General features: G+C 61.9%; 51 protein-coding genes, 1 tRNA gene and 1 pseudogene (2 of these 53 cut by a window edge). 21 read left to right on the top strand and 32 right to left on the bottom strand.

The window, feature by feature from the left end; genetic code table 11:
* The 6 genes from C7I56_RS07815 to C7I56_RS07790 form a co-directional block, all read right to left on the bottom strand.
* Positions 1-1034: the 5' portion of a glycosyltransferase family 4 protein gene (locus tag C7I56_RS07815; RefSeq protein WP_106640022.1), read on the bottom strand. The gene continues 145 nt to the left of window position 1, outside the view; 1034 of the gene's 1179 nt are visible here — the first part of the coding sequence; it begins with the start codon at positions 1032-1034; its stop codon lies off the left edge, out of view.
* Positions 1035-1401: 367 nt separating this feature from the next.
* Positions 1402-5670 carry a DNA-directed RNA polymerase subunit beta' gene (gene rpoC / locus C7I56_RS07810; RefSeq protein WP_106640021.1) on the bottom strand — a complete coding sequence of 1423 codons (4269 nt, stop codon included), beginning with the start codon at positions 5668-5670 and terminating at the stop codon, positions 1402-1404.
* Positions 5671-5750: 80 nt separating this feature from the next.
* Positions 5751-9905, bottom strand: coding sequence for a DNA-directed RNA polymerase subunit beta (rpoB, locus tag C7I56_RS07805; RefSeq protein WP_106640020.1), 4155 nt, complete (start codon positions 9903-9905; stop codon positions 5751-5753).
* A 225-nt stretch (positions 9906-10130) separates the two neighbouring features.
* The gene (locus C7I56_RS07800; RefSeq protein ID WP_106640019.1) at positions 10131-10490 is read right to left on the bottom strand and encodes a DUF3088 domain-containing protein; all 360 of its coding nucleotides are present in this window, start codon (positions 10488-10490) and stop codon (positions 10131-10133) included.
* Positions 10491-10505: 15 nt separating this feature from the next.
* Positions 10506-11852 (bottom strand): hypothetical protein, encoded by a 1347-nt coding sequence (locus tag C7I56_RS07795; protein ID WP_106640018.1) that lies wholly within the window; start codon positions 11850-11852, stop codon positions 10506-10508.
* Between the two features lie 20 nt (positions 11853-11872).
* Entirely contained in the window at positions 11873-12322 is a 450-nt protein-coding gene (locus C7I56_RS07790; protein ID WP_106640209.1) for a DUF4396 domain-containing protein, read from the bottom strand.
* A 68-nt stretch (positions 12323-12390) separates the two neighbouring features.
* Here C7I56_RS07790 and C7I56_RS07785 point away from each other — a divergent pair, with 68 nt between their 5' ends.
* On the top strand, positions 12391-12810 hold the full coding sequence (locus C7I56_RS07785) for a MerR family DNA-binding protein (protein ID WP_106640017.1): 420 nt from the start codon (positions 12391-12393) through the stop codon (positions 12808-12810).
* On the opposite strand, the gene C7I56_RS07780 is transcribed toward C7I56_RS07785, so the two are convergent.
* From C7I56_RS07780 to C7I56_RS07740, 9 genes are all read right to left on the bottom strand, one after another.
* Positions 12714-13910: a hypothetical protein gene (locus tag C7I56_RS07780; protein WP_199792360.1), complete on the bottom strand. Its 1197-nt coding sequence runs from the start codon at positions 13908-13910 to the stop codon at positions 12714-12716. The genes C7I56_RS07785 and C7I56_RS07780 overlap by 97 nt on opposite strands.
* A gap of 150 nt (positions 13911-14060) precedes the next feature.
* Complete coding sequence (gene rplL / locus C7I56_RS07775; RefSeq protein ID WP_106640016.1) at positions 14061-14435, bottom strand: 50S ribosomal protein L7/L12; 375 nt, start codon at positions 14433-14435, stop codon at positions 14061-14063.
* Positions 14436-14486: 51 nt separating this feature from the next.
* On the bottom strand, positions 14487-15002 hold the full coding sequence (gene rplJ / locus C7I56_RS07770) for a 50S ribosomal protein L10 (RefSeq protein WP_106640015.1): 516 nt from the start codon (positions 15000-15002) through the stop codon (positions 14487-14489).
* Positions 15003-15581: 579 nt separating this feature from the next.
* A complete protein-coding gene (locus C7I56_RS07765) occupies positions 15582-17189 on the bottom strand; it encodes a GNAT family N-acetyltransferase (protein ID WP_106640014.1) in 1608 nt (535 codons plus the stop codon).
* A gap of 13 nt (positions 17190-17202) precedes the next feature.
* Positions 17203-17520: a DUF6481 family protein gene (locus tag C7I56_RS07760; protein ID WP_106640013.1), complete on the bottom strand. Its 318-nt coding sequence runs from the start codon at positions 17518-17520 to the stop codon at positions 17203-17205.
* A gap of 93 nt (positions 17521-17613) precedes the next feature.
* Entirely contained in the window at positions 17614-17823 is a 210-nt protein-coding gene (locus C7I56_RS07755) for a hypothetical protein (protein WP_106640012.1), read from the bottom strand.
* Between the two features lie 52 nt (positions 17824-17875).
* Positions 17876-18082, bottom strand: a complete 207-nt coding sequence (locus C7I56_RS07750) for a cold-shock protein (protein WP_106640208.1) — start codon at positions 18080-18082, stop codon at positions 17876-17878.
* A gap of 284 nt (positions 18083-18366) precedes the next feature.
* Positions 18367-18759: a hypothetical protein gene (locus tag C7I56_RS07745; RefSeq protein WP_158703047.1), complete on the bottom strand. Its 393-nt coding sequence runs from the start codon at positions 18757-18759 to the stop codon at positions 18367-18369.
* 115 nt (positions 18760-18874) lie between these two features.
* The gene (locus C7I56_RS07740) at positions 18875-19057 is read right to left on the bottom strand and encodes a hypothetical protein (RefSeq protein WP_106640010.1); all 183 of its coding nucleotides are present in this window, start codon (positions 19055-19057) and stop codon (positions 18875-18877) included.
* A 99-nt stretch (positions 19058-19156) separates the two neighbouring features.
* On the opposite strand from C7I56_RS07740, the gene C7I56_RS07735 reads away from it, so the two are divergent.
* Positions 19157-19345, top strand: coding sequence for a hypothetical protein (locus C7I56_RS07735; RefSeq protein WP_106640009.1), 189 nt, complete (start codon positions 19157-19159; stop codon positions 19343-19345).
* A 74-nt stretch (positions 19346-19419) separates the two neighbouring features.
* Here C7I56_RS07735 and rplA read toward each other — a convergent pair whose 3' ends face one another.
* Together rplA and rplK are read right to left on the bottom strand one after the other, a co-directional pair.
* Entirely contained in the window at positions 19420-20115 is a 696-nt protein-coding gene (rplA, locus tag C7I56_RS07730; RefSeq protein ID WP_106640008.1) for a 50S ribosomal protein L1, read from the bottom strand.
* A gap of 4 nt (positions 20116-20119) precedes the next feature.
* On the bottom strand, positions 20120-20551 hold the full coding sequence (gene rplK, locus C7I56_RS07725) for a 50S ribosomal protein L11 (RefSeq protein WP_106640007.1): 432 nt from the start codon (positions 20549-20551) through the stop codon (positions 20120-20122).
* 195 nt (positions 20552-20746) lie between these two features.
* Between rplK and C7I56_RS07720 the strand changes: the two genes are divergently transcribed.
* On the top strand, positions 20747-22654 hold the full coding sequence (locus C7I56_RS07720; protein WP_106640006.1) for a CocE/NonD family hydrolase: 1908 nt from the start codon (positions 20747-20749) through the stop codon (positions 22652-22654).
* Positions 22655-22762: 108 nt separating this feature from the next.
* Here the strand turns inward: C7I56_RS07720 and C7I56_RS07715 are convergent, their stop codons facing one another.
* From C7I56_RS07715 to C7I56_RS07690, 6 genes are all read right to left on the bottom strand, one after another.
* On the bottom strand, positions 22763-24805 hold the full coding sequence (locus C7I56_RS07715; RefSeq protein WP_106640005.1) for a TonB-dependent receptor domain-containing protein: 2043 nt from the start codon (positions 24803-24805) through the stop codon (positions 22763-22765).
* A gap of 260 nt (positions 24806-25065) precedes the next feature.
* Positions 25066-25605, bottom strand: coding sequence for a transcription termination/antitermination protein NusG (nusG, locus tag C7I56_RS07710; protein ID WP_106640004.1), 540 nt, complete (start codon positions 25603-25605; stop codon positions 25066-25068).
* Positions 25606-25613: 8 nt separating this feature from the next.
* The gene (gene secE / locus C7I56_RS07705; RefSeq protein ID WP_106640003.1) at positions 25614-25811 is read right to left on the bottom strand and encodes a preprotein translocase subunit SecE; all 198 of its coding nucleotides are present in this window, start codon (positions 25809-25811) and stop codon (positions 25614-25616) included.
* 118 nt (positions 25812-25929) lie between these two features.
* A tRNA-Trp gene (locus tag C7I56_RS07700) sits at positions 25930-26005 on the bottom strand.
* Between the two features lie 214 nt (positions 26006-26219).
* Positions 26220-28550 carry a putative bifunctional diguanylate cyclase/phosphodiesterase gene (locus C7I56_RS07695; RefSeq protein WP_106640002.1) on the bottom strand — a complete coding sequence of 777 codons (2331 nt, stop codon included), beginning with the start codon at positions 28548-28550 and terminating at the stop codon, positions 26220-26222.
* A 165-nt stretch (positions 28551-28715) separates the two neighbouring features.
* Positions 28716-30491, bottom strand: coding sequence for a fatty acyl-AMP ligase (locus C7I56_RS07690; RefSeq protein ID WP_106640001.1), 1776 nt, complete (start codon positions 30489-30491; stop codon positions 28716-28718).
* Positions 30492-30600: 109 nt separating this feature from the next.
* Here C7I56_RS07690 and C7I56_RS07685 point away from each other — a divergent pair, with 109 nt between their 5' ends.
* The 5 genes and pseudogenes from C7I56_RS07685 to C7I56_RS07665 all read left to right on the top strand — a co-directional run.
* Complete coding sequence (locus tag C7I56_RS07685) at positions 30601-31137, top strand: regulatory protein RecX (RefSeq protein ID WP_245409630.1); 537 nt, start codon at positions 30601-30603, stop codon at positions 31135-31137.
* Between the two features lie 78 nt (positions 31138-31215).
* A complete protein-coding gene (locus tag C7I56_RS07680) occupies positions 31216-31782 on the top strand; it encodes a cold-shock protein (RefSeq protein ID WP_106639999.1) in 567 nt (188 codons plus the stop codon).
* Positions 31779-32252 carry a DUF192 domain-containing protein gene (locus C7I56_RS07675; RefSeq protein ID WP_106639998.1) on the top strand — a complete coding sequence of 158 codons (474 nt, stop codon included), beginning with the start codon at positions 31779-31781 and terminating at the stop codon, positions 32250-32252. The genes C7I56_RS07680 and C7I56_RS07675 overlap by 4 nt, the downstream gene beginning before the upstream one ends.
* A 32-nt stretch (positions 32253-32284) precedes the next feature.
* Positions 32285-32665 carry an NADH:ubiquinone oxidoreductase subunit NDUFA12 gene (locus C7I56_RS07670; protein WP_106639997.1) on the top strand — a complete coding sequence of 127 codons (381 nt, stop codon included), beginning with the start codon at positions 32285-32287 and terminating at the stop codon, positions 32663-32665.
* A 4-nt stretch (positions 32666-32669) separates the two neighbouring features.
* Positions 32670-33080 (top strand): annotated as a pseudogene (locus C7I56_RS07665) (DUF2155 domain-containing protein); the annotation flags it as partial.
* Positions 33081-33115: 35 nt separating this feature from the next.
* On the opposite strand, the gene aat reads toward C7I56_RS07665, so the two are convergent.
* The 6 genes from aat to aroQ all read right to left on the bottom strand — a co-directional run bounded on the left by aat (position 33116) and on the right by aroQ (position 38445).
* Positions 33116-33856, bottom strand: a complete 741-nt coding sequence (aat, locus tag C7I56_RS12790; RefSeq protein ID WP_106639996.1) for a leucyl/phenylalanyl-tRNA--protein transferase — start codon at positions 33854-33856, stop codon at positions 33116-33118.
* A 42-nt stretch (positions 33857-33898) separates the two neighbouring features.
* A complete protein-coding gene (gene arsC, locus C7I56_RS07655; protein WP_106639995.1) occupies positions 33899-34246 on the bottom strand; it encodes an arsenate reductase (glutaredoxin) in 348 nt (115 codons plus the stop codon).
* Positions 34243-35775, bottom strand: coding sequence for a tetratricopeptide repeat protein (locus tag C7I56_RS07650; RefSeq protein ID WP_158703046.1), 1533 nt, complete (start codon positions 35773-35775; stop codon positions 34243-34245). Before C7I56_RS07650 ends, arsC begins: the two co-directional genes overlap by 4 nt.
* A 183-nt stretch (positions 35776-35958) precedes the next feature.
* Positions 35959-37314, bottom strand: coding sequence for an acetyl-CoA carboxylase biotin carboxylase subunit (gene accC, locus C7I56_RS07645; RefSeq protein WP_106639993.1), 1356 nt, complete (start codon positions 37312-37314; stop codon positions 35959-35961).
* A gap of 162 nt (positions 37315-37476) precedes the next feature.
* On the bottom strand, positions 37477-37968 hold the full coding sequence (gene accB / locus C7I56_RS07640; RefSeq protein WP_199792359.1) for an acetyl-CoA carboxylase biotin carboxyl carrier protein: 492 nt from the start codon (positions 37966-37968) through the stop codon (positions 37477-37479).
* A gap of 36 nt (positions 37969-38004) precedes the next feature.
* A complete protein-coding gene (gene aroQ / locus C7I56_RS07635; protein WP_106639992.1) occupies positions 38005-38445 on the bottom strand; it encodes a type II 3-dehydroquinate dehydratase in 441 nt (146 codons plus the stop codon).
* Between the two features lie 162 nt (positions 38446-38607).
* On the opposite strand from aroQ, the gene thiS reads away from it, so the two are divergent.
* Positions 38608-39609, top strand: coding sequence for a sulfur carrier protein ThiS (gene thiS / locus C7I56_RS07630; RefSeq protein WP_106640206.1), 1002 nt, complete (start codon positions 38608-38610; stop codon positions 39607-39609).
* Here the strand turns inward: thiS and C7I56_RS07625 are convergent.
* Complete coding sequence (locus C7I56_RS07625; protein WP_106639991.1) at positions 39570-40193, bottom strand: class I SAM-dependent DNA methyltransferase; 624 nt, start codon at positions 40191-40193, stop codon at positions 39570-39572. The genes thiS and C7I56_RS07625 overlap by 40 nt on opposite strands.
* Before the next feature lie 23 nt (positions 40194-40216).
* Between C7I56_RS07625 and C7I56_RS07620 the strand changes: the two genes are divergently transcribed.
* Positions 40217-42214, top strand: a complete 1998-nt coding sequence (locus C7I56_RS07620; RefSeq protein ID WP_245409629.1) for a protein-L-isoaspartate(D-aspartate) O-methyltransferase — start codon at positions 40217-40219, stop codon at positions 42212-42214.
* 77 nt (positions 42215-42291) lie between these two features.
* On the top strand, positions 42292-42462 hold the full coding sequence (locus tag C7I56_RS07615; RefSeq protein ID WP_106639989.1) for a CsbD family protein: 171 nt from the start codon (positions 42292-42294) through the stop codon (positions 42460-42462).
* A 624-nt stretch (positions 42463-43086) separates the two neighbouring features.
* On the opposite strand, the gene C7I56_RS07600 is transcribed toward C7I56_RS07615, so the two are convergent.
* A complete protein-coding gene (locus C7I56_RS07600; RefSeq protein ID WP_106639988.1) occupies positions 43087-44754 on the bottom strand; it encodes a thiamine pyrophosphate-binding protein in 1668 nt (555 codons plus the stop codon).
* A 160-nt stretch (positions 44755-44914) separates the two neighbouring features.
* Between C7I56_RS07600 and C7I56_RS07595 the strand changes: the two genes are divergently transcribed.
* Entirely contained in the window at positions 44915-45217 is a 303-nt protein-coding gene (locus C7I56_RS07595; RefSeq protein ID WP_106639987.1) for an SCP2 sterol-binding domain-containing protein, read from the top strand.
* A 38-nt stretch (positions 45218-45255) separates the two neighbouring features.
* Here the strand turns inward: C7I56_RS07595 and C7I56_RS07590 are convergent, their stop codons facing one another.
* Positions 45256-46380, bottom strand: a complete 1125-nt coding sequence (locus C7I56_RS07590) for a sensor histidine kinase (protein WP_106639986.1) — start codon at positions 46378-46380, stop codon at positions 45256-45258.
* A gap of 202 nt (positions 46381-46582) precedes the next feature.
* On the opposite strand from C7I56_RS07590, the gene C7I56_RS07585 reads away from it, so the two are divergent.
* The 9 genes from C7I56_RS07585 to purU form a co-directional block, all read left to right on the top strand.
* Positions 46583-47290 carry a CoA transferase subunit A gene (locus C7I56_RS07585; RefSeq protein WP_106639985.1) on the top strand — a complete coding sequence of 236 codons (708 nt, stop codon included), beginning with the start codon at positions 46583-46585 and terminating at the stop codon, positions 47288-47290.
* Positions 47290-47925: a 3-oxoacid CoA-transferase subunit B gene (locus tag C7I56_RS07580; RefSeq protein WP_106639984.1), complete on the top strand. Its 636-nt coding sequence runs from the start codon at positions 47290-47292 to the stop codon at positions 47923-47925. Before C7I56_RS07585 ends, C7I56_RS07580 begins: the two co-directional genes overlap by 1 nt.
* Positions 47926-47964: 39 nt before the next feature.
* A complete protein-coding gene (locus C7I56_RS07575) occupies positions 47965-48537 on the top strand; it encodes a hypothetical protein (RefSeq protein ID WP_106639983.1) in 573 nt (190 codons plus the stop codon).
* Between the two features lie 61 nt (positions 48538-48598).
* Positions 48599-50098, top strand: coding sequence for a glucose-6-phosphate isomerase (pgi, locus tag C7I56_RS07570; protein WP_106640205.1), 1500 nt, complete (start codon positions 48599-48601; stop codon positions 50096-50098).
* Between the two features lie 84 nt (positions 50099-50182).
* Positions 50183-51529 (top strand): glutathione-disulfide reductase, encoded by a 1347-nt coding sequence (gorA, locus tag C7I56_RS07565; RefSeq protein WP_106639982.1) that lies wholly within the window; start codon positions 50183-50185, stop codon positions 51527-51529.
* A 124-nt stretch (positions 51530-51653) separates the two neighbouring features.
* Positions 51654-52946 (top strand): homogentisate 1,2-dioxygenase, encoded by a 1293-nt coding sequence (gene hmgA, locus C7I56_RS07560; RefSeq protein ID WP_106639981.1) that lies wholly within the window; start codon positions 51654-51656, stop codon positions 52944-52946.
* Between the two features lie 97 nt (positions 52947-53043).
* Positions 53044-54615, top strand: a complete 1572-nt coding sequence (locus C7I56_RS07555; RefSeq protein ID WP_106639980.1) for a phytoene desaturase family protein — start codon at positions 53044-53046, stop codon at positions 54613-54615.
* A 185-nt stretch (positions 54616-54800) separates the two neighbouring features.
* Positions 54801-55913: an S-(hydroxymethyl)glutathione dehydrogenase/class III alcohol dehydrogenase gene (locus C7I56_RS07550; protein ID WP_106639978.1), complete on the top strand. Its 1113-nt coding sequence runs from the start codon at positions 54801-54803 to the stop codon at positions 55911-55913.
* Positions 55914-55918: 5 nt separating this feature from the next.
* Positions 55919-56579: the 5' portion of a formyltetrahydrofolate deformylase gene (gene purU / locus C7I56_RS07545; protein ID WP_106639976.1), read on the top strand. The gene runs 206 nt beyond the window's last position; 661 of the gene's 867 nt are visible here — the first part of the coding sequence; the start codon lies at positions 55919-55921; the stop codon falls past the right edge of the window.

Here is a 56579-nt window from a genome sequence, read left to right as displayed (position 1 = left end):
GCCGCCTCGTCCTGACAATAATGAGCCAGCGCATCGGCGAAGGCGTCTATGGCGCCGGGCCGGATGAGGCGCCCGGTGACATTGTCGGTGACGAGGCTCTCGCTGCCTGTTGCTGCCGCTGCGACGACGGGCAGGCCCACGGCCATCGCCTCGAGCGTTACATTGCCGAATGTTTCCGTGACGGACGGGTTGAACAGCATGTCCATCGACGCCACCGCCCGGCCGAGATCGTTGCCGGCCTGGAAGCCCGCGAATATGCCATTGGGAAGCCGCTTTTCAAACCATTCGCGGGCCGGACCCTCGCCGACGACCAGCACCTTGTGGCGCACCTGCCGCTTTTCGAGGCGGTCGATCGTGTCCGAAAAAACGTCGAGGCCCTTTTCCATGACGAGACGGCCGACGAAGCCGATGACCGGCATGTCGTCTTCGATGCCGAGTGAGCGGCGCCATTCTAGGCTGCGGCGGGCCGGATCGAAAATTCCGGTGTCGATGCCGCGCGTCCAGATCCCGACATTATAGTTCATCCGCTGCTCGCGCAGGCACTGCGCCATGCTTTCGGACGGCGCGAAGATGGCGTCGCAGCGGCGGTAGAGGCGGCGGAGCCCGGCTTCGACGATGGGCTCGAGGAAGGCGGCGCCATAATAACGGAAATAGGTTTCGAAGCGCGTGTGGACAGACGCGATGACCGGCAGGTCCATCTTGTGCGCCAGCGTCACCGCGCGATGGCCCAGGATCTCCGGGCTGGCGATGTGGAAGATGTTGGGTTGAAACGCCTTGATGTCACGCTTGACCGAAGGCGGGATCATCAGCGGCGCGCGATATTCGGCGCGGCCGGGAATGGCGAGCGAGGGGACGCTGACAAGGTCGCCCTTCGGTTCGAACGCAGGCTCCGCCACGGTCGGCGAATAAATGCGCACAGACGCGCCCTGACGGAGGAGATAATCGACCAGGCGGTTGAGGGCCTGGTTCGCCCCGTCGCGTACATAATTATAATTGCCGCTGAACATGGCAATGCGAAGGTCGGACACGTTCATCGCGATGCTCGATAGCGGCTTGGGGCGAAAAGGCAAAGCCGCGCGGCGCCATATGCCTGTCCTTCCCCCAGGCTATTGCAGTCTCGCCACAGCGGGGCCGGGGAGCGGCGCGCTGTGAAAGCTGACGAATTTGATGTGTTCGCACAACCAAACCGTCAGTATTGTCAGTTTCCGCTTCCGTCGCGAGTCCGGGAATGGCCGGGCAGGTTCACGGGAAGAATGAGCGGAGGGGGCGTAACATGGCGGTTGGGCTGTAGGAAAATGGTTTTGGGGCTGTCCCTCTCCCCTTCAGGGGAGAGAGGGGGAAGAAAAAGCCCCGCCGGATTGCTCTGGCGGGGCTCTTCTTTTGATCAGCTATCTGACGGACTTAGTCCTGCAGATAATCGCCTGCATCGGCATCCGTGCCGGTGCCGCTCGGGGCGACTTCAGCGAGCGGATCGGCGTTGATCGCGGCTTCCGGGCCCTGAGCCAGCTCGGCTGCGTGCTCTTCCTCGGCCGTGTTGGCGGCGATCAAGGATTCCTGCAGCTTGCGGTGCGCGGCGCGGAGCGCTGCGTCGCGGCTCGATGCCGCGATGCGCATGCGCTGCATGCCCGCTCCCGTGCCCGCCGGGATGAGGCGGCCGACGATGACGTTCTCCTTGAGCCCGTCCAGGGTGTCGATCTTGCCCTGCACCGACGCTTCGGTGAGGACGCGGGTCGTTTCCTGGAACGAAGCCGCAGAGATGAAGCTGCGGGTCTGCAGCGACGCCTTGGTGATGCCCAGGAGCACCGGCTTGCCGACGGCGCGGGCCTGGTTCTTCGTCAACTTCGAGTTGATCTCGTTCATCTCGGTGAGGTCGACCTGCTCGCCCACCAGGAGCGTGGTGTCGCCGCTTTCGATGATCTCGACCTTCTGCAGCATCTGGCGAACGATCACCTCGATGTGCTTGTCGTTGATCTTCACGCCCTGCAGTCGATAGACTTCCTGGATTTCCGACACGAGATATTCGGCCAGAGCCACGACGCCCAGAACTTCAAGGATGTCGTGCGGATCGGGGCTGCCGCCGATCAGATTGTCGCCGCGCTTGATGAAGTCGCCTTCCTGCACGTCGATAACCTTCGACTTGGGCACCAGATACTCGACGGGATCGCCCCCATCCTCGGGGATGATCGCGATCTTGCGCTTGGCCTTGTAATCCTTGCCGAACGACACGCGGCCGGAGATCTTTGCGATGATCGCATTTTCCTTCGGCTTGCGCGCTTCGAAAAGCTCCGCGACGCGTGGCAGACCGCCGGTGATGTCACGGGTCTTGGCGGCTTCGCGGGACACACGGGCAAGAACCTCACCCGCCTGAACCACCTGGCCGTCCTCGACCGAGAGCATCGCGCCCGGCGAGAGCATGTAGCGTGCCGCCTCGCCCGAATTGTCGTCGAGCAGGGTGATGCGCGGACGGAGGTCTTCCTTCGAGCGCGACGTGCCGCGGAATTCCGTGACGACGCGCTGGGCGATGCCCGTCGCTTCGTCGGTCTGTTCGGTGAGCGTCTTGCCCTCCATCAGATCCTGGAACTTCACGATACCGCCCTTTTCGGTGATCACCGGCATCATGAACGGATCCCATTCGGCGATCCGGTCGCCCTTCGACACGATATGGCCGTGATCGACGAGGAGATGCGCGCCGTACGAGATACGGTGCGTCGCCCGCTCGCGGCCGTCCATGTCGACGATCGCCAGTTCACCGTTACGCGCCATCGCAATGCGGCGGCCACGGCTGTCCATGATCGTCGGTAGGTCGCGAAGCTCGATCGTGCCGTCGACGGCCGCTTCGAGGTTCGACGTTTCGTTGAGCTGAGCCGCACCGCCGATGTGGAAGGTCCGCATGGTGAGCTGCGTGCCCGGTTCGCCGATCGACTGCGCCGCGATGACGCCGACGGCTTCGCCGATATTGACCGGCGTACCGCGGGCGAGGTCACGGCCGTAGCACTTGCCGCAAACGCCCTGGACGCTTTCGCAGATGAGCGGCGAACGGATTTTGACGGCCTGGATGCCCAGTTCGTCGATCTTGAGCGCCGCCGGTTCGTCGATCAGCAAGCCTTCCTTGGCGATGACGTCGCCGGTCTTCGTATCGACGATATCTTCCGACGGGGTACGGCCCAGGATACGCTCGCCAAGCGAAGCGATGGTCGCGCCGCCCTGAACGATCGCCCGCATTTCGAGCGCGTTGGAGGTTTTGCAATCCTCCTCGATGATCACGCAATCCTGGCTGACGTCGACGAGACGGCGGGTCAGGTAACCCGAGTTCGCCGTCTTCAGCGCGGTGTCGGCCAGACCCTTACGGGCACCGTGGGTCGAGTTGAAATACTCGAGAACGGTGAGGCCTTCCTTGAAGTTCGAGATGATCGGCGTTTCGATGATCTCGCCCGACGGCTTGGCCATGAGGCCGCGCATACCGGCAAGCTGCTTCATCTGGGCCTGCGAACCACGAGCACCAGAATGCGCCATCATGTAGATGGAGTTGATCTGGGCCATGCGGCCGTTTTCGTCCTTCGGCTGCGCCTTGATCTTGTCCATCATGGCGTTCGCGACCTGGTCGCCACAACGGCTCCAGGCGTCGATCACCTTGTTGTACTTTTCCTGCTGGGTGATCAGGCCGTCCTGATATTGCTGCTCATAATCCTTCACGAGCGCGCGGGTCTCGTCGACCAGCCCTTCCTTCTCGTGCGGGATGATCATGTCGTCCTTGCCGAACGAAATGCCCGCGCGGAAGGCGTGGCGGAAGCCAAGCTGCATGATCGCGTCGGCGAACAGCACGGTCTCCTTCTGGCCCGTATGACGATAAACTTCGTCGATCACGTCACCGATATCCTTCTTGGTGAGAAGGCGGTTGACGGTTTCGAACGGCACCTTGTGGCTCTTCGGCAGCGTCTCGCCGAGCAGCATGCGGCCCGGCGTCGTTTCGAAGCGCTTCATATAGGTGTTGCCGGCCTCGTCCGTCTGCGGGACGCGGCTGACGATCTTCGTATGCAGCGTGACGGCACCGGCGTTCAAGGCCTGGTGGACTTCCTGCATGTCCGACAGAAGCGAACCTTCGCCCGGCTCACCCTCACGCTCGAGGCTGAGGTAATAGAGGCCAAGGACCATGTCCTGCGAAGGAACGATGATCGGCTTGCCGTTGGCGGGCGAAAGAATGTTGTTCGTCGACATCATCAGAACGCGCGCTTCGAGCTGGGCTTCGAGGCTCAGCGGAACGTGCACGGCCATCTGGTCGCCGTCGAAGTCGGCGTTGAAGGCGGCGCAGACGAGCGGGTGAAGCTGGATCGCCTTACCTTCGATCAGAACCGGCTCGAATGCCTGGATACCGAGGCGGTGGAGCGTCGGGGCGCGGTTCAGGAGAACCGGATGCTCGCGAATGACTTCGTCGAGGATGTCCCAGACTTCCTTGCGCTCCTTCTCGACCCACTTCTTCGCCTGCTTCAGGGTCATGGAGAGACCCTTGGCGTCGAGGCGCGAATAGATGAACGGCTTGAAGAGCTCGAGCGCCATCTTCTTCGGAAGGCCGCACTGGTGCAGCTTGAGTTCCGGGCCGGTCACGATGACCGAACGGCCCGAATAGTCGACGCGCTTGCCGAGCAGGTTCTGACGGAAGCGGCCGTGCTTGCCCTTGAGCATGTCGCTGAGCGACTTCAGCGGACGCTTGTTGGCACCCGTGATCGTGCGGCCGCGGCGGCCGTTGTCGAACAGGGCGTCGACGGCTTCCTGAAGCATGCGCTTTTCGTTGCGGACGATGATGTCCGGCGCGCGCAGCTCCATCAGGCGCTTCAAGCGGTTGTTACGGTTGATGACGCGGCGGTAGAGATCGTTCAAATCCGACGTCGCGAAACGGCCGCCGTCGAGCGGGACGAGCGGGCGGAGTTCCGGCGGAATGACCGGAACGACGTCCAGGATCATCCATTCCGGACGGTTGCCGGATTCCAGGAAGCTTTCGACAACCTTCAGGCGCTTGATGATCTTCTTGGGCTTCAGCTCCGACTTGGTGGTCGCGAGTTCTTCGAGAAGGTCCTTGCGCTCGCCTTCGAGGTCGAGGTCCATCAGCATCTGCTTGACGGCCTCGGCGCCGATACCGGCGGAGAAAGCGTCTTCGCCATATTCGTCCTGCGCCTCAATCAGCTCGTCTTCGTTGAGGAGCTGATACTTTTCGAGCGGGGTGAGGCCCGGCTCGATGACGACATAGGATTCGAAATAAAGGACGCGCTCAAGCTGCTTCAGCTGCATGTCGAGCAGAAGGCCGATGCGGCTCGGCAGCGACTTCAGGAACCAGATGTGGGCAACCGGAGCGGCCAGTTCGATATGGCCCATGCGTTCGCGGCGGACCTTCGAAACGGTCACTTCCACGCCGCACTTTTCGCAGACGATGCCCTTATATTTCATGCGCTTGTACTTGCCGCACAAGCATTCGTAATCCTTGATTGGACCGAAGATGCGCGCGCAGAACAGACCGTCGCGTTCCGGCTTGAACGTGCGGTAGTTGATCGTTTCGGGCTTCTTGATCTCACCGAACGACCAGGAACGGATGCGTTCCGGCGAGGCGATGCCGATCTTGATCTGGTCGAACGTCTCCGGCTTGGCGACCGGATTTGCGAAGTTGGTCAGTTCATTCATCTCTGTTTCCCTTCGGGGAAGAATTCTTTCTCAGGCTGCGGCAGGGGAGGGGCGCCGGACGAACCGGCGCCCGACGACCCTTATTCCGCCGCCTCGGCCAGATCGTCGCCGTCCGCGAGGCTATTGAGCTCCACATTGAGGCCGAGCGAGCGCATTTCCTTGACGAGAACGTTGAACGATTCCGGAATACCGGCTTCGAACGTGTCGTCGCCCTTGACGATCGCTTCGTAGACCTTCGTACGGCCGATCACGTCGTCCGACTTCACGGTCAGCATTTCCTGAAGCGTGTAGGCGGCGCCATAAGCCTGGAGCGCCCACACTTCCATTTCGCCGAAACGCTGCCCGCCGAACTGCGCCTTACCGCCCAGCGGCTGCTGGGTGACGAGACTGTACGGGCCGATCGAACGGGCGTGGATCTTGTCGTCGACAAGGTGGTGGAGCTTCAGCATGTAGATGTAGCCCACGGTCACCTTACGGTCGAACTTGTCGCCGGTGCGACCGTCATAGAGGTCGACCTGGCCGCTCTCGTCGAGACCAGCCTTGGCGAGCATCGCCGACACGTCCGCTTCCTTCGCGCCGTCGAACACCGGAGTGCCCATCGGAACGCCGTTCACGAGGTTCGAAGCGAGTTCCATCACTTCGTCGTCGTTCCGGGCTTCGATCTCGCCGTGATAATGATCGCCGTAAACGTCCTTCAGCTTCTCGCGGACCGCCTTCACGTCGCCGGACGCAATGTCCTTGCCCTTGTGATGGATGTCTTCGAGCATGCCCGCAATCTGACGGCCAAGGCCGCGCGCGGCCCAGCCGAGGTGCGTTTCGAAGATTTGACCGACGTTCATACGCGACGGTACGCCGAGCGGGTTCAACACGATGTCCGCATGCGTACCGTCTTCGAGGAACGGCATGTCCTCGACCGGCAGGATGCGGGAGATGACGCCCTTGTTGCCGTGACGGCCGGCCATCTTGTCGCCCGGCTGCAGCTTGCGCTTCACCGCGACGAAGACCTTGACCATCTTCAAGACGCCCGGAGCCAGCTCGTCGCCGCGCTCCAGCTTCTCGATACGGTCTTCAAGACGGCGCTTGATGACACCTTCGGCATCGTCAAACTGCGTCTTCACCGCTTCGAGATCGCTCTGGACCTTGTCGTCGGCAACCGCGAACTTCCACCATTCGTGGCGCTCGACGCTGTCAAGCAGTTCCTGGTCGATCGCGCTGCCCTTCTTGATGCCCTTCGGAGCGGCAGCGGCCGTCTGGCCGAGCAGCATGTCCTTGAGGCGCGAATAGGTGGCACGGCGGAGGATCGAGCGTTCGTCCTCGGCATCCTTGCGAAGGCGATCCTTTTCCTCGGCCTGGATGGCGCGGGTGCGGTCGTCGATATCGATGCCGTGACGGTTGAAGACGCGCACGTCCACGATCGTTCCGGCAACGCCCGGCGGCAGGCGGAGCGAGGTGTCGCGCACGTCGCTGGCCTTTTCGCCGAAGATGGCGCGGAGGAGCTTTTCTTCCGGCGTCATCGGGCTTTCGCCCTTCGGCGTGATTTTGCCGACCAGGATGTCGCCCGGCTCCACTTCGGCCCCGATATAGACGATGCCCGCTTCGTCGAGGTTGCGTAAGGCTTCTTCACCGACGTTCGGAATGTCGCGGGTGATGTCTTCCGGCCCGAGCTTCGTGTCGCGCGCCATCACTTCGAATTCCTCGATGTGGATCGAGGTGAAGACGTCGTCCTTCACGATGCGTTCGGAAATGAGGATGGAATCCTCATAATTGTAGCCGTTCCACGGCATGAAGGCGACGAGCACGTTGCGGCCAAGCGCCAGTTCGCCAAGCTCCGTCGAGGGGCCGTCGGCGATGACATCGCCCGCGTTCACCACCTCGCCCACCTTCACCAGCGGACGCTGGTTAATGCAGGTCGACTGGTTCGAACGCTGGAACTTCATGAGCGTGTAGATGTCGACGCCGGACTTGCCGGCTTCGACTTCGCCGGTGGCGCGGATCACGATACGCGACGCGTCGACCTGGTCGACGATGCCGCCGCGCTTGGCGGCGATCGCGGCACCCGAGTCACGCGCAACCGTTTCTTCCATGCCGGTGCCGACGAACGGCGCCTCGGCGCGGACGAGCGGCACGGCCTGACGCTGCATGTTCGATCCCATGAGCGCGCGGTTCGCGTCGTCATTCTCGAGGAACGGAATGAGCGAGGCGGCGACCGAGACGAGCTGCTTGGGGCTGACGTCCATCAGGGTGATCGTGTCGCGCATCGCCATCAGGAATTCACCGGCCTGACGGGCGGAGATCAGTTCCTCGGCAAACGTGCCGTCGGCGTTCAGCTCAGCGTTCGCCTGGGCGATCGTGTGCTTCGCCTCTTCCATGGCGGAGAGGTAGACGACGTCGTTCGTCACCTTGCCGTCAATGATCTTGCGATACGGCGTTTCGATGAAGCCGTATTTGTTCACGCGGCTGAACGAAGCCAGCGAGTTGATGAGACCGATGTTCGGGCCTTCCGGCGTTTCGATCGGGCAGATACGGCCATAATGGGTTGGGTGAACGTCGCGGACTTCGAAGCCTGCGCGCTCACGGGTGAGACCGCCCGGCCCGAGCGCAGAAACGCGACGCTTGTGCGTCACTTCGGAGAGCGGATTGGTCTGGTCCATGAACTGCGACAGCTGCGAGGAGCCGAAGAATTCGCGGACCGCGGCCACGGCCGGCTTCGCGTTGATGAGGTCGTTCGGCATGACGGTTGACACGTCGACGGACGACATGCGCTCCTTCACCGCGCGCTCCATGCGGAGCAGGCCGACGCGATACTGGTTTTCCAGAAGCTCGCCCACCGAGCGGACGCGACGGTTGCCGAGATTGTCGATGTCGTCGATCTCGCCCTTGCCGTCCTTCAGGTTCACCAGTTCCTTGACCACCGCGACAATGTCTTCGGTGCGGAGCGTGGTGATCGTGTCTTCGGCATCGAGGCCAAGGCGCATGTTGAGCTTCACGCGGCCCACGGCCGAGAGGTCATAGCGCTCCGGATCGAAGAACAGGCCGGCGAACAGGGATTCAGCGGTTTCCTTCGTCGGCGGTTCGCCGGGGCGCATGACGCGGTAAATGTCGGAAAGTGCGCTATCGCGATCTTCCGACTTGTCCGCCTTCAGCGTGTTGCGCATCCAGGCGCCGGTGTTGACGTGATCGATGTCGAGCAGCTCGAGGCGGTCGATGCCCGCCTTGTCGAGCTTTTCGAGATTTTCCGGAGAAACCTCGTCACCGGCTTCGATGTAGATCTCACCCGTTTTCTCGTTGATGAGATCATAAGCCGAATAGCGGCCGAAGATTTCTTCCGTAGGAATGACCAGGCTGGTGAGGCCGTCCTTGCCCGCCTTGTTGGCGGCGCGCGGCGTGATCTTCTGGCCGGCCGGGAATACAACCTCGCCGGTTTCGGCGTTGACGATGTCGAAGGCCGGCTTCTGGCCGCGCCATGCTTCGGCAACGAACGGAATCTGCCAGCCGTCCTTGCCGCGCACGAAGGTGACCGTGTTGTAGAAGGTGTTGAGGATATCCTCGCTGCCAAGGCCGAGCGCGTGCAGCAGAGCCGTGACCGGCAGCTTGCGCTTGCGGTCGATACGGACGTTGACGATGTCCTTGGCGTCGAATTCGAAGTCGAGCCAGGAGCCGCGATACGGAATGACGCGGGCGGCGAAGAGATACTTGCCCGAGGCGTGAGTTTTGCCGCGGTCATGGTCGAACAGCACACCCGGCGAACGGTGCATCTGGCTGACGATGACGCGCTCCGTGCCGTTGACGACGAACGTGCCGTTCGACGTCATGAGCGGCATGTCGCCCATGTAAACGTCCTGCTCCTTGATATCGAGGACGGAGCGGGTTTCGGTATCGGGATCCACCTCGAACACGATGAGGCGGAGGGTCACGCGCATCGGGGCGGCATAGGTGATGCCACGCTGGCGGCATTCCTCGATATCATACTTGGGCTCTTCGAGCTCATAGTTGACGAAATCGAGTTCGGCGGTGCCGGCAAAATCGCGGATCGGGAAGACCGAACGAAGCGTCTTTTCCAGGCCCGACACATAGCCGTCCTGCGGCCGTGAGCGGAGGAAGAGTTCGTAGCTGTCGCGCTGAACCTCGATGAGGTTCGGCATTTCGCTGACTTCGTGGATATTGCCGAAGATCTTGCGGATCCGCTTGGACGCGGACGCGCGAGTCTCAGCTGCCGGTGCTGCCTTAGTCGCCATGAAAAATTTCGCCTCGTACTGCCTGAATACAGGTGCGCTGCAAACGCAAAAAGCCGCGCTTTTCCGTGGGAAAAGGCAGCTTCAAGCGTCTAAGGAACCACAAGGCCGATCAATGCTTTGAACATGCTGCGCGACGGCATATTCTGTTCCGAAAGGCTGTGGTGATGGCCGCTATCTAATAACCACTGTTGGAAAAGTCAAACAATCGGGCCGCTCCGGCGACGATCAGAAGTGCGCGCGGGGCAGGCCGTGGCGGCGGCTGAGAACGTCAAGGATTTGCTCGACGTCCGACACGAAACGGACCCCGTTAGCAGACCCGGTTTCCAGCCCGCCGGGCGCGTCATCGGCAAGGATGAGGCGGGGCAAACCTTGGTTCGCTTCGCCGATCAGGTCGACCAAGGCGGTTCGGGGTCGCTGGAAGGGCACGCGCACGACATCCACATCGCCAAACAGTGCTGGATGGAGGGCGATCACGCCTTCGATGGTTGCGCAATAGGGGCAGTAAAAGCGCGCATTTTCATCCGCGCCCTTATAGCCTGGATCCGCAAAGCCGGTTTCGATCAAAAACAGCGTGTCCCGCTTCATGCCCCCTAATCCCCCTTAATCGATTTTCAGCCGGACGAACGCCATCGCGCCGGCCGGGTCGCCAGCATAGAGCGTTTCCAGACCGGCGGGAACAAAGTTGCGGGCGTAGAGCCCGCCTATGCCGAACTTGACGTTCGGCGCGACCTGGAAATCGCGGATCGCGCCGAGCGAAACCTTGCCCACTTCATAGGTGTCGCCATGATGGCCCGCTTTCGGCAGCAGTTCGTTATTTTCCGTATACTCCGCCCGCCCGAAGAGGGTCCAATCGTCTAGGCTGACCGCGCCTTCCAGTACGAGGGCATCGAGGCTGCCATGATCCCGGTCGCGTCGGCCCCAGGCGGCAGTGGTGGACCACCACTTTCCTTCGCCGAAGCTGCGTGTGTAGATTGCGCTGGCCGACCAGCGGGTTTCGTCCTCGTCCGGCTGCAATTGTTCCGGGCTTTTGAGATCGGCCCAGCTTGCCTGGAGAGCGAGGTTCGGCGTCGGATTCCAACTCAACCGGGCGGCGGTGGAATCAAGCGGCGCGGTTTCGATATTGAAACGCTTTTCGTCCGGCTCGCGTCCGTTGAAGCGCGACGCTTCGATCTTCACGTTCTTATGGACGAGGCCTGCGGTCACCACGCCGAAGGTGATGTGAGTGGAATCAAGCCAGTGATGAGTGATTGGCGCTTCCGGGCTGTCCATGATCGACATGCGGTGCATGAAGGCGGGCGGTCCGAAGGCGGGTTCGCCGGGCAAGCCGCCATAAAGGTAGGCGCTGCTGTCCGGCCCTAGCTTCACGCTGTAGCTCGCCGACAATTCCATGAAGAGGTCGTGGGGATGCTGGCGATCGACCAGGGGGGTGACGCCGTCCGCGGTTTCGCCTGTGGCGAGGTGAAGCGGATAGCCCGCTTTGCCCATCAACGGATCGGGGCTGAGCATCGCGCGCAATTGCAGGGTGCCCGGTCCCGCCTCGCGGCGCGCCATGCCCATGACCATACCGGATACGAATGCCTTGTCGCCACCGCGCGGCCCGCCCTGCCAGCTATAGACGCCGTTCAGTTGTGCATGGCCCATCAGCATCCAGTCGCCCGCATTGGCATGAAGCCCACCATGCAGGGATGCGTCGGGCTGCCAGGCCGTGCCCGACGCTTCACGGGAGGATGGGTAGGGACCAAGCGCGCCCTGCATCATGGCCGTCGAACCGTGGTGGCTGCGATGATCCATGCCTTCATGACCCTGCGGCATTTCATGGCCTTCATGCTGGTGCTGCACAGGCTGGGGAGGTGGAGGAGACTCATGACCCTCATGGCCCGAATGTTCCTGCGCAACGGCGGGCGTTACGGCTAGGGCGAGGAGGGAGGCGGAAAGGAGGAGGCGCATGGATCTGTCCTTTGGAAATATCAGTGGCAGGCGCGGCCGAGGGCCTTGAGACGCCAGTAATTGTAGGGAAGCGGGGCCAGGAAACCGGCCGCCAGCATGATGGGCATGACCCACCAGGTCAGCATCGCACCTCCGGTCAGCAGCCAATCGACGGCGTTCATGGCGCTTTCCATCGCGATCATTGAAATGAGCGACATGCCGATCGCCGTCTTGAACGCGGTCCGCAGCACCATCTGGCGCGAGAGGATGAAGGTTTCGAGCGCGATCGAGGTCAGGATGCCGTTCATCGTGGCGAGCGCCATAATCGCCATGGCCGGCCAGGCAATCCCGAAAAACTGAAAGAAGGCAATCGTACCGAAATCACCGGCGGCGCAACCGGTGAGACACCAGGCGGTGTTAATCGACGCGCGGCGCCATGTGTGGCGGCAGTGCCAGTGAAAGGACGGCGTGGAAATTGCGGCATGGGCCATGGCATTACTCCTTGATTCGGTCACCACGGCAGGCGACATAAGGCCTCCAGTAGCTGGAAGGTCAAGGCATGTCTGGGTTAACGATCGGGCGGGCGGCGGAGACATCTGGCCTGCCGGTAAAGACGGTGCGTTATTATGCCGATATCGGCCTGATCGCGCCGCGGGGACGATCGGCGTCCGGCTATCGCGTCTATGGCGGGGAGGAGGTGCGACGCCTCACCTTCGTTCGCCGTGCGCGGGCCTTTGGGTTTTCGGTGGAAGAGTGCCGGGAACTGCTGAGCCTCTATGACGATCGTGGCCGGGCGAGCGCCGATGTGAAGCGGATCGCGATGGCTCACCTTGTGGCGATCGACGCGCGGCTCGACGAATTGCAGCGCCTACGCGACGAGCTTCAGCGCCTGTCGGATGCCTGCGCCGGCGATGAAGGCGCGGAGTGTCCGATCCTTGGCGCGATGGCCGCGGACGGCGGGATTTCGGACCGCAGATAGGCCATGATCGCGTCTGCGCCCCGCGGAGCGGTGGGCCCGTCGAGATCGCCGAATGTGTCGTGTATATAGACAGCCTGCCGTTCCCGATAATTGTCATGCGTCCGGAATGCCTCGTTCAGACCGGCCTCAAGATCTTCTATGTCCTCGATGACCGGTCCCAAGGTCCAGAAGCGGAAATCCTCTGTACCCCGCCAATCGATCTTGTGCGCGTTGAAGAACAGGCAAGGGCGGGGGCGGGTCAGAAACTCGGCAACCTGGCTGCTGACATCGCCGAGATAGAGATCGGCGCCGAGCGTGTAGGTCATGTCGGCGGCGGCGAGGCTGCCCAGATCGATCCGCATATGATCCAGACCCTCATAGGGTTTGAAGGCCGCGCATTTGTCCCGCCGGGGCGGATAGAAGAGGCGGATATGGGGCGCGAAAATCAGGTTGTACCGGCTGTGCGCGGCGAAGAAATTCAGCACGTGCCGTCCCCAGACTGGCCAGGATGACAAGCCCTGCCGGAAGTGCGGGTTGTAGAGAATTGTGGGACGTCCGTTTAAAAAGGGGCGGGGGTGGGGCATGCGCTGGACGAGATCGAACTTGGCGTAGACGCCGGTGGCGTAATGGCCTGCGGAAATCACATGCTCTTCCTGCAGGCGCTGCTCGATCTTGCCCCCGGCCATCAGCACGAAATCGAACTGGCTGATTTTTTGCTGGAAGCCGCTTGCTCGGTCCCCCGCGCCGTGCCGGGTCCAGATGAAACGGGGCCGCTTCAGGATATGTTTGAGGATGAGCGTCGTCCGCTCCGGCACCACGAGTGCGTCGAAGCTGCTGAAGTAGCGGACATTGTAGAGGAGGGCGAGGAGCTTGGGCGCGATAGCCTGCGCGGGGCGCGCGATGCGGCGGCCGACGAGGCTGGGGAGGCCGAGCGGCTCGATGACCGGATGCGCGTCGGGATAGTAGAGACGAGCGATGTGGCGGAGGAAGGAGAGATGGGCGGGTGCGGCGGCGGCGATGTGCACCTCGGCATCATCGTGCCTGCGGGCGAGTTCCAGCGCGATGGGGAGGGCGTGGAAGGTCTGGTGCGGCTGAGCGATGAAGGGGAAGCATATCTTCATGAGCGCACAATCGAGATCGTGGCTGGCCCATCATCAACCGGGGAGGGGGCGCGGAGCTCCGGCTAAGTAGCTCAATGAAAAGAAAAAAGGGCGACCCGTGAAGAGCCGCCCTTCCTTTTCCGTAAGATCCGGCGCTTGGCCGGAAGCAGCTTACTTGAGCTCGACGGTGCCGCCGGCTTCTTCGATCTGCTTCTTGATCTTTTCGGCTTCGTCCTTGTTGACGCCTTCCTTGATCGGCTTCGGAGCGCCTTCGACGAGCGCCTTGGCTTCGCCGAGGCCGAGACCGGTGATCGCACGGACTTCCTTAATCACGTTGATCTTCTTGCCGCCGTCGCCGGTGAGGATGACGTCGAATTCGGTCTTCTCTTCAGCAGCCGGAGCAGCAGCGCCGCCAGCGGGGCCAGCAACCGCAACAGCTGCGGCGGCCGAAACGCCCCACTTTTCTTCAAGCGCCTTCGCGAGGTCGGCGGCTTCGAGGACGGTCAGCGCGGACAGCTGATCGACGATGGAATTGATGTCTGCCATTTTAAGTCTCCAATTCGGGCTAAGGCCCGTAAAGTCAGTTCAGTTCTAAAATCAGGCGTCTGTCTTGGCGGCGAAAGCGCCGAAAACACGCGCAAGCTGTGCGCCCGGCTCGTTGATGGTACGGGCAATCTTGGTCGCCGGCGCCTGGATAAGGCCGATGATCGTTGCACGCAGTTCATCAAGAGACGGAAGCTCGGCAAGCGCCTTCACTCCGTTGACGTCGAGGAGCGTGTCGCCCATCGCACCGCCCACGATTTCGAACCTGTCGGTCGTCTTCGCGAAGTCGACGACCACCTTGGCGGCCGCGACGGGATCGGTGGAGGTGGCGAGCGCCGTCGGACCCGACAGCATGTCGCTGATGGGTGCGTAGGTCGTGCCCTCTACGGCAATCAGAGCGAGCGTGTTCTTGGACACCTTGTAGCTGGCGCCAGCGTCACGCATCCGGTTCCTGAGCGTGGTGGACTGGGCCACCGTCAGGCCGAGATTGCGGGTGACAACCACGACCGCGCTCTCGCTAAACGTCTGCTTCAGCTGGGCAACCTGCTCGGCCTTTTGAGCTCGATCCATGCCTCTACTCCATTTCGCGCGACGGACCATCCGCCGCGCGGGTACATATTGTCCGAAGGGGTAGGGCTGACGGCCTGATCTGTTCAGGCAGACACCGATGCGGCTTGAAAGCGCGCCCGGCTTGAAACTCTTCCCCGTCTAGGCTGGACATTAAGGAGGCCAAATCGCCTCCACCAACTGTCTCGGACGGATGCCGGACGAGCGAACCCATCCGGCAAGCCCGCGCCTCTACCGCAATCCCCCGCAAAGTCAACCGCCAAGCTGAGCCTGAGCTGTTGGATGGCTTCGAGGGAAAGTTGATGAAATTGATGCTCTGACGATGTTTTCCAGGGCTCGCTTTGATGCGCGGAAACGGGCTTGTCGTGTGAGGCGTGCGCTTGGGATGGGGAGGGAGCGGCATCCCGCGACGCTGGCAGAAGAAACCCTACATTGGAAGGGATTGGGTGCTCCCCGAAGAATAGGAGCACTCCCTTTTCATTCGAAGGGCAGACGAGGGCGGTAGCGGCCGCGCGGCGCTCTGCCGCCTGGCACCCATATCGATCATTCGTAATGCCGGTTTTCGGAAATAGAAGCGGTGCTCTAGCCGCCGCCGGGCGCCTTTGATCCCATGGGCCGCGCATTGGGCGGCGGGCGATCCCCGCGTCGCCCATGGTTCCAGTCGATGCGATAAAGATCGAAGCGGCGGTCGGACAGATTGCGCACCGTGCCCTCCGCGCGCGCCCAAGTGAGATCGGCGAGGTTTACGTCGGCGATCGTCAGCGTTTCGATATTCTCGCTTGCTTCCGCCGCGATACCGTCGCGGGCGAACGGGAAATCGCAGGGCGTGAGGATGCAGGACTGGGCATATTGCACGTCCATATTGTCGACGCCGGGAAGGTTGCCGACATTGCCGGACAGGACGACGAAGCACTGGTTCTCGATCGCCCTTGCCTGCGCGCAATAGCGCACCCGCATATAGCCTTGGCGATTGTCCGTGCAGAACGGCACGAAGATGATCCGCGCGCCTTCATCCACCAGCCGCCGGGCAAGTTCCGGAAACTCGCTATCATAGCAGATGAGCACGCCTATCGGGCCGATATCGGTCTGGATCACCTCAACCGAATTCCCGCCCTTGATCTTCCACCAATAAGCCTCGTTCGGCGTCGGGTGGATCTTCTCCTGCGCGTGGACCGATCCGTCGCGTAGGCAGACATAGGCGACATTCTGGATGGTGCCGTCTTCGGTGCGTGTCGGGTGCGATCCGCCCACGATGTTGATATTGTAGCGCAGCGCCATGCGCGACAATTCGGCGACGATCGGCGCGCGGTGATCGGTCATCCGGTCGATCGCCTCCATCGGCGACAGTGTCTCCTTCTCAAAGGAGAGCAGCGACATGGTGAACAATTCCGGAAACACCACGAAATCGGAGCGATAGTCCGCCGCCACGTCGACGAAATATTCGACATTGTGGACGAACTCGTCGAAATTCTTCACCGCCCGCGCCTGGAGCTGAACGGTGGCGAGGCGCACGCTTTCTACATCGCGGGGTACGCGAAAGGCGGGCGGCTCGTTCGGATCGACATAAGGGTTGCGCCATATCATGTGGGCGGCAAACCCGTCGGAGGCCTTGTCGAAGGGGAGATATTTGCGAAGCACCCCGATCGGTGTGAACCCGTTCGAAAGCTGAAAGCCGATGACGGGGTCGCGAAACTTTCCTTCGCGGACCTGATCGAGATAATCTTCCGGGCTGGCCACTTTCGACTTCGCCCGAGCATAGCCCGGCATTCGGCCACCGAAGACGATGCCGCGCAACTCCAGCCGCTCGGCCAGCGCACGGCGCGCTTCGTAGAGACGCTTGCCGATCCGAAGGCCGCGCTGCCGTTCGTCCACGGCCATTTCGATGCCGTACAGCCAATCCCCGGTCGGGTCGTGGCGGCTGCCAAAGCCATTGCCGGTGATCGTCGCCCAATCGTGCGGCGCCAGCGCGATCTCTTCGTCGATCCGCGACGAGGCGCAATAACCGACAATCTCGCCTTCGAAGACCGCGACGAACTGCCCTTCCGGGAAGTTGTTGATCTGGCCCCGGACCTGCCCGGCGCTGTAATTTTCTATGCCAGGATAAGCGCGGCTGATGAGCGCTAGTATGCCCGGTACGTCGGTTGGAACGGCCGTGCGCACTTCCAGCGTGGCGGGCGATTTGCTCGGCATGGTCGCTAAAGCCCTATTTCCTGCTCTTGCGCGCCGCGTAGCGCGCATCGCGCGCGGCCTTGCGCTCCGCCTCGGTAAGCGGCGTTGGGATAGAGGCGGCCTTCTCGGCGGCCTTGGCGGCTCGCGCCTCTTTGGCGGCGCTTTCCGCGGCCTTTTTTGCCTCGCGCTTTTCGGCTTCGGCGGCTTCGCGTCTTGCGCGCGCCGCCTGTCGCTCCGCGACGACCGCCTCGTCAACGGGCGCCTTGGACCGCAGGGCATCAAGTGCTTTCTGCTTCGCTTCCATGGCCCTGCCGACCCGGTCCTGGAAGGACGGATCCTTATATGAACTCATGTCTCATCAACTCCTGAACTTGGCTAGATACGGTTATAGGCCGCGCCTGTTCCAGAAACAGGGCGGCCAACAACCGGGAATGGGCGTAACGGCTTACTTCGTCGCGAACTGACCGGCTTCCGCGCCATAATGCTCCTTGGCATGAGCGCGGGCGGCGGTGGCCGTCTTGAACAACTCGTCCTGCAAGGTGGAGGTCACCAGCGGATAATGCTGTGAATTATATCGCGTTTCACGAACTGTAAGGCGGAAATGGCCTTCCTCGTCCTTGGCGATCAGGTACGGGCGAATGGCGCTTCTCGACATGAATGTCTCCGATATTCGAGTGAAAGAGCAGGGTGCTGCCACCCAAAAAGGTTCAGGCAGCTCGCAGGTTGATCGCCGAGGTCTTGCCGCGAGCGTCCGTTTCAAGCTCGTAACTCACCCGCTGATCCTTGTTCAGCCCCGGGAGGCCGGCGGATTCCACGGCGGTGATGTGGACGAACGCATCGGCGCCGCCCGCATCGTCGGAGATGAAGCCGTAGCCCTTGTCGTAGTTGAAGAATTTTACGGTACCGACGGTCATGCGCGTCCTTTCACGGTGACGGGTTTTCCGCGTGCCACCGGCGCAGCGGAGCCATTGAAGCGTGAAAGGGAAGGAGAGGCGCACGCGGCGCGACAAATTCCGTCGCAGGCGACGTGAGCAATTCCTATGTAAGATCAGGAGGGGCGACTTGCAATATCAGCTCGCTCCGGACGTGGTGCGGCCGGGATCATTAACCCAATCATCGGTGGCCCGAACCGCTTCGGCCTTATGCAGTGACGGTGCGAGGAGGCGCTTTGATAGACTGAGCTCTTGGCGCCCGAGAGTCACCGCGCCCTTTTCTCCGCGCGCCATTGGTCGAGGCGTTGTTGGTAGCAGCCCGTCATGCCGCCGCTGCCGACGGCGGAGCAGCTGTCGGGGCGGGTGTGGCGCATGTCCTGGTTGAGGCCTTCCATCTGCGCGGTCCAGGATGTGCCGGGGGCGCCAGGGTCTTCTTCCCTCTTTCGCAGATCCTTGGGGATGCGGTAGCGGTCGGCTTCGGGGAGGCGGCCGCAGACGACGATTTCGTCGGGTGTCTCGGGCTCCGGGCAGGCATCATTGCCATAGACCATGAGGTTGATGGTGCGCGTCGCCTGCTCCACCGGCTCGGCATCCTGCGCGTAAGAAGGGGAGGCGAGCAAGAGGACACCCGTCAGCCATGCCGCCCGCTTCATCGTCATCCAATCCTCCACGGGCGGACCGGTTGCCGCCCTTTCGCCTGTTCCATGGGGAAGCTGCATGGCGGATGAATGAGGCAGGCGTTCGGGCCTCAAGTGGCTCGGGTTTCGAACGAAATTAGAACGGCTGTGACGGAGGCGGGGTTTCGGGGATCAGCCGGTCCGGATCGTCCTGACCCGGATCGGGCGGGATGGTTTCGGGCGGGCTGGTGTCGGGCCGGTCGGGCGGAAGCTCAATCGGCGGGCTTTCCGGCGGCGATTGCGGCGTGATCGTATCGGGGATTTCAGGCTGGGTTGCCATGGGGGCTCTCCTCACCCTCAGCCAATGATCCGGGCGCGACGATGTTCCCGCCGCTTCCGCCCGCCGCCGCGCATCCTATATCGAGGTGAGGGGAATGTGATGGCCGCCAAAGACCGCGTGAAGAGGCTGATCGGCGTCGGGCCGTTGGGCCGCGCGGTGAAGCAGTGGATCATCGGGCAAGTGCGCGCGGTGGGTCGCGATAAGGCCGGGGCGAGGGCCCCGTGCAGCGTTCCGATCATGCGCTCTTTCCGGCGCATTCCGTGGTGCGGCACGTGCATGGCGATTTGACCGATAGAAAAAGGCCGGAGCGTTTCCGCCCCGGCCCTTCATGCCCGGATCAAAGTATCACTTTGATCCGATTGTTAGGCGCCTGCCACTTCGGCAGTGTCGATCTTGAGGCCTGGGCCCATGGAAGAGGACAGAGCGACCTTCTTCACATACTTGCCCTTGGCGCCAGCCGGCTTCGCCTTGACGATCGCGTCGACGAAGGCGTCGAAATTCTTGCGAAGATCGGCGGCGGAGAAGCTCGCCTTGCCGATGCCGGAGTGGATGATGCCGGCCTTTTCGACGCGGAATTCCACCTGGCCGCCCTTGGCCGCCTTCACGGCTTCGGCGACGTTCGGCGTGACGGTGCCGAGCTTCGGGTTCGGCATCATGCCCTTCGGGCCGAGAACCTTACCGAGACGGCCGACGATGCCCATCATGTCCGGGGTCGCGATGACGCGGTCGAAGTCCATCTGGCCGTTCTGGATCGCTTCCATCAGGTCTTCGGCGCCGACGACTTCAGCGCCGGCGGCCTTGGCTTCGTCGGCCTTGCCGGCGCGGGCGAAGACGGCGACGCGAACGTCCTTGCCGGTGCCTGCGGGCAGGGTGACGACGCCGCGGACCATCTGGTCGGCGTGGCGCGGATCGACGCCGAGGTTTATCGCGATTTCGACGGTTTCGTCGAACTTGGCGGTCGCGTTGGTCTTCACGGTGCCGATGGCTTCATCGACGCCATAGAGCTTTTCGCGGTCGAGGGTGGCGAGTGCCTTCTGCTTCTTGGTCAGCTTTGCCATGATATCAGCCCTCCACCACTTCGAGGCCCATCGCGCGGGCGGAGCCTTCAATGATCTTCGTCGCGGCTTCGAGGTCGTTCGCGTTCAGATCCTTCATCTTGATCTCGGCGATCTCGGTGAGCTTGGAACGCGCGATCTTGCCGGCGGACACCTTGCCCGGCTCCTTCGAGCCCGACTTGAGGTTCGCGGCCTTCTTGATGAGGAAGGTGGCGGGCGGCGTCTTCGTGATGAACGAGAAGCTGCGATCCGCATAGACGGTGATGATCGTCGGGATCGGCATCGCCTTTTCAAGGTCGCCGGTCGCGGCGTTAAACGCCTTGCAGAATTCCATGATGTTGACGCCGCGCTGACCCAGAGCAGGGCCGATCGGCGGCGACGGATTGGCGGCGCCCGCGGGCACCTGGAGCTTGATATAGCCCGTAATCTTCTTAGCCATTTTTTCTCACTCTATTTCAAGTTTAGCGGTTCAGACGGACGCAAGCGTCCTCCCGCAGATTTCCGACTACGATGAGTTGGAAGAGCGCGCCCATAGCGGATGCCGTCACGAAGAGCAACCGTCGAGAAGGGGCTGGCCAGCGGCAGTTCTCGCCTTACAGTCCGCCCAACCATAAGCCGGATACAGGGGAATGCCATGAAGCTCAGGATCGCCTTTCTTCTCTCCGTCGCGTTGGCAGCGCAGGCGCCCGCGCAACAGGCGGCACAAACCGCGCCGGGCGGAGACATTCCCGCCAACTTCACGCCGCCGATCGAGGCGCGCGACTATGTGAAGCGGGAAGTGATGATCCCCATGCGCGACGGGACGAAGCTGTTCACCGTCATCGTCTATCCCAAGGGTCTCACCAACGCGCCGATCATCCTCACCCGCACGCCTTACAACGCGGCGGGACGGGCGAACCGGATGGACAGCCCGAATATCCTGTCGACGCTGCCGCTGTCGGACGAGCCTTTGGTAAAAGCGGGCTATATCCGCGTCTATCAGGATATTCGCGGTAAATACGGGTCGGAGGGGGATTATGTCATCACCCGGCCGGTCAAGGGGCCGCTCAATCCCACTGACGTCGATCATGTCACCGATGCCTATGACACGATCGAGTGGTTGGTGAACAAGGACAATCTGCCCGAATCGAATGGCCGTGTGGGCATGATCGGATCGTCCTATGAAGGCTTCACGGTCGTCATGGCGCTCCTCAATCCCCATCCGGCGCTGAAGGTCGCGGTGCCGGAAAGCCCGATGATCGACGGCTGGATGGGCGATGACTGGTTTCACAACGGCGCCTTCCGCCTCGCCAATATCGGCTGGATCGGATCGCAGACCGGATACAAGGGCAAAGGGAGCCCGCCCGCCACGGGCATCTACGATAATTATGAGGAATTCCGCCGCATTGGCGGCGCCAATGAATGGGCGAGGGCTTCGGGTTTCGATCAGCTGCCCGCCTGGCAGAAGATGGTGAAGCATGTCGCCTATGACGAATTCTGGCAGGGACAGGCCCTCGACAAGATGCTCGCCGCCAATCCGTCCAATATCCCGACATTGTGGGAACAGGGGCTGTGGGACCAGGAAGATATTTATGGCGCTATCACCGCGTGGGAAGCGCTGAAGGCCAAGGGCAAGACGGGGAATAACTTCCTCGTTATGGGGCCGTGGCGACACAGCCAGATCAATCGGGAAGGCCGTTCATTGGGGCCGCTCGAATGGAATGGGGATACGGCGGCGCAGTTCCGCGAGGAAATGGTGCTACCGCTGTTCAACCAATATCTGAAGGATGGCCCTCCCGCCAATCTCGCCACCGCGACCATTTACAATACGGGGGAGGACAAATGGGAGCGGTTCGCCGATTGGCCGCTGGCCTGTCAGCAGGGCTGCCAGGCGCCGCTCACTCCGATCTATCTGCAGGCCGATGGCGGCCTGGGCTTTGAAAAAGGCTCTGCCGGAGGAGACAGCTATGTGTCCGATCCCGCCAAGCCCGTCCCGCATCTGCCGCGCCCGGTGAATTTTGGGGACGGACGCTGGGGCGACTGGCTGGTGAGCGACCAGCGCCATGCCGATGGACGCCCGGACGTCATGACCTATCAGAGCGCGGTTCTGACGGAGCCGATGCGTCTGTCCGGTGCGCCGATCGCCGAAATCTTTGCCAAGACGACGGGCACGGACGGCGATTTCGTCGTGAAGGTTATCGATGTCTATCCGGACGAGGTCGCGTCCAAGCCGGAAATGGGCGGCTATCAATTGCCGATCAGCCTCGACATCTTCCGAGGGCGCTATCGCGACAGTTTCTCGGACCCAACGCCGATCCCGGCCGGCAAAACGCAGCGCTATCGCTTCCGCCTGCCGACGGTGAACCATGTCTTCCAGCCGGGGCACCGGATCATGGTGCAGGTCCAGTCGTCGCTATTCCCGCTTTACGACCGCAATCCGCAGAAGTTCGTGCCCAATATCTTCCTCGCCAAGAAGGCGGACTACCAGAAGGCCACGGTGACCCTTCAGCGCGGCGGCAAGGACGCAAGTGCGATCTGGTTGCCCCTGGTGCCCGCGAAGTAGCGCGAGAAGGGGTAGGCAAGCCATAGAGCGGGTCTTCGCCATCCTCGCTATAACAGCTGAAAGTCCATGCTCCGGCGGAGAGCCGAGGCATGGACTTAGAGGTTAACCTCAAAAACCCGCGCGGAGACCGAAGAGAAGGTTGCGGCCCCGCAGGGGCGCGGCTTCCTTGATGAAGGAGGCGTGGTTGTATGCTCGCTCATCCAGGAGATTGGTGGCCCGGACGAAAAGCTCGGTCTTTCCATCCGTCGCGACCGGCAGGCGGTAGGCGATGGTCGCATTGACCATATTGTAGCCGCCCGTCTCCGTTTCGAAGTCGGCAATGCTGTCCTGACCGAACGTGCGGTAATATTCGAGATCGGCGTGGAGCGGGCCGGTGCCGCCTTCGACGCGGGCACCGAGGCGTCCGGCCGGGATGCGGGGGACGTTGCCCAAGCCATCCTTCAGCTTCGCGCGCACATAATCGCCGAGCAGCGTGACCGCGACGCCCGAGCCGAATTCATGCGTGATCTCGCCATCGATACCGGTGAAGCGCGCATCCGCCTGCGTGTAGCGGATCAGGCGGAAATCTTCGAAGCGATCAAGCGTGTCGGCAAAGATGTAGCCGTCGAAATCATTGTGAAAGAGGCCGAAGGTGAAGGTTGTTGCCCCGGTCGTCTTGCGGAAGGTAAGGCCCGCCGAGAGCGACGTTTCCTCATCAAGCGCGGCGTCGCCAAGTTCGTAGGTGTTGGTGGCAAGGTGAACGCCGCGTGCGAACAATTCTTGCGTATTCGGCGCGCGCTGCGAACGAGACAGGGAGAAGGCGACAGAATAGCCGTTGCCGCTCTCCCAGATTGCCGCGCCGGAAAGCGACAGAGGCGAATGTTCGGCTTCGCGGTCGAGCGTGGTTTCGATCTTCTGCCAGTCCTGACGCGCGGCCAGTTCAAGCGTGACCGGTCCGACGCCGAGCCGTTCCATCAGAAACAGGCCGGTATTGTGCGTCGTGCTTTCGGGCAGGAAGGCATCGGAACCCAAAGCGCTGAATTTGCTGCGCGATGTCTGGACGCCGATGATACCGTTCAGGCCGCCGATCGGCGCATGCTCGACCTCGAGGCGTGCATCATAGCCCTTATTCTTGAAGGTGGTTGCGACGCCATCCTCGGCATGGTCGTGATCGTGACCGTCCTCGGCATGTTCGATCTCGTCATGCTCATAATCGGTGATGCCCGCGCGCAGCCGGACGCTTTCGATCGCCGCGATCGGATTGCGATATTCGCCGCGAATGTCGAAGCGGTCGCTGCGGAGCTTCACATAAGGCGGCTCGTGATGCTCTTCCTCCTCATGGCCATGGTCGTCGTCAGCATCGTCATGGCCTCCGCAATGGATGCTGGAGCCGTGGGGATGGCAGCCTTCATATTCGTGGCTGTGGCCGGGCAGGCCATATTCGCTGCGCTGGCGCGTATAGGCGACGCCGAAATAGCCGTCGTCGCCCACCCAGGAACCGCCGAGCGTCGCGGTGCGGCTCTTGTTATAGGAGCCCGCAACTTCGCCGAGGTCCGGCACGCGATAATTCTCGGTATCGCGATAAACGCCCTCGGCGCGCAGGGCGAAATTGCCCAGGCCGACGGTGATGCCGCCGACTGCGGCGCGTTCTTCGTCATTCGATCCGGCGCGAAGTTCGACGACGCCGTCGATGCCGCCCTTCGGCTGTTCCGTCGGCACCTTTTCGTCGATAAGGTTCACCGCGCCGCCGATCGCGCCGCCGCCATAGAGCAAGGCGGAGGGGCCGCGCAGGATTTCGATGCGGCGGAGCAGCAGGGGCTCGGCCGCGATGGCGTGGTCGGGGGAGATAGCGGAGGCGTCCTGAATTTCGGCGCCATCGGCCAGCACCCGGACGCGCGGAGAGGTCTGACCGCGGATGACCGGGCGGCTGGCACCGCCACCGAACGTATCCGCATTGATGCCCGGTTCGCTGGCCAACGTTTCGCCAATCGTCGCCTGCCGCCGGTGAACGAGGTCGTCGCCCGCAATAACGGTAACCGGTGTCGCCACGTCATGGACATCGTCGACAAGCGGGACGCCGGTCACGACGATGGCGTCTTCCTCGGCCGTGACCTGGGCATTGGCTATGGCCGGAAGGGCGCAGGCGGACAGCAGCAGGACGCGGTGCTTCATTTCCCTCGATAATCCTTCAAAGTGTGATATGATGTATCATTCCTAGCGGCGGCTAAGGCGAACTGCAAGGGGGAATTGTTTGCCGGGCATATTGTCTAATCAGCTGGTTTAGAGGCCAGTCATTGCGAGCGCACCGAAGCGATCCAGTTTGCGCCGCTGGATTGCTTCGTCGCTCCGCCTCTCGCAATGACGAGGGGCGGGAAACAAAAAAAAGGCCGGAACTTTCGCCCCGGCCTTTTTGGATCGCATTGTGTATTGGATTATTTCGACAGTTCGACCTGTTCGAATTCCAGCTCGACCGGCGTTGCGCGGCCAAAGATGGAGACCGAGACCTTCACGCGGCCGCGGTCGAAATCCAGTTCTTCCACGACGCCGTTGAAGCTCGCGAAGGGGCCTTCCAGCACCTTGACGCTATCGCCGATTTCATAATCGACGCTGACCTTGGTCTTCGGCGCGGCGGCGGCGGCTTCTTCCTTGGTGTTGAGGATGCGCGCGGCTTCGGCTTCGCTGATCGGCTGCGGCTTGCCGCTGGAGCCCAAGAAGCCCGTGACCTTGGGCGTATTCTTGACGAGGTGATAGACGTCGTCGTTCATCGCGAGCTTCGCGAGCACATAGCCCGGGAAGAATTTGCGGTCCGACGTGACCTTCTTGCCGCGGCGGACTTCCGTCACCTTTTCGGTGGGGACTTCGACGGCTTCGACGAGCTGGGTAAGGCCAAGGCGATCGGCTTCCGACACGATCGCGTCGCGCACCTTGTTCTCAAAGCCCGAATAAGCGTGGATGATGTACCAGCGTGACATGGTGATCCTTAGTTCAGGAGGCCGAGCAGCGCCTTGACGATGGCGCTGAACGCCGAATCGACGCCGAAGAAGAAGAGGCCGAGCAACATTGCCATGATGAACACCATGACGGTGGTCAGCATGGTCTCGCGGCGCGTGGGCCAGGATACCTTCGCGGTTTCCACCTTCACCTGCCGCAGGAATTCGCCGGGACTGACTTTCGCCACGAGTGATCCTCTTTAAAACAACACAAAAAAGGCCATGGCCGTCTTGGGGAAGCCCCCGCGGCCCTGACCTCATATAATCCGCCCGGCTCTTATTTCATCATATCCTTTGAAAAAGGAATGGCAGGAGTGGAGGGACTCGAACCCACGGCCCTCGGTTTTGGAGACCGATGCTCTACCAGCTGAGCTACACTCCTACTGAGCCGGAGCCCGGGGTCATTAGCGTTGGTGATGGGGGAGCGCAAGCCTTCTGTGGATCGCGGACCGGACAAGTGGCTAAGGTAAGGCCCACCTTATCCCACTCCGCCAGGCTGAGCTTGTCGAAGTCCGTCCGCCCGTACATTTCACCCGCCCTTCGACAGGCTCAGGGCTAGCGGAGTGGGATGGTCGCAGTGCGGTGATGGGGCTTGGTCAGGCCGCGGCCTCACGACGTCCCTTTCCCTCCAGCAACTTGCGCGCTTCCAAGGCGGGAAGGGGGTCGGAGAAAATGAAGCCCTGCACCCGGTCGCAGCCATAAGCGCGGACGAGATCGAGCTGTTCGGCGGTTTCCACACCCTCGGCCACGGTGGTCATGCCTAGGCTGCCCGCGAGCGCCACCACGGCGCGGATGATCGCGCCGCTGCCCGGATCGTCCCGCGCGAGAGATTTGACGAAGGTGCGGTCCACCTTCAGCGTGTCGAAATTCGTGTCGCGCAGATAGCCGAGCGAGGAATAGCCGGTGCCGAAGTCGTCCATGGCGAGGCGGACGCCAAGCTTGTGGATTTGCTGCAGCACCATCTTCGTAAACGGCGTGAGGTTCAGGAACACCGTTTCGGTGACCTCAAGCTCCAAACGGCCCGGCGCGAGGCTCGATTGCGCGAGGGCGGACACGAGTTTCAGCAGGAAATTGGGGTCGAGCAATTGGCGTGGCGACAGGTTGACCGCGATGCGGATATCGTTTGGCCAGGCGGCAGCCTCTGCGCAGGCGGTGCGCAGCGCCCATTCGCCGATTCCATTGATAAGACCGGTTTCCTCGGCAATCGGAATGAACTTGCCGGGCGAAATTTCGCCCAATGTGGGATGGCTCCAGCGCATCAGCGCCTCGAAGCTTTCAACGCGCGCGCTTTCGGCGTTGAACACCGGCTGGTAATGGAGTGCGAGTTCACCATTTTCGAGAGCGGTGCGGAGCGCAAGTTCGATCCGCCTCCGTTCTTCGGCGCTTTCATGGAAATGCGGCTCGTAGAAGCAGACATCGTCGCCCCCGGCCGCCTTGGCGCGATAGAGAGCGAGGTCGGCATTGCGGACGATGTCCTCGACGCTTTCCGTCTCGGCTGTCGCGAAGGCCGCGCCGATGCTGGCCCCGACGAACAGATGCTGTTCGCGATAGACGACCGGCTCCTTCACCGCTTCGATGATCTCGATCGCGAGGCGGTGGACGTCGTCTTTGTCCAGATCGGGAATGACGACGGCGAACTCGTCGCCGCCCAGGCGTCCGGCCACGAGCGGCGGCTTGACGATCGGTTCCAGCCGCTTGGCGATTTCGCGAAGCAGTTGATCGCCTGCGACGTGGCCCAGGCTGTCATTGACGGCTTTGAACCGGTCGAGATCGATGAGGAGCATAGCCGCGCGGCCTTCCGCGCCCTCACGAATTCGGGCCGCGCCGAGGGCTTCCATCACCTGGGTGCGATTGGGCATTCCGGTCAGCGGATCGTGACGGGCCATATGCTCGATCCGCTCTGCCGCGCGCCGTGCTTCGGTGACATCGGATCCGACGCCGCGATAGCCGGTGAAGCGGCCGTTCGAATCATAGCGTGGCCGTGCGGAGATTTCGATACAGCGTGGCCCCTGCGCGGTGGCGATCGGCACGATAATTTCGGCAAAGGACGCCCTCTTGCTGATCTTATCGGCGAGGGCATCGAGAATGGCTACAAAGCGCGGGTCGCTATCCACGCCGCTGGAAAACAGGGTGATGGCGGCTACGCCTTCCAGCTCTTCCGGTTCGCGACCGACCGCGCGGGCAAATCGGCCCGATACGTTTTCGAGCTTCAAGAGGCGATTGGTCTGCCACAGCCAATCGGCATCGCTCGTTTCATATTCGCGTAGCAAAAGGCTGACGGTTTCGGACCGCTCCTCAAGCTGCAGCTCCACCCATTTCCGCTGCATGAAAGAGCGGCCGTTGGACAGGATAAGGAGCATCAGGCCAGTCGTATAAACGACGCCGATCGCGGTGATCGTCACCGACCCCGTATATTGCAACATGTTGGTCACCGCCGTGCCCATAACGACCACATAGGCGCTGCTGGCGGGTGGGACGGGCGCAAGAACGAATGCCGCCCCGGCCATCATACCTGCAATGATGAGACAGATGGCAAGGATCTGGGCCTGGTCGGCCACGAGAGTGAAATAAGTGGGCGGCACGGCCCACAACAGTCCGAAGATAAGCCCATAATAAGAGGATTTATCGACCGTCGACATCGGGATCGATGCCTTGTCGGGAAGCCGCCGCACATGATTGAGCGTCGCAAGGCTGAGCAACGCAATCGCCAGCGCCCATCCGGCAACAACCAAGGGTGCCGCATGTTCACGCAAAATGAGGATGAGCAGGAGCGCGTTAAAGCCCTGGCCGATGATGGCGATCCGCAGGGCGCGCTTTAGCTCTCGCATTTGCGCGGCGCGTACGCGTCCCCAACCGGTCCTTCCGGCCGGTTCGGCGCGATTGAACACAACCCGCCAGTCGAGATGTAGCAATAATGCTTCGCTCATTTCGCCTGTCCTGACCCGCAGGATAATCGCGAATGGTTAGCGAAGGGTTAGGAACTCAAGGGTTTAGCAAGAAAATCTGTTTTGGGCCAAGCAGGCGAGATCGTTCACAATGGGAAGGGTTCCCGTGACGGCACGCTAATCCAGCCGTTACGGACGCCCGACCCGTCAGGCGGCGATATCGTAAGGCTGGATTTCGCCCGACAAATAGAGATTGCGCGCCTTCGCCCGGCTCAATTTGCCGGAGCTGGTGCGCGGCAAAGTGCGCGGCGGGACCAGTTCCACGACGCAATTCATGCCAGTGATCGATCGAACCTTGTCGCGAATGTCATCGCGCAATCGTGTGCGCTCGGCGGGATCGGACGTGCGGCAGTGGACGAGGACGGCCGGCGTTTCTTCTCCGCCCGGCGTCGTGATCGCGAAGGCCGCAATGTCGCCCGCCTTGAAGCCCGGCAATTGTTCCACTGCCCATTCAATGTCCTGCGGCCAGTGGTTCTTGCCGTTGATGATGATCATGTCCTTGGCGCGGCCGACGATGTAGAGGTAGCCATCCGACAAATAACCCATGTCGCCGGTGTCGAGCCAGCCATCGACAAGGCAGGCTTCAGTCGCTTCCGGATCGCGATAATAGCCGACCATCACGGACGGGCCCTTGCACCAGACCTTGCCGATTTCGCGGTCGCCAAGGGCGCGGCCATCCTCCGTTCGCACTTCGACGGCCATGTCGCGCACGGCCTTGCCGCAATTGACGATGGCGCGGAAACGCTGAGGCTGGTTGCGATCGGCCTCGCCGCCGCCGGCGAGCAGATGCTCTTCGACCAGTTCAACGACAATGCCTTCGCCCGGCGGCATGATGGTGACGGCGAGCGTCGCTTCGGCAAGGCCGTAGGAAGGGAGGAAGCTCGACGCGTTGAAGCCGGCGTCGGCGAAAGCATCGACGAAACCCTGCATGACGTCCGGACGGATCATGTCGGCGCCATTGCCCGCAACCCGCCAGCGGGACAGATCGAAGCGGTCCGACGCCTTGGTCTGGCTCGACATGCGGCGCGCGCAAATGTCGTAGCCGAACGTCGGCGAATAACTGAGCGTCGTGCCTTCATTCCGGCTGATGAGATCGAGCCAGGCGAGCGGACGGCGGGCGAAATCTTCGGTCTTCAAATAATCGGTCGAAACCTGGTTCGCGACGGGCGAGAGGAGGCAGCCGACTAGGCCCATGTCGTGATACCAAGGGAGCCAGGACACGCAGCGGTCGCTGTCCTGAACCTGCATGCCGTGACTATGCGCCGCAAGATTGTTGAGCAGCGAGCGATGCGTCACGGCGACGCCGTGCGGAAAGCGTGTCGAGCCGCTGGAATATTGCAGATAGGCAATATCGTCGGCATCGGCCTTTGGAAGATCGACAGGTGTAGCGGGGCGGGTGGCGAAACCCTCCCAATCGAGGCCCTCCACGCCCTGCGCCTCGGCGGCTGCTTTCGCCATTCCAGCCAGTTCGGCCGGGTAAAAGAGGATGCGCGCGTCGGAGCTTCTGAGCTGTACGGCCAGTTGGTCGATATAACTGTCCTTGCCGCCAAAGGAGGTGGGCAGGGGAAGCGGCACCGGCCACGCGCCCGCATAGACGGTGCCGAAGAAGAGTGCTGCGAATTCAGCGCCGGTTTCGGCGACGAGCGCGATCCGGTCGCCCGGCTTCACGCCATGAGCGATCAGGCGATAGGCAGCTTGCAGCGCATCGTCGCGCATTTGGGTGAACGTATAGGGACGCGCAAGTTGGCCGCGCGGATCGTGGAAATTAAGACCCTTTTTACCGGTTGCGGCATAATCAAGCGCCTCGCCCAACGTTTCGAAATCGGCGAAACGGCGCGGCAGAGCGTCGGCGGTGGGCGTCGGCACAAGGGCTTCCGATGCGGAAGGCTTGCGCGCGAGGGCTGAATTCTCACCGTTATTCATGACGTTCGACTTGGTCCTGCTATGGCCTGGGGGCCGAAAAGTTCAGCTTGCGGAAATACGCCACAAGGCGCGTTCATATTTCGGCTCGACTGTGGCACAAACATGGCGCGTGAAACATCAGCGTCACAGAAAAGCAAGACCGCCTTTAGGAGAAGAGGAGCTGAAAGCTCTCGCGCTCGCCTATGTCGGCCGTTATGCGACGAGCCGGGCAAAGCTTTCCGATTATTTGCGGCGGAAGGTGAAGGAACGGGGCTGGGCCGACGATCAGCCGCCCGCGATTGCGGCGCTGACGGAGCGATTCACCGAACTTGGCTATATCGACGACCGCGCCTTCGCCTCGGCACGCGCGGCATCGCTTGGGCGGCGCGGTTACGGAGAACGGCGTGTTGCCGAAGCTTTGCGCGCTGCGGGGATCGGTGAGGAAGATAGCACGGATGCGCGGGACATTGCGGCTGAAGGCGCTCGCGGGGCGGCGCTCCGCTTCGCGCGCCGGCGGCGGATCGGTCCCTATGCGGCAGCGGCTCTCGATGGACCGGCACAGCAAAAGGCCTTCGCGGCGATGCTGAGAGCTGGTCATTCCATAGATATCACGCGCGAAATATTGAATAGCGCCCCCGGTGACGTACCGGAAGAGGACAGTTTTTAGTGCGTATTTGCGATTATATTCCCTTCTGATCCTAATGCATGATAGTCAGTTCTATAAACAAGGTGGATCGAGTTCGTGATGCCGCACTTAGAGGATCAAGGCAGTTTACTGGCGTCACCTGAAAGCAGGGATGCCGCGCCGGGCGAAATGATCGTTAGCGGGACCGTGAAATGGTTCGACGCGACGCGGGGATTTGGCTTCATTGTCAGCGATGACGTGGCTGGCGACATCCTCGTTCATTTCAGTGTGCTGAAGGATCATGGTCGCCGCAGTTTGCCCGAAGGCGCGACCGTCGAATGCGTTGTGGTAAAGCAACAGCGTGGGCTACAGGCCGATCGCATCCTCGACATCGACCTTAGCCACGCGGTTGCCGACCTGCCGCGCTCCGCCCCTGCGGAACGGGTTGATCCGACCGCTTTGCTCGACGATGCGGGGCCGCCCGAGCCGGTGGTCGTCAAGTGGTTCAACCGCCTGAAGGGTTATGGTTTCGTTTATCGTCCCGACGATCCATCGCAGGACATTTTCGTTCATATGGAAACTGTGCGAAGAGGGGGGCTGGCCGATCTCGAACCGGAGCAGCCGCTCCGCGCCAGGATCGCCGATGGCCGCAAAGGGCCGCTCGCCGTTGTCGTGGAGCCAGCATGAATATTCGCCTTTCTCTCGCCCTCGCTCTCCTGTCCCTCAACACGGCCTGTAATGCCGAACCTCAGGCAACGGCGCCTGTCGCGCCGGTGCTGTCGACTGCGGGCCTTCCCATCGTGCCGCTGACGATCGAGCATGACGGGAAGAAAAGTGCGTTCCGTGTCGAAGTCGCGCGTACGAGCGATGAGCAGGCGAAAGGCCTGATGTTCCGGGATACGCTGCCCGGCGACGAGGGCATGATCTTTCCCTTCCCCAGTCCACGCATGGCGAGCTTCTGGATGAAGAATACCTTCATCCCGCTCGACATCATCTTCATCCGTGCGGATGGGACGATCGCAAATATTGCCGAAAACACGACGCCGCAGTCTTTGGAGCCGGTCGGTTCGATCGAGCCGGTGGCTGCGGTGTTGGAGCTGGCGGGGGGACGCGCCCGTACGCTCGGGATCGAGGCTGGCGACAAGGTTCGCTGGTAAGTCTTTTCATCCGCGCGCATCGGCGCTAGGCGATTCCCATGCTCAAAAAGATCTTCACCTGGTGGGAAGGTGCCACGATCGGCACCGCGCTTCACAGCTGGCGCAACGGCAGCAAGGTCGGCAGCGACTCGCTGGGCAACATCTATTATGAAGGCAAGAAGGATGGCCGCCGCTGGGTGATCTATGCGGGCGAGAATGACGCGAGCGCCGTACCACCCGAATGGCATAGCTGGCTGCACAAGCAGATTGACGGATTGCCTGACGACGTGCTGCCGCCAGTGCGCGCTTTCGAAAAGCCCGGCACGCGCAACCTCACCGGCACTGACGCCGCCTACCGCCCGTCCGGCGCGCTGGAAAAGGGCGGACAACGCCAGGCCGCAACCGGCGATTACGAAGCCTGGACGCCGAACTGATCCGATGACTTTGCGCCATCGCAAGCCGAATCTGTGGGCGCTGGCCGCGATCGGCTTTCTCGCCTTGGCTGGTTGCGACCGCGGCGTTCCGGAAAGCGATCCGTCGCGCAATGTGATGGGCGATCCCGAAACGGTGGATGTGCCGCAGACGGTTGAAAAGCTTGCGCCCGGCACGACGCCGATGGCGGAGCGGGTCGCGGTGCTTGGCTTTCTTAATAAGCGAAACGGCATCGCGCGGGACGTCACGCTTAAGCCGGGGCAGGCGGTACGCGTCGGCGACTTCATCGTCCGCCTGCGTGCCTGCGAAACGACGGCGCCTTACGAAGTGCAGCAATTGACCGGCGCTTTCGTACAATTGGACGTGCCCGGCACGGATGGCCAGTATCGCCGCGTTTTTTCAGGCTGGCTCTACAAGGAATCGCCGTCGCTCAACGTCGTCGAGCATCCGGTCTATGATGTGTGGCCCAAAAGCTGTGCAATGACCCATCCTGCGGGTGCCGAATCGGCGCCTTCTGCTGCGCCCAGCACTGCGTCGAGCGCACCGAAATCGGGCCCGGCGGTTGGAGAAGCGGCTGTGGAAGAGGCCTCGCCGCCCGTCGCTGCGCCGATGCGGGAGAGCCCTGCGCCGTCCGACAATGCGACGCCTAGCAATCCGACATAATCTTTTTGGCTGATTTCCACCGCGCCGAGGCTGCGGAGGTGATCGGTCATGAACTGGCAGTCAAGCAAGGTGAAACCGCCCGCCTTCAGCCGCGCGACCAGCCAGGCGAGCGCAACCTTCGATGCATCCGTGCGGGTCGAGAACATGCTCTCCCCGAAAAAGGCGCGGCCAAGCGTTACGCCATAGAGCCCGCCGACGAGTTCGCCGTCCTTCCAACATTCGATGCTGTGCGCATGGCCGGAATGGAAGAGGGCCGCGTAGCTTTCCTCGATATCCGCGTTAATCCAAGTCTCGTCCCGGTTCGCGCACTGCCGCACGACATCTTGGAATGCTTGGTCGTGCGTCACTTGATACACGTTGCGCCGCACTACCTTCCGAAGAGAACGGGATAAACCGAACGTTTCTAGCGGAAAGATCGCCCGGCGCTTGGGCTCAACCCAATAAACCTCATCCGCATCCCGGCTATCGGCCATCGGAAAGACGCCGATGGAATAAGCGCGCAGGAGAAGGTCGGGGGTGAGTGCGGGCATTGCCGGAGTGTAAGCCCCCACGCCGGACCTTTAAAGGCCGCGTTACAGGATCGCGCGCACTTCATCCTGCGGGCGGCAGAGCTTCACGCCCTTTTCGGTTTCGACGAGTGGGCGGTTGATGAGGATCGGATTGGCGATCATGGCATCAAGGATCGCATCGTCGCTCGCATCGGGTGCGGTGAGGCCGAGTTCGGCGGCAAGCGGCTCCTTGGAGCGCAGCCCTTCGCGCGGGGTGATGCCGGCGCGGTTGTAAAGCCGCTGCAGTTCCGACCGGCTGGGCGGTGTCTTCAGATACTCGACCACGGTCACATCGGCGCCGGATTCACGCAGGATGTCCAGCGTCTTGCGCGACGTGCCGCATTTCGGATTGTGGTAGATAATCGCTTTCATGAGGCCCTCTTCTCGGCGGCTTCTGCTTCCTTCTTGGCCTCTTCCTCGAGGCCCTTAAGCACCTCAAGTGCCTTTTCTGGTCCATCCGCGTCCAGTGCAGTCAATATCTTCTGCGCCGGGCTCGCTGATCCGCCGCCATGGGCGGCATAGGCGACTGGACTGATTGCGGCCCGCGCCGCAGCGGCGTCACCGCGTTCGAGCAGCACTTGCCCAGCCGTCATGCGGAGGTTGAGATCCTGGGGCGCAAGCGCATGAGCATAGAGAAGGGCGTCGACCGCATTTTTCGTAGGCACCGCCCCTTCGCCGACAAAGCTTTCATAATAGCGGACCAGTGGCTCGGGATCTTCGGGGTCGAGTTTGTTGGCCGCCAGGTACCAGCGGCGGGCCTCCTTCCAAAGGGCTGCATCGCCAGATGCCTTGGCGCGCCCTCCGAGGATCATTCCCTTGTAGATAAGTGCATTCATATGCTTGGGATTTGCGGCCAAGGCCCGATCTGCGGCCGCTTCGGCCGCCTCGTAATTACCGGCATCGAATTCGGCCTCGGCCAACTCGGCCTGCGCGAAGGGGTCGTTTGGAAATGGAGCGGCCAGTTTCCGGGCCAGTTCCGCGACGCCGGGCGCCGTGTCCTTGTCCACGCCTCGCTGAGAGAGAATCCGCGCCGACATGACGGCCGCTTCACCGTGACCAAGAGCGCGCATGGATATCTCGCCAACATCAAGTTGGTCCGCGGGTATAAGGCTGGAGGGAAGCCTAGGCCGCTTCCCGTAGGCATTAAGGGCCATATCGTCGAGGCCGGGGAAGGCTGCCGCCGCATCATCGGATGATTTGCCCGCGTTAATGGCGCCGATATAGGCCGCCAGCTGTTTCCGCCGGTCGGGGTCGAAGGTTAGATAATGGGTGAGCAGCCAGCCTCGGGCATATAGGATGCCAACCTGTTCGCGATCGAGATCCGGTATCTTTGCCTTCAGCAATTGCTTGACGGGAAGGCCCGCTGCGTTTCCGATGCTGAAGCGACGATGTTCGGGACTGGCGCCGAATATAACGGCCCCATCCTCGCGGAAAATCGCAGTGGAGTGAAATTCCGCAAATCCTTCCACGAACCAAACCGGAAATGCGGCGCCAGCCCAATTCGTCAGCATGAAATCGTGAGCATATTCATGCAGGAGAATGGTGCGCGCACTGATGATGCCGCCCGTGTTTCGCGGCACGAACGCCACAGACCCTTCCGCACGAGGGATATAGAAACCGGCAACGTCCTTAGCGCCCTTACCGGCCAACCGCCGGATATCCCCGACATCATCAACGAGATAGATTGTAACGCGGCGGGCTGGCGGGGTTATGCCGTCGGGAACGGAGCGCAAGACGCGCAAGGCCTTGTCATATCGTTCCAGGCTTTCGGTGAAAGCCTTCACCTTATCCGGAGAGTCTTCGGAATAGACGACAAAGTGGCGGGAACTCGCTTCATGCCACTCTGCGGTTGCGGCGCTCGGCACGCAAAGCGCCAGCGCAATCATCATTTTCCTGATCATTTTCACCCCTGTTTAGGGGCATTTATGCATAGCGCTCCAAGTGAAACAAGTATGCTGGAGTTTGCTGCGGGAACCTTACGACCTGCGAATTGACGGATCGAAGCGCGCAATTTCTCGCGCGCTCACCGTTCAGAACGCACCGGCGTCGGCGATGGCGCGGTTGTCGCGACCACTTCGGCAAACTCATTCGCCGTCGCGGGACAGCCACTCCTCAAGCCACTTGATCGTATACTCGCCTTCCTTGAACTCCGGATCTTCGATCAAAGCGCGGTGGAGCGGGATGGTGGTCTTCATGCCGTCGCCTTCGATCACGAATTCCTCCAGCGCGCGGCGCAGGCGCATGATGCAGCGTTCGCGGTTGGAGCCGTAAACGATCAGCTTGGCGATCATGCTATCGTAGTAAGGCGGCACCTTATAGCCGGCATAAAGGCCGCTATCGACGCGGACGTGCATGCCGCCCGGCGCGTGGAAGCCCTTCACCGTGCCCGGCGAGGGGGCAAAGGTCTTTGGATCTTCCGCGTTGATGCGGCATTCGATGGCGTGGCCCTTGAACTGCACGTCTTCCTGTTTGCAGGAGAGCGGATTGCCTTCGGCAATGCGGATCTGTTCGCGGACGAGATCGATGCCGGTGATCATTTCGGTCACCGGATGTTCGACCTGCAGGCGGGTATTCATTTCGATGAAATAGAATTCGCCATTTTCGTAGAGAAACTCGATCGTGCCCGCGCCGCGATAGCCCATATCGGCCATCGCCTTGGCAACGATCCCGCCCATCTCGGCGCGCTGCTCGGCGCTGATAACGGGGGAGGGGGCTTCTTCAAGCACCTTCTGGTGGCGGCGCTGGAGCGAGCAATCGCGTTCGCCAAGGTGAATGGCATTGCCATTGCCGTCGCCGAAAATCTGGAACTCGATGTGACGCGGGTCACCGAGATATTTTTCCATATAGACGGTGTCGTCGCCAAAGGCGTTCTTCGCTTCCGAGCGCGCCTGCATCATCAGGCTTTCGAGCTGGTCTTCGGACGGCACGACCTTCATGCCGCGACCGCCGCCGCCCGATGCCGCCTTGATGAGAACCGGATAGCCGATTTCGGCCGCGACCTTGCGTGCTTCGTCGAATCCTTCGAGCGGGCCGTCGGAGCCGGGGACGAGCGGCAGGCCGAGCTTCGCGGCGGTGCGCTTCGCCTCAACCTTGTCGCCCATGGTGCGGATATGCTCGGGCTTCGGGCCGATCCAGATGATGTTGTGCAGCTCCACAATCTCCGCGAACTGCGCGTTTTCGGAGAGGAAGCCGTAGCCCGGGTGGATCGCGTCGGCATGCGCGATCTCGGCTGCGGAAATGATGTTGGGGACGTTCAGATAGCTCTCGCCCGCGGGCGGCGGCCCAATGCAGACGGCTTCGTCGGCAAGGCGCACGTGCATGGCATCCGCGTCGGCGGTCGAATGCACGGCCACGGTCTTGATGCCCATTTCATGGCAGGCGCGGTGGATACGGAGCGCGATCTCGCCGCGATTGGCGATGAGGACTTTCTTGATCGTCATAATTCTTTCCCGCCACCCGCTGCCGTCATTCCGGCGCAGGCCGGAATCTCGTGACGGAAAGGCGCGGTGGTTTCAGTGCTGGCTGGTCCTGAGATCCCGGCTTTCGCCGGGATGACGAAGGGGGCCGGGATAACGGAAAGGGGCGTGAGACCCACTTTTGCTTTACTCGATGATGACGAGCGGCTGGTCGAACTCCACCGGCTGTGCATTGTCGACGAGGATGCGGGCTACGGTGCCGCCCTTGGGCGCGGTGATCGGGTTCATGACCTTCATCGCTTCGACGATAAGGAGCGTGTCGCCCGCATTCACCTTGTCGCCCGCCGACACGAATGGCTTGGCGCCCGGTTCGGCGGAGAGATAGCAGGTGCCGACCATCGGCGACTTGACTGCGCCGGGATGGCTGGCGGGCGGGGCTTCGGCGGCCGGAGCGGCAGCGGCCGCTATTGCGGCCGGCGCAGCAGCGGCGGGGGCGGCCATCGCCATCGGCGCGGCCTGAATTATCTGGCCGCCGATCGTCCGCTTCACGCGAATCTTGCGGTCGCCATCCTCGACCTCGATTTCGGAAAGATCGCTTTCCTTCAGCATCTCCGCGAGCTGACGCACCAAATCGGTATCGACCTTCATGGCGCCTTCGTTCCGCTTGTCGTCGGACATGTAACCCTCATTTTTGGCGTGTTGACGCGCCCCTTGTCAGAAGCGGGCCGCCGCGTCCAGTGCAAGCTCATAGCCGCGCGCACCGAAACCGGCGATGCTTCCCCTTGCGACGGGCGCGATAAGGCTTTGATGACGAAAGCTTTCGCGCGCCCGTGGATTGGACAAATGCACTTCGATCACCGGCACGGCGATGGCGGCGACAGCGTCCCGGATTGCAACAGATGTATGGGTGAAGCCGCCCGCGTTCAGTATCACTGCCTTGGCGCCGACCGCATTTGCTTCCTGCAGCCAATCGATCAGGTGACCCTCATGGTTCGACTGACGCATATCGACTTCGACGCCCAGCGCGCGCGCCTTGTCGTCCAGCATGTCGCAAATCTCGTCGAGCGTGGTCGATCCATAGATTTCCGGTTCGCGAACGCCCAGCATGTTGAGGTTCGGGCCGTTCAATACGAAGATCGTCGGTAGCGTTGCCATGGGAGCTTCCTATATGAGCCTCAACGAACCATTCCAACTCCCGTTCGTGCTGAGTAGGGGCTGAGCTTGGCGAAGGCCCGTATCGAAGCGCTCCGAGCGGAGCCCTTCGATACGCCGCTGCGCGGCTACTCAGGGCGAACGGATAGAAATGTGGAAGTGAATATGCATAGCGACGGCACGATATCGATCACGGTGAATGGCGAGCATCGCCGCGTCATGGACGGCATGACGATCGCCGATCTTGCGCTGGAGCTGGGCCTGGAGCCGACCAAGGTGGCGGTGGAGCGCAACCTGGAGATCGTGCCGCGTTCGACGCTGGCCGACGTGAAGATAGAGGATGGCGACGATTATGAGATCGTGACCTTCGTCGGCGGCGGCGATCATGGGCCGGTCGCGGAGGACAGCTGGACGGTGGCGGGCCACACGTTCCGATCGCGCCTGATCGTCGGCACCGGAAAGTATAAAAGCTTCGAACAAAATGCTGCGGCGGTCGAGGCTTCGGGCGCGGAGATCGTCACGGTTGCCGTGCGGCGCGTGAATATCTCCGACCCCAACCAGCCGGTGCTGATGGATTTTATCGATCCCAAGAAGATCACCTATCTGCCCAACACCGCAGGCTGCTTCACGGCCGAGGATGCGATCCGCACCCTGCGGCTGGCGCGCGAGGCGGGCGGTTGGACGCTGGTGAAGCTGGAAGTGCTGGGCGAGGCGAAGACGCTTTACCCGGACATGATCGAAACGCTGCGCGCGACGGAGATTCTCGCAAAGGAAGGCTTCCAGCCGATGGTCTATTGCGCGGACGATCCGATCGCTGCGAAGAAGCTGGAGGATGCGGGCGCGGTCGCGATCATGCCGCTCGGCGCGCCGATCGGATCGGGCCTTGGCCTTCAGAATGAAGTGATGATCCGGCTGATTGTTGAGAATGCCAAGGTGCCGGTGCTCGTCGACGCGGGCGTCGGCACGGCGTCGGACGCCGCGGTGGCGATGGAGCTTGGCTGCGACGGCGTTCTCATGAACACGGCCATTGCCGAGGCGAAGGATCCGATTTTGATGGCTCGGGCCATGAAGCTCGCCGTGGAAAGCGGCCGCCTTGCCTATCGCGCGGGCCGCATGGGCAAGCGCCGCTATGCCGATCCGTCGAGTCCGCTGGCGGGACTCATCTGACGCGCGAGCCACACGGTCGCGCCGCCGCATTCCTGATCCTCGGCCCGATGATCGACCACGGTCAGGCCATTTGCGGCCAGCAACTCGCGATATTCATCCGGCGATAGGCTGGCATGGTAAAGCGGTTCGCCCTGCCATTCGCCAATCGATTCGCCATCCTGCGGTCCGCTCGTGAACATCAGAATGCCTTTGGGATTTATGTGGGCCGCGAAGAGCGCGAACATCTTCCTTTGATCGTCCCGGCTGAGGTGGAAGAAGCTATGCCAAGCAATCAAGCCATCGAAGCGGGCATTCATGTGCAAGGCGCGCATGTCCGCCACGTGCCAATCCTGTTCCGGGAAACGATGCTTGCACATGGCAATGAGGGCCGGCGAGGCGTCGATACCAGTTATCGCGAAGCCGCTATCGATAAAGTAGCGGGCGATCGGCTCACCCGACCCGCAGCCGATGTCTAGGATTGTGCCTGCCTGCGGCAGCAGTGACATGAACCTGTCCAGCCACTTGCGTTCGAACAAGCTTTTAGAACGTGCCGCGTCCCAGACGTGCGCCGTGCGGTCGTAGAGGTCGGAGCGCAATTCAGGCATGAATTTCTCTGGAACGACTGCGGGTGCTGCTAGTTTCCCAAGTAGAGGCGGAAATGGTCGACCTTGCAAGAGCCCGGGAAGAAATGGTCGAGCGGCAAATTGCCGCGCGAGGTATTCACGATGCGCCTCTGCTCGATGCATTGCGCGCCGTCCCCCGTGAGGAGTTTATCCCACATCATCTGATCGATTACGCTTATGAGGATTCGCCGCTTCCGATCGAGGCGGACCAGACCATTTCCCAGCCTTATATCGTTGCCCTGATGATCGAGGCGGCCGGGGTGCGGACCGGCGACAAGGTGCTCGAAATCGGGGCGGGGTCCGGCTATGCGGCGGCGGTCATGGGGAAGGTGGCGGACCATGTCGTGTCGATCGAGCGGCACCATGAGCTGGCTGAACTCGCCGCAGAGCGAATGCGGCGGCTCCACTATGACAATGTCAAGATCATCGAGGGCGACGGCACTGAAGGCTGTCCCTCCGAGGCGCCCTTCGACACCATCATCGCGGCGGCGAGTGGGCCGGGCGTGCCCGATATCCTGAGAAGTCAGCTCAAGATCGGGGGGCGGCTCGTCATGCCGCTCGGCGAGCCGCATAGCGTTCAGACGCTGGTGAAGGTCACGCGTACCGGCGAGCATGATTACGATATGGAAAATCTTGGCGGTGTGCGCTTCGTGCCCTTGATCGGGGCCTATGGCTGGCAGGATCCACGCGCGGCGACGGCGCCCAAGACCTTGCCGCAAATGATCGCGGACGCCGCCGAACCCCTGCTCAATTTCGACCATCCGGATTTCGCTGCACTGTTCGATCGCTATGCCGACGCGAAGGTCATCCTGCTCGGCGAGGCGAGCCACGGAACGTCGGAATTTTACAAGGCACGCGCGGCGATCTCGCAACGCCTGATCGAGCGGCACGGCTTCAACATCGTCGCGGTGGAGGCGGATTGGCCGGATGCGGCGACGATCGACCGTTATGTCCGGCATCGCCAAGCGCGGCGGGGCGAGGAACGGGCGTTCCAGCGTTTCCCCACCTGGATGTGGCGCAACACCGACGTCGATGAGTTCATCCGCTGGTTGCGCGTGCATAATGAAGGCCGCGATCTCGATGACATGGTGAGCTTCAGGGGGCTCGACCTATACAATATGAATGGATCGATCCGCGCGGTGATCGACTATCTGGAGGACGTCGATCCGGACGCCGCGACCTTGGCGCGGGAGCGTTACGGGTGCCTCACACCCTACAGCAAGAACCCCGCCTCTTACGGCGCCATGGCCATCACCGAAGGTTATGCCCGGTGCGAAGAGGACGTTGTCCGGATGCTGAGGGAATTGCAGCAGAGCCGCGCCGACTATGTCGGGCTGTATGACGGCGACGAATTCCTCGACGCGTCCGCCAATGCCCGCCTCGTCAAGAATGCGGAAGCCTATTACCGCGTCATGTATCATGGTGCGGCCGAGAGCTGGAATTTGCGCGATACGCATATGTTCGAAACGCTCTGCCAGCTGATCGACGCCAAGGGGCCGGATGCGAAGGCGATCATCTGGGCCCATAACAGCCATATCGGCAATGCAGCCGCGACCGAGATGGGAACGGTGCGCGAGGAGCTGAATATCGGCCAGCTCTGCCGGGAGAAATTCGGGGATGAAGCGATGCTGATCGGTTTCGGCACGCATAGCGGCACGGTCGCCGCCGCCGACGATTGGGACGCGCCGATGAAGGTGAAGACGGTGCGCCCCGCGCTCGACGGCAGTTATGAGGATATGTCGCACAAGGCAGGCGTCAGCCGTTTCCTGCTCGACCTACGCAGCCTTGGCGCGGAGCTGAAGGCTGCGCTGGATGAGCCGCGCCTGCAACGCTTCATCGGCGTCATCTACCGGCCGGAGACCGAGCGCTGGAGCCACTATAGCGAGGCCGTCATGCCGCGCCAGTTCGACGGCTGGGTCTGGTTCGACGAGACCAATGCGGTGAAGCCGCTACCCGGCGAGCAGAAGCCGGGCGAGGATGAAACCTATCCGTTCGGGCTGTAATCGGAACCCCGAAGGCTACCACCCGTTAGTCGTTCAAATGCCTTCGAGTTTCAGGAGGCATATGAAGGAGATAGAGAATGGGTGAACTCACCGACAAGATCAAAGGCAATGTCAACGAAGCCGTGGGCGAGGTGAAGCAGAAGAGCGACAATCCCGAGACCCGCGAAGAAGGCCGCGCTCAGGAAGGCAAGGGTAAGGCCCAGCAGTTCGAGGGCAAGGTCAAGGGCGTGCTTGGCGACGACATCTGATCGTCCCCGATCCGTTATCGAGGGAAAAGGCGGGCTGGCCTCCAGTCCGCCTTTTTCGTGGCGCGCGCTGGAGGAGCGAGGCGGAACCCCGGCCAAATCGTTACTTATACATGCCCTCGCGCAGGTTGATGCCGTGTTCGATCCAGGCCTTCATGGCGCAGAGCATCTGGGTCCAACCCTGGTAATTAATGTCGGCTAAGGGCGGAGGGCGGACGCTCCTATGACCGGGTGAAGGCCACCGTTTCGCTCGCAGCAAAGGGCGGCTGGGACACTGCCGCTAACCAGTCGCCGCAGAACCCCGGAAGCTGCTGCAGGTGTCCAATCAAGAGGTTTCCACCCGTCCATTTCTTCGTGGAATGTCCATTTCTTCTCAGCCATCTGAACCTCGCAACAGATCAGGTCAGACGTGATCTCATCACGCTTATAGAAGGTGACTTTCGCCACCTGGGTGAGTGGAGCGTCGGCGAGTACGGCGGGGTCTATACGGCTCATAAGCAGTTGTGACGCGCTCCTGAGGTCCGCAATGGACCGTAAACGGGCATTAGTGATTTGCCGTTCCGTTTTTCACAACTCTTCTCCGGCGCTCCGCCCTCACCCCAGCCCTCTCCTAATGGGAGAGGGAGCTTAACTTCGCGCCTTCTCTCGCAATTTTGTGATCGTCGTGGCGTTGGTGATGATTTCCACGTCTGTTTTCAAATGGAGGAGCTTCACGCCCTTTTCTCCCTGCGCGCGGGCGAGGGTTGGGGCGAAGTCTTCGGTTTTCTCCACCGTTTCAGCCCAGGCGCCGTAGGCGCGGGCGAGGGCGGCGAAATCGGGGTTGGTGAGGTTGGTGCCGGACGTGCGCTCCGGATAGTCGCGTTCCTGGTGCATGCGGATCGTGCCGTAGCTTTGATTGTCGACGATCAGGATCAGCATGTTCGCGCCGTGGGCGATGGCGGTGGCCATTTCCTGCCCGTTCATCAGGAAGTCGCCGTCGCCCGCGACCACGCAGACCTGCCGCCCTGGGAAGCGCAGCGCCGCCGCGACGCCAGCGGGCATGCCATAGCCCATGGAGCCATTGGTCGGCGCGAGCTGGCAGGGGAGGGCGGCATAATGCCAATAACGATGCCACCAGCCCGAGAAATTGCCCGCGCCGTTGCAGATGAAGCTGTCGGCGGGAAGCACCTCACGCATGTGCATGACGACTTGGCCGAGATCGAGCGCGGCTTCCGGGCGGGGCTGGGCATTGGTCCAGTCCAGCCATTCACGATGCGCCTCCGCCCCGCTTGAGAAGGAAATGACATCATCCTCCCAATCGGAAGCGAGTTCCGCGAATTCGCGCGGGGAGGCGCAGATTGGGAGATCGGCGTGATAGACGCGGCCGAGCTCTTCAGGATCAGGATGGATGTGGACGAGGATCTGGCCGGGATGATCGGGGGTGATGAGGGTGTAGCCGTCCGTCGTCGCTTCGCCGAGACGGGCGCCCACGGCGATGACCAAGTCCGCATCCTTCACCCGCTGGACGAGCTTGGGGTTGGGGCCGTAGCCGAGATTCCCCGCGTAGACGGATGAGCTGTTCGCCACCGAATCCTGGCGGCGGAAGGCGGCGGCGACGGGGAGGCCGATCCGCTCGGCCCATAAGGTGAAATAATGGGACGCGCCCTGATCCCAGCCCGCGCCGCCGACGATGGCGATGGGTGCACAGGCATTTTTGAGCATGTCGAGCAGAGTCATCATCGCGACAGGATCGCAGGCCTGGGCGGGCGGGCAGACCTTTGGGCGGTCCACGGCCTCCACCTCGTCGCGGAGCATGTCTTCGGGAAGGACGAGCACCACCGGGCCGGGCCTGCCGGACATAGCGGTCGCATAGGCACGGGCGACATATTCCGGGATGCGGGCGGCATCCTCGATCCGGGCCACCCATTTGGAGAGCGGCGCGAACATCGTCGCGAAGTCGATTTCCTGAAAGCCTTCGCGATCGCGGTCGCCGCGCGCGACATCGCCTATGAAAAGGATCATCGGCGTCGAATCCTGATGCGCGACGTGAACGCCGACCGAGGCGTTGGTCGCCCCCGGCCCGCGCGTCACGAAGGCGATGCCGGGCCGGCCGGTCATCTTGCCGTCGGCCTCGGCCATATAGGCAACGCCGCCTTCCTGACGGCAAACGACGAGGTCGATTTCCGGGCTGTCGTGGAGCGCGTCGAGCGCGGCGAGATAGCTTTCGCCCGGCACGCAGAAGATGCGGTCGCATCCTTGTGCCAAAAGATTGTCGATCAGGATGCGGCCGCCGGTGCGTTTGCTGGGGGTAGACATGTCTTCTCCATCCGGGCTGAGCCTGTGAGCCCCGCCTTCTTTCGTCTCCCTTAAAGAGAAGGGCAGGCCTTCGACAAGCTCAGGCCGACCGGCGTGATGCCACTTGAGATTGACGTTTACGTAAACTAGATGTGATGCCGCATCAAAAAGGGAGAGATATGTGACCAAGAGCGAACTCGTCGCCGCACTGGGCGAGAAGCAAGCCTATATTCCGGGCAAGACCGTGAAACTCGACTTTGGCGGTAGCGAAGGCACGATCTTGCTCGACGGCGTCAACAATCAGGTGACCGAAACCGACGGCGCCGCGGACACTACGATCAAGGTGAGCTGGGACGATTGGCAGCAAATGGCCAATGGTCAGCTCGACGGCATGACCGCTTTCATGATGGGTAAGCTCAAGGTCGAGGGCGACATGTCCAACGCCATGCAGCTTCAGGGTGTGCTGGCGAAGCTCAAAGGGTAAGCGTTTCTCAGAAGGCGTCGCCAGCGCGGCGCCTTCGATCATTCTGCCGCGTGTAAAAGCGGTTCGCCCTCGCTCAGGGCCAAGGGAAGCTCGATTTCGGCGATAAACCCGCTGGGCGTCACCGTGGTCCGGAGCGCGGCGTCGTCATAGGACAAGGCGAGCCGCTGACGGATATTGTCGAGGCCGAGGCCAATGCTGCTCAACGCGGGGCGCGGCGGCATCGGGCCTGCGACTGAATTATCCACCGCTTCGTTCGTGACACGCAAGATCAGCCGGTCCCTGTTCTGCGCGGCCGACATACAAATCCGGATTGGAGACGAGGTGCGGGCCACGCCATGCTTCACCGCATTTTCGACCAGGGGCTGAAGGATGAAGTGGGGGACAAGTGCCTCCTCGATCGCCTCGTCGATGCCGATTTCCACGATCATTCGCTCGCCGAATCGCACCTTCTCGATGTCGAGATAGGCCTCCATCGCGGCGATTTCCTCATCCAGCATGATCGTCTTTGCCGGATCGGAGGCGAAGGATGCGCGGAGAAAGCTTGCGAGGCGAACGACCATATTCTCGGCATCCTGACGCGAGCCGGTAGTGATGGTGCTGGCGATGGAATTCAATGTGTTGAACAGGAAGTGCGGGTTCAGCTGAAAGCGCAGCGCCGTGGCTTCGGCGCGGAGAGCGGCAGCCTCCATGGCCGCAACCTTCGCCGCATTATAGCGTGCCATGTCACTGACGCTGCCTGCCCACAATAGAGCCATGGCGAAGGAAAAGACCCAGAAATAAATGACAGCGATCGTCAACATACGCTGAAGCGACATGTCGAGGCCCCAGTTCTGCCACGGAGAATAGAAGGCGAGAGCGACCCAGCGGGTTTGCAAGATATCTATACAGGCGACAGCGATGCTGCATCCGGCGAGGAGGACCAGCATGGCAGGCCAATATTGGATGCCCGGCCTCTTCGCGAGGGCCTTCCGCAATTTGTTGAGAAGCAATGTACAGGCCACGCCCGCCAAAAATACCGGAATGGACGACAGGAACATCAAGAATGGCGGGCCACGGCCGATCATCACCGTAACGAGATCCGACAACAAATTGACGAAGCACCACAATACGATGGCAAAGCGTGTTGGCGCATGCGAGCGAAAGCGGCGAAGTTGGCGCGTCATAGGATCATTTCACTCGCGGATATTCGCCCTGCATGAACGAATTCGATTGGTGAGGATCTTTCATCATTGCCGCCGACCCGTCGAGCATTGGTCGACAAAACCATGGATGCTGTAGACGAGCACAGTTGAAACCCTGTTCAGGTTCGCTTGACCGGACGCGCTCGCTCCGCTTATCGCCTTGTCATCCATAGGGGAGCGATCCATGAAGAAAATCTATCCCGACGCCGCCGCGGCGCTGGACGGCCTGCTGTTCGATGGCATGACCATTTGTGCGGGCGGCTTTGGCCTGTGCGGCATTCCGGAGCGCCTGATCGACGCCATTCAGGCTTCGGGCGTCAAAGACCTCACCATTGCCTCCAACAATGCCGGGATCGACAATGAGGGGCTGGGCAAGCTGCTGCGCACCCGCCAGATCAAGAAGATGATTTCCTCCTATGTCGGCGAGAATAAGGAGTTCGAGCGACAATATCTGTCGGGTGAGCTGGAGGTCGAATTCTGTCCGCAGGGGACGCTCGCTGAACGCTGCCGCGCGGGCGGCGCGGGCATTCCGGGGTTTTATACAAAGACGGGTGTCGGCACGCTCGTCGCCGAGGGCAAGGAAGTGAAGACCTTCGACGGCGAGGATTATATCCTCGAGCGCGGCATCCGCGCCGACCTGTCGATCATCAAGGGCTGGAAAGCGGACGAAGCGGGCAACCTCATCTTTCGCAAGACGGCGCGCAACTTCAACCAGCCGATGGCGACGGCGGGCCGCATCTGCGTTGCGGAAGTGGAGGAGATCGTGCCGATCGGCTCCCTCGACCCCGACGCGATCCATTTGCCCAGCATCTACGTGAAGCGCCTGGTTCTTGGCGCGCCCTATGACAAGAAGATCGAATTCCGCATGACCCGCGAAAGGGAGAGCGCATAATGGCCTGGGATCGCAACCAGATGGCGGCGCGCGCCGCGCAGGAGCTTCAGGACGGCTTCTATGTGAACCTCGGCATCGGTATTCCGACGCTCGTCGCGAACAACATTCCGGCGGGCATGGAAGTGACGCTGCAGTCGGAAAACGGGATGCTCGGCATCGGACCGTTCCCTTATGAGGATCAGGTCGATCCCGACCTCATTAATGCAGGCAAGCAGACGATCAGCGAGCTTCCCTCGACGAGCTATTTCAGCTCGTCGGACAGCTTCGCGATGATCCGTGGGGGTCATATCGACCTCACCGTCCTTGGCGCGATGGAAGTGTCCGAAGGCGGCGACATCGCCAATTGGATGATCCCGGGCAAGATGATCAAGGGCATGGGCGGCGCGATGGACCTCGTCGCGGGCGTCAAGAAGATCATCGTCGTCATGGAACATGTGTCGAAGAACGGCGATCCGAAGTTCATTCCGGCCTGCACCCTGCCGCTTACCGGCAAGAATGTGGTCGACATGATCGTCACTGACCTGGCCGTCTTCCAGCGCCCCGATCACCAGAGCCCGTTCAAGCTCATCGAACTCGCACCGGGCGTCAGCGCGGATGAGGTGGCGGCGAAGACGACGGCGCGCTATACCGCCTGATCGCGGCGCGGGGGCGCTATGCTTATGGGGAGGGGTCAAGTGGCACGGTTCAAGAGTCTGACGAACGGTTTCTTCCGGCGGCGCGGGCTGATCGGCGACGAGATCATCGTGCGTTGCGAAGGCGGCGCGCTGCATCTTGCCGGTAGCCAGTCCGGAGAATTGATCATCCCCGCCGCCAATGTGGACAAATTGCGCCAGTTCCGCATCGGTCCCATCCAAGAGTTGCAGGGCGAAATCGCACCCATTTACGAAACCAAGATCTGGTTCGATGGCGAATCCAAGCCCGCCATGCTGACGCCTTATGAGCAGCATGGAAATTATCGTACGACCATGCGCGATTTTGCCGCGGCGATTGTCGCATTGCGGGGGTTCGACCGGCTTTATTGCGGGCCGGGCATGACGACGGCGATCGTCAACCTGGTCCTTATCGGCGTGCCGGTGCTCTTCCTTTTCGCCTACATGCTATGGGTATCGATGCAGGATGGCGGCATGTGGTGGTTGCTGACCGCAGGGCTGGCAGTGTTCTTTTCTTTCGTAAGCTGGCGCGTCATTTACGCTCGCTGGCCGCGCCCGGTGCGCAGTATGGAAGAGTTCGAGGCGCAGTTGCGCTGAGGCTAGGCTTTCCGCGCCACGCTCCCTAGATAGGCCGCGAACGACAAGGGAGATGGCCGAGATGAGCGACGCGTGGGCAAGGGTTGAACAGGCGAATACCGCGCGCCTCACGGACCTCTTTGCAGCCGAGCCGGATCGCCTTTCTCGGCTCACGGTTGACGAAGGTGGTATCCGCTTCGATTTTTCTAAAACGCATCTCACGCAGGATGTTCTGTCGGCGTTCGAAGCGCTCGCTGACGAAATGCAGTTTGATCGGGCGCGCGACGCCCTGTTCGCTGGCGAAAAAGTGAATGTGACCGAAGGGCGGGCCGTCGAGCATAGTGCCGAGCGCGGTCACGGCGCGCCGGAAAGCGTCGAACGCGCGCAGGCGCTCCATGCGCGGATGCGGAGCCTGATCGATGCGATCGAGGCGGGCGCCTTCGGGCCGATCCGCCACATCCTCCACATCGGCATCGGCGGCTCGGCGCTTGGCCCGGATTTCTTGGTCGATGCGCTGGGTCGGGATGAGAGCCGCTATGACGTGGCCGTCGTGTCCAACGTCGATGGCGCCGCGTTGGAAGAGGCGCTGCGGCGTTTCGACCCCTCGGCCACCCTTGTCGCGATTGCGTCGAAGACCTTCACGACGACCGAGACGATGCTGAATGCCCGCTCGGCGCTCGCCTGGCTGGAGGAGCACGGCGTCGCCGACCCCTTCGGGCGGGTCGTCGCGCTGACCGCTAATCCCGAAAAGGCCATTGAGTTCGGCGTCGATGAAACGCGCATTCTGCCTTTTTCCGAAAGCGTCGGGGGGCGTTATTCGCTCTGGTCGTCCATCGGCTTCCCCGCCGCGCTGGCGCTCGGGTGGGATGCTTTTGAAAGCCTGCTGGAAGGCGCATCGGCGATGGACCGCCATTTCCGCACCGCGCCGCTCCGCGGAAATGCGCCGGTAATCGCCGCCTTTGCGGACCGCTATTACGCCAATGTGCGCGACTGCCAAACCCGTGCCGTCTTCGCCTATGACGAACGGCTGCGGTTGCTCGCCCCCTATCTCCAGCAGCTGGAAATGGAATCGAATGGGAAAAGCGTGACGGTGAGCGGCCAGCCGGTCGGCCGTGCCACATCGCTCATCACCTGGGGTGGTGTCGGCACCGACGCGCAACATGCCGTATTTCAGCTTCTTCATCAGGGCACGCATCTCGTGCCCGTCGAGTTCGTCGCCGCGATCGAACCCGAACATGGGCTGGAGTTCGATCATCACCGACAATTGCTGGTCAATTGTTTCGCACAAGGGGCGGCGCTGATGGAGGGCAAGCAGTCGGACGATCCGGCGCGGTCTTATCCGGGCGACCGGCCCTCGACGACCATCCTGCTCGACAGCGTCGATCCCCGCACGCTTGGCGCGCTCATCGCCTTTTACGAGCAGCGGACGTTCGTGAATGCCGTCCTGCTCGGCATCAATGCCTTCGATCAGTTCGGCGTGGAGCTTGGCAAGGAAATGGCAAAGGCGATCGACAGCGGCGGGCTGGAGTTCGATCCATCCACCCAGGCGCTGATCGAACGGGCGTTTGGAGAAAATCAGTAACCGTTATTGCGAGCGTAGCGAAGCAATCCACCTCCTAAGTCTGGATTGCTTCGCTACGCTCGCAATGACGATGAAGGAGCGACCATGACCCAGTACGATTACGACCTCTTCGTCATTGGCGCCGGATCGGGCGGTGTTCGCGCTTCACGTGTCGCGGCGGCGCATGGCGCGAAGGTGGCGGTGGCCGAAGAGCATCGTGTCGGCGGCACCTGCGTCATCCGGGGCTGCGTCCCCAAGAAAATGCTCGTCTATGGCGCCCACTTTGCCGAGGACGTGATGGATGCCGCACGCTTTGGCTGGCATATCAAAGAGTGCAAGTTCGACTGGCCGGTGCTGCGCGACAATGTCGCCGCCGACGTCAGCCGGATCGAGGGGCTCTACACACAGACGCTGGAAAGCAACCAGGTCGAAATCTTCCACGAACGCGCCACCATTAGCGGCCCCAATGAAGTCAGGCTGGCGAGCGGCCGCATGATCAGCGCGAGCAAGATCCTGATCGCGACCGGCGCCTGGCCGGCCATCCCGCCGATCGAGGGCTGCGAACATGGCATCACGTCGAACGAGGTGTTCGGCCTCGACAAGATACCCGAGCGGATCGTGATCGCGGGCGGCGGCTATATCGCCAACGAATTTGCCGGCATCTTCCACGAGTTCGGAAGCAAGGTGACGCTCGTCAATCGCAGCGACAAGATATTGCGTCAATATGACGCGCAGATCCGCGACCGCCTGCTCCAGATCTCGACGATGAACGGGATCGAATTCCTCTTCCACAACGAATTCACGAAGATTGAGAAGATGGAGGATGGGCGCTTGCGCATCCACATGTCCAGTCACGATCCGATCGAGGCGGACACGCTGCTCTTTGCCACCGGTCGGGCCCCGCACACCAAGGGTCTTGGGCTGGAAAAAGCGGGCGTCGAAGTCGACAAGAACGGCGCCGTGGTCGTGGACGACGTGAACCGCACGACCTGCCCGTCCATCTTTGCGGTGGGCGACGTGACGAACCGGGTGCAATTGACGCCGATCGCGATCCGCGAGGGACAGGCATTCGCCGACACCTTCTTCGGCAACAAGCCGACAAAGGTCGACTATAGCTGCATCCCGTCCGCCGTGTTCAGTCACCCCCCGCTCGCGGGCGTCGGCCTCACCGAAAGCGAGGCGCGCAATACGCTCGGGTCGGTGAAGATCTTCACGTCCGATTTCCGCCCGATGAAGAATGTCCTGGCCGGGCGCAACGAGCGGGCGCTCTACAAATTGGTGGTGAACGGCGACACGGACGTGGTGGTCGGCATCCACATGATCGGCCCGGATGCGCCCGAGATTTTGCAGGCCGCTGCCATCGCGGTGAAAGCCAAATTGAAGAAGAGCCAGTTTGACGAAGTGGTCGCCCTTCATCCGAGCATGGCGGAAGAATTGGTGTTGATGAAATAAGGCGCCAATCTCTCCGCGCACCCCGTTCGTCCTGAGCTTGTCGAAGGACTGCCTTTCCCCTTAGGGAGGGGAAAGGAAAACAGGGCTTCGACAAGCTTAGTCCGAACGGTCTTGGAGAGAAGGCATGAGCCAGGAAGGCTATCAATCCGGCGGCTTCGGCAGCCATTTCGCGACGGAGGCCGTTCCCGGCGCCCTTCCCGAAGGCCGCAACTCGCCGCAGAGGCCCGCCTTTGGGCTTTATGCCGAACAGCTCTCCGGCACCGCCTTCACCGCGCCGCGTCACGAGAACCGCCGCTCCTGGCTCTACCGGATGCGGCCAAGCGCCGAGCATCCGCCCTATCGCCGCTATGAAGGCGCTAAGCTTTTTGCGCCCGGCATCGTAAAGGAGCCGGTTGCGCCAAACCGCCTGCGCTGGAATCCGATCGATGTGCCCTCGGAGCCGACCGACCTCATCGATGGCATGACGACCATGATGGCCAATCGCGATCCGGCCGATCTGACCGGCGTCGCGGTGCATATCTATGCCGCGAACAAGGACATGCAGCATCGCTGCTTCTTCAATGCCGATGGCGAAATGCTCTTCATCCCTGAGCAGGGGCGGCTGACGCTCTATACCGAAATGGGCCGCATCGACATCGCGCCGGGCGAGATCGCATTGGTGCCGCGCGGCGTTCGATTCCGGGCCGCGCTGCCGGATGGGAAGGCGCGGGGATATGTGGCGGAAAATCATGGCGCCCTGTTTCGCTTGCCCGACCTTGGCCCGATCGGCTCCAACGGCCTTGCCAATCCCCGCGATTTCCAGACGCCGCATGCGCAATATGAGGATGCGGAGGGCGAGGTCGAGCTGATCCAGAAATATATGGGCAGCCTGTGGACGACGACGCTCGATCATAGCCCGCTCGACGTGGTCGCCTGGCATGGCAACCTTGCGCCGTGGAAATATGATCTGTCGAAATTCAACACGATCGGCACGGTGAGCTACGATCACCCCGATCCGTCGATCTTCACGGTGCTGACCAGCCCATCGGAAACGCCGGGCCGGGCGAATGCCGATTTCGTCATCTTCCCGCCGCGCTGGATGGTGGCCGAAGACACGTTCCGCCCGCCATGGTTCCACCGCAACGTCATGAGCGAGTGCATGGGCCTGATCCACGGCGCCTATGACGCCAAGGCCGACGGCTTCGCGCCCGGTGCGATGAGCCTGCACAATCTGATGGCTGGCCACGGCCCTGACGTCGCGAGTTGGAAGGGCGCGAGCGAGGCGGAACTGAAGCCGCACAAGATTGAGGGCACTATGGCCTTCATGGTTGAAAGTTGCTGGCCCTACGTCCCAACCCGCTTCGCGCTGGAAACGGACAAGCTGCAGGGCGACTATGATGAAGCCTGGGGCGGCTTTCCGAAGGCGCAGCTTCCTTGACCCACCCCGTTCGCTTCGAGCGAAGTCGAGAAGTGTCTGCGAGATCCCACGTGCCTCGACTTCGCTCGACACGAACGGTGATGGGGCGGCGAGGTAAATGACCGACATCCTCATCATCGGCGCGGGGCATAACGCCCTCGTCTGCGCTTATTATCTCGCGTCGAAGGGGCTGAAGGTCACGATGCTTGAGCGGCGCCACGTCGTGGGGGGCGCGGCAGTGACCGAGGAGTTCGCACCCGGCTACCGCAACTCGACGGCGAGCTACACGGTAAGCCTCCTCAACCCCAAGGTCATCCGCGACATGCGGCTTTACGACCACGGCCTGAAGGTGGTGCTCCGGAAGGTCGACAATTTCCTGCCGACCTTCGGCAAAGACTATCTGCTCGCAGGCCGGGACGGCCTGACCCGGCGCGAGATCGCGCGTCATTCGGAAAAGGACGCGATCGCTTATGACGCTTATTCCGCCTCGCTCGAAAAGGTGGTCCGCATCCTGCAGGACTGGCTGCTCCGCGCGCCGCCCAATGTCGGAGGCGGGCTGGCCGATATCCTCGCGCTTCTCAAGCTCGGCAACGGCGTGCGCGGCATGGGCCTTGAGGATCAACGCCACCTCTTCGATTTCTTCACCAAGAGTGCGAGCGATATCCTCAATCGGTTTTTCGAGACGGACATCGTCAAAGCCCTGTTCGGCTTCGACGCGGTCGTCGGCAATTATGCCAGCCCTGACACGCCCGGCTCAGCCTATGTCCTGCTCCACCATCTGTTCGGCGAGGCGGCGGGCGTGCCAGGAGCCTGGGGCCATGCGATTGGAGGCATGGGCGCGATCACGCAGGCTATGGCGAAGGCGGCGGAGGAAAAGGGCGTCGAAATCGTTCTCGACATGGCCGTTGACGAGATCATCGTGGAACAGGGAAGGGCTATCGGCGCGGTCGCGGGAGGGAAGGCCTATCGCGCCAAGGCGCTCGTGGCGGGCGTGCATCCCAAATTGCTTTTTGAGAAGCTCGTGCCCGCAGGCGCCGTCGCTCCGGAGATTGGGCGCCGCATGTCAGGTTGGGCAAGCGAGTCGGCGACATTCCGGATGAACGTCGCGCTTTCCGAACTGCCGCGCTTCACCAGCCTGCTAGAACCTGGCGATCATCTCACCGCCGGGATCATCATGGCGCCCTCGCTGGAATATATGGACCGCGCTTTCATCGATGCGAAGCGGGATGGCTGGTCGAAACAGCCGATTATCGAGATGTTGATCCCCTCGACGCTGGACGACAGCCTTGCGCCGGAGGGGAAGCATGTGGCGAGCCTCTTCTGCCAGCACTTTCCTTACAAAGTGCCCGGCGGCTGGGAGGCGCGCCGAGAAGAGGTCGCGGACCACATCATCGACACGGTCGACGACTATGCACCGGGTTTCAAGGCTTCCGTCGTCGGGCGGTTGGCCTTGTCTCCGCTGGATCTGGAACGGCGGTTCAACCTGATCGGCGGGGATATTTTTCACGGCAAGATGGGCCTCGATCAGCTTTTTTCAGCCCGCCCGATGCTTGGCCATGCCGATTATCGGATGCCGCTCCCCGGCCTCTATCTCTGCGGTTCGGGCGCGCATCCGGGCGGTGGTGTGACTGGGGCGCCGGGGCACAATGCGGCGCAGGCGGTGCTGAAAGACTGGACGCGGTTGCGCTGATCCAAAAACCCGTTCGTGCTGAGTAGGGACTGAGCTCGGCGAACGTCCGTATCGAAGCGTTTCGCGCGGGCCCCTGTGATACGCCGTTTCGACAAGCTCAACGGCTACTCAGGACGAACGGAAAGCGGAGAGGTTGCGCCTCTAAACGCGCTTGAGCCATAAGCGCAGGAACACTGGAGAATGACATGAAAACCCGCGCCGCTATTGCCGTTGCCCCGAACAAGCCGCTCGAAATCCACGAGGTCGACCTTGAAGGACCGAAGGCAGGTGAGGTGTTGGTTGAGATTATGGCGACGGGCATCTGCCATACCGACGCCTATACGTTGGAAGGCAAGGACAGTGAGGGCATCTTCCCCTCGATCCTTGGCCATGAAGGCGCTGGGATCGTGCGCGAAGTCGGGCCGGGCGTCGCGTCGGTAAAGGTCGGCGATCACGTCATCCCGCTCTACACGCCTGAATGTCGCCAGTGTAAGTCGTGCCTTTCCCAGAAGACCAACCTCTGCACCTCGATCCGTGCGACGCAGGGACGCGGGCTGATGCCGGACGGGACGAGCCGCTTCCGCCTCGGGAACGAGACCATCTATCACTATATGGGCTGCTCGACTTTCTCGAACTTCACCGTAATGCCGGAGATTGCGGTGGCGAAGGTTCGCCCCGACGCTCCGTTCGACAAGATTTGCTATATCGGCTGCGGTGTAACCACCGGCGTCGGCGCGGTGATCTGGACGGCAGGCGTGGAGCCGGGCGCCAACGTCGTCGTGTTCGGCCTTGGCGGGATCGGCCTCAACGTCATTCAGGGCGCGAAACTGGTCGGCGCGGACAAGATTATCGGCGTCGACATCAATCCTTCGAAGCGTGCCATGGCCGAAACCTTCGGCATGACCCATTTCATCAATCCGCGCGATGTCGGCAACGATAAGGTCGTGCAGGCGATCCTCGATGTGACCGACGGCGGCGCGGACTATAGCTTTGACTGCACCGGCAATACGGACGTGATGCGTCAGGCGCTCGAATGCTGCCACCGCGGCTGGGGAGAAAGCGTCATCATCGGCGTTGCCGAGGCGGGCCGGGAAATCTCCACGCGACCTTTCCAACTCGTCACCGGCCGCGTCTGGAAAGGATCGGCCTTTGGCGGCGCGCGCGGGCGGACGGATGTTCCGAAGATCGTCGATTGGTATATGGACGGCAAAATTTCCATCGACCCGCTCATCACCCACACGATGCCGCTCGACGACATCAACAAGGCGTTCGATCTGATGCACCAGGGCGAGAGCATCCGCAGCGTCGTGGTCTACTAAGTCCGATGGCCGCCGCCGATCCCTATATTCTCACCTTCACCGCGGAGGACCGGACGGGGATCGTCGCGGCGGTCAGCGGCTTCCTGGCGGAACGCGACGGTTTCATTCTCGACAGTCAGCAATATGCCGACACGGAAACCGGGCGCTTCTTCATGCGCGTCGCGTTTCGGGGCGCTGGCCCGCGCTTTCCGGACGGGCTTGGCGAGTTGAAGGAGGTCTTCGCGCCGGTCGCGGAGCAGTCGGGATTTGACTGGACAATGGTGTCGGCGGTCGACCGACTGAAGACCGTGATCGCGGTGTCAAAGGCCAGCCATTGCCTCAACGATCTGCTCCACCGCTGGTCGACGGGCAGCCTGCCGATCGACATCGTGGCGGTGGTGTCCAATCACGAAAACTGCCGTGCCCTGACCGAATGGCATGGATTGTCGTTCCATCACCTCCCTGTGGGAGCAGACAATCGCGAGGCGCAGGAGGCCGCAATCCTCGACGTGATGGATGGCACCGGCGCGGAATTGCTCGTTCTTGCCCGCTACATGCAAGTCCTCTCTTCCAACCTTGCGGCGCGGCTGGAGGGGCGGTGCATCAACATCCACCATAGCTTCCTGCCGGGGTTCAAGGGCGCGCGGCCTTATCACCGGGCCCATGATCGCGGCGTGAAGCTGATCG

It is taken from the genome of Allosphingosinicella vermicomposti (assembly GCF_003012815.1).
GTDB classification, from domain to species: Bacteria; Pseudomonadota; Alphaproteobacteria; order Sphingomonadales; family Sphingomonadaceae; genus Allosphingosinicella; species Allosphingosinicella vermicomposti.
Note: the sequence above shows the minus strand (reverse complement) of the source record. Positions and strands in the feature narration are given on the sequence as shown.

What these genes read in the sequence shown, in the direction of transcription:
- rpoC (WP_106640021.1), bottom strand. Translation starts at nt 5,670, where the DNA reads ATGAATGAACTGACCAACTTCGCAAATCCGGTCGCCAAGCCGGAGACG.
- rpoB (WP_106640020.1), bottom strand. Translation starts at nt 9,905, where the DNA reads ATGGCGACTAAGGCAGCACCGGCAGCTGAGACTCGCGCGTCCGCGTCC.
- C7I56_RS07800 (WP_106640019.1), bottom strand. Translation starts at nt 10,490, where the DNA reads ATGAAGCGGGACACGCTGTTTTTGATCGAAACCGGCTTTGCGGATCCA.
- C7I56_RS07795 (WP_106640018.1), bottom strand. Translation starts at nt 11,852, where the DNA reads ATGCGCCTCCTCCTTTCCGCCTCCCTCCTCGCCCTAGCCGTAACGCCC.
- C7I56_RS07790 (WP_106640209.1), bottom strand. Translation starts at nt 12,322, where the DNA reads ATGGCCCATGCCGCAATTTCCACGCCGTCCTTTCACTGGCACTGCCGC.
- C7I56_RS07785 (WP_106640017.1), top strand. Translation starts at nt 12,391, where the DNA reads ATGTCTGGGTTAACGATCGGGCGGGCGGCGGAGACATCTGGCCTGCCG.
- C7I56_RS07780 (WP_199792360.1), bottom strand. Translation starts at nt 13,910, where the DNA reads ATGAAGATATGCTTCCCCTTCATCGCTCAGCCGCACCAGACCTTCCAC.
- rplL (WP_106640016.1), bottom strand. Translation starts at nt 14,435, where the DNA reads ATGGCAGACATCAATTCCATCGTCGATCAGCTGTCCGCGCTGACCGTC.
- rplJ (WP_106640015.1), bottom strand. Translation starts at nt 15,002, where the DNA reads ATGGATCGAGCTCAAAAGGCCGAGCAGGTTGCCCAGCTGAAGCAGACG.
- C7I56_RS07765 (WP_106640014.1), bottom strand. Translation starts at nt 17,189, where the DNA reads ATGCCGAGCAAATCGCCCGCCACGCTGGAAGTGCGCACGGCCGTTCCA.
- C7I56_RS07760 (WP_106640013.1), bottom strand. Translation starts at nt 17,520, where the DNA reads ATGAGTTCATATAAGGATCCGTCCTTCCAGGACCGGGTCGGCAGGGCC.
- C7I56_RS07755 (WP_106640012.1), bottom strand. Translation starts at nt 17,823, where the DNA reads ATGTCGAGAAGCGCCATTCGCCCGTACCTGATCGCCAAGGACGAGGAA.
- C7I56_RS07750 (WP_106640208.1), bottom strand. Translation starts at nt 18,082, where the DNA reads ATGACCGTCGGTACCGTAAAATTCTTCAACTACGACAAGGGCTACGGC.
- C7I56_RS07745 (WP_158703047.1), bottom strand. Translation starts at nt 18,759, where the DNA reads ATGACGATGAAGCGGGCGGCATGGCTGACGGGTGTCCTCTTGCTCGCC.
- C7I56_RS07740 (WP_106640010.1), bottom strand. Translation starts at nt 19,057, where the DNA reads ATGGCAACCCAGCCTGAAATCCCCGATACGATCACGCCGCAATCGCCG.
- C7I56_RS07735 (WP_106640009.1), top strand. Translation starts at nt 19,157, where the DNA reads ATGGCCGCCAAAGACCGCGTGAAGAGGCTGATCGGCGTCGGGCCGTTG.
- rplA (WP_106640008.1), bottom strand. Translation starts at nt 20,115, where the DNA reads ATGGCAAAGCTGACCAAGAAGCAGAAGGCACTCGCCACCCTCGACCGC.
- rplK (WP_106640007.1), bottom strand. Translation starts at nt 20,551, where the DNA reads ATGGCTAAGAAGATTACGGGCTATATCAAGCTCCAGGTGCCCGCGGGC.
- C7I56_RS07720 (WP_106640006.1), top strand. Translation starts at nt 20,747, where the DNA reads ATGAAGCTCAGGATCGCCTTTCTTCTCTCCGTCGCGTTGGCAGCGCAG.
- C7I56_RS07715 (WP_106640005.1), bottom strand. Translation starts at nt 24,805, where the DNA reads ATGAAGCACCGCGTCCTGCTGCTGTCCGCCTGCGCCCTTCCGGCCATA.
- nusG (WP_106640004.1), bottom strand. Translation starts at nt 25,605, where the DNA reads ATGTCACGCTGGTACATCATCCACGCTTATTCGGGCTTTGAGAACAAG.
- C7I56_RS07695 (WP_106640002.1), bottom strand. Translation starts at nt 28,550, where the DNA reads ATGAGCGAAGCATTATTGCTACATCTCGACTGGCGGGTTGTGTTCAAT.
- C7I56_RS07690 (WP_106640001.1), bottom strand. Translation starts at nt 30,491, where the DNA reads ATGAATAACGGTGAGAATTCAGCCCTCGCGCGCAAGCCTTCCGCATCG.
- C7I56_RS07680 (WP_106639999.1), top strand. Translation starts at nt 31,216, where the DNA reads ATGCCGCACTTAGAGGATCAAGGCAGTTTACTGGCGTCACCTGAAAGC.
- C7I56_RS07675 (WP_106639998.1), top strand. Translation starts at nt 31,779, where the DNA reads ATGAATATTCGCCTTTCTCTCGCCCTCGCTCTCCTGTCCCTCAACACG.
- aat (WP_106639996.1), bottom strand. Translation starts at nt 33,856, where the DNA reads ATGCCCGCACTCACCCCCGACCTTCTCCTGCGCGCTTATTCCATCGGC.
- arsC (WP_106639995.1), bottom strand. Translation starts at nt 34,246, where the DNA reads ATGAAAGCGATTATCTACCACAATCCGAAATGCGGCACGTCGCGCAAG.
- C7I56_RS07650 (WP_158703046.1), bottom strand. Translation starts at nt 35,775, where the DNA reads ATGATCAGGAAAATGATGATTGCGCTGGCGCTTTGCGTGCCGAGCGCC.
- accC (WP_106639993.1), bottom strand. Translation starts at nt 37,314, where the DNA reads ATGACGATCAAGAAAGTCCTCATCGCCAATCGCGGCGAGATCGCGCTC.
- accB (WP_199792359.1), bottom strand. Translation starts at nt 37,968, where the DNA reads ATGTCCGACGACAAGCGGAACGAAGGCGCCATGAAGGTCGATACCGAT.
- aroQ (WP_106639992.1), bottom strand. Translation starts at nt 38,445, where the DNA reads ATGGCAACGCTACCGACGATCTTCGTATTGAACGGCCCGAACCTCAAC.
- thiS (WP_106640206.1), top strand. Translation starts at nt 38,608, where the DNA reads ATGCATAGCGACGGCACGATATCGATCACGGTGAATGGCGAGCATCGC.
- C7I56_RS07625 (WP_106639991.1), bottom strand. Translation starts at nt 40,193, where the DNA reads ATGCCTGAATTGCGCTCCGACCTCTACGACCGCACGGCGCACGTCTGG.
- C7I56_RS07615 (WP_106639989.1), top strand. Translation starts at nt 42,292, where the DNA reads ATGGGTGAACTCACCGACAAGATCAAAGGCAATGTCAACGAAGCCGTG.
- C7I56_RS07600 (WP_106639988.1), bottom strand. Translation starts at nt 44,754, where the DNA reads ATGTCTACCCCCAGCAAACGCACCGGCGGCCGCATCCTGATCGACAAT.
- C7I56_RS07590 (WP_106639986.1), bottom strand. Translation starts at nt 46,380, where the DNA reads ATGACGCGCCAACTTCGCCGCTTTCGCTCGCATGCGCCAACACGCTTT.
- C7I56_RS07585 (WP_106639985.1), top strand. Translation starts at nt 46,583, where the DNA reads ATGAAGAAAATCTATCCCGACGCCGCCGCGGCGCTGGACGGCCTGCTG.
- C7I56_RS07580 (WP_106639984.1), top strand. Translation starts at nt 47,290, where the DNA reads ATGGCCTGGGATCGCAACCAGATGGCGGCGCGCGCCGCGCAGGAGCTT.
- pgi (WP_106640205.1), top strand. Translation starts at nt 48,599, where the DNA reads ATGAGCGACGCGTGGGCAAGGGTTGAACAGGCGAATACCGCGCGCCTC.
- gorA (WP_106639982.1), top strand. Translation starts at nt 50,183, where the DNA reads ATGACCCAGTACGATTACGACCTCTTCGTCATTGGCGCCGGATCGGGC.
- hmgA (WP_106639981.1), top strand. Translation starts at nt 51,654, where the DNA reads ATGAGCCAGGAAGGCTATCAATCCGGCGGCTTCGGCAGCCATTTCGCG.
- C7I56_RS07555 (WP_106639980.1), top strand. Translation starts at nt 53,044, where the DNA reads ATGACCGACATCCTCATCATCGGCGCGGGGCATAACGCCCTCGTCTGC.
- C7I56_RS07550 (WP_106639978.1), top strand. Translation starts at nt 54,801, where the DNA reads ATGAAAACCCGCGCCGCTATTGCCGTTGCCCCGAACAAGCCGCTCGAA.